This window comes from Collinsella ihumii (assembly GCF_030385545.1).
Classification (GTDB): Bacteria; Actinomycetota; Coriobacteriia; order Coriobacteriales; family Coriobacteriaceae; genus Collinsella; species Collinsella ihumii.
Map to the genome: position 1 here is coordinate 115,344 of NZ_JAUEIQ010000001.1, position 57,671 is coordinate 173,014.

General features: G+C 65.8%; 44 protein-coding genes (1 of these 44 only partly in view). 27 read left to right on the plus strand and 17 right to left on the minus strand.

The features are described from left to right. Positions 1 to 119 precede the first annotated feature (119 nt). Positions 120 to 4,241: a M60 family metallopeptidase gene (locus QVN30_RS00525; protein ID WP_289835021.1), complete on the minus strand. Its 4,122-nt coding sequence runs from the start codon at positions 4,239 to 4,241 to the stop codon at positions 120 to 122. A gap of 421 nt (positions 4,242 to 4,662) precedes the next feature. Between QVN30_RS00525 and QVN30_RS00530 the strand changes: the two genes are divergently transcribed. Continuing rightward, a complete protein-coding gene (locus QVN30_RS00530) occupies positions 4,663 to 5,520 on the plus strand; it encodes an aldo/keto reductase (RefSeq protein ID WP_289835022.1) in 858 nt (285 codons plus the stop codon). Positions 5,521 to 5,541: 21 nt separating this feature from the next. On the opposite strand, the gene QVN30_RS00535 is transcribed toward QVN30_RS00530, so the two are convergent. Then, complete coding sequence (locus tag QVN30_RS00535; protein ID WP_289835023.1) at positions 5,542 to 6,381, minus strand: LysR family transcriptional regulator; 840 nt, start codon at positions 6,379 to 6,381, stop codon at positions 5,542 to 5,544. Positions 6,382 to 6,543: 162 nt separating this feature from the next. Here QVN30_RS00535 and QVN30_RS00540 point away from each other — a divergent pair, with 162 nt between their 5' ends. Then, positions 6,544 to 7,545: an aldo/keto reductase gene (locus tag QVN30_RS00540; protein WP_289835024.1), complete on the plus strand. Its 1,002-nt coding sequence runs from the start codon at positions 6,544 to 6,546 to the stop codon at positions 7,543 to 7,545. Between the two features lie 70 nt (positions 7,546 to 7,615). Continuing rightward, positions 7,616 to 8,464: an aldo/keto reductase gene (locus QVN30_RS00545; protein WP_204563953.1), complete on the plus strand. Its 849-nt coding sequence runs from the start codon at positions 7,616 to 7,618 to the stop codon at positions 8,462 to 8,464. Between the two features lie 797 nt (positions 8,465 to 9,261). Here the strand turns inward: QVN30_RS00545 and QVN30_RS00550 are convergent. Then, entirely contained in the window at positions 9,262 to 9,555 is a 294-nt protein-coding gene (locus QVN30_RS00550) for a hypothetical protein (protein WP_087202533.1), read from the minus strand. Between the two features lie 93 nt (positions 9,556 to 9,648). Between QVN30_RS00550 and QVN30_RS00555 the strand changes: the two genes are divergently transcribed. Continuing rightward, a complete protein-coding gene (locus QVN30_RS00555) occupies positions 9,649 to 10,458 on the plus strand; it encodes a class I SAM-dependent methyltransferase (RefSeq protein ID WP_289835025.1) in 810 nt (269 codons plus the stop codon). 345 nt (positions 10,459 to 10,803) lie between these two features. Here QVN30_RS00555 and QVN30_RS00560 read toward each other — a convergent pair whose 3' ends face one another. Next, positions 10,804 to 11,064, minus strand: coding sequence for a hypothetical protein (locus QVN30_RS00560; protein ID WP_066829488.1), 261 nt, complete (start codon positions 11,062 to 11,064; stop codon positions 10,804 to 10,806). 244 nt (positions 11,065 to 11,308) lie between these two features. Between QVN30_RS00560 and QVN30_RS00565 the strand changes: the two genes are divergently transcribed. The 6 genes from QVN30_RS00565 to thpR all read left to right on the plus strand — a co-directional run bounded on the left by QVN30_RS00565 (position 11,309) and on the right by thpR (position 15,500). Continuing rightward, positions 11,309 to 11,668, plus strand: coding sequence for a YccF domain-containing protein (locus QVN30_RS00565; protein ID WP_066829487.1), 360 nt, complete (start codon positions 11,309 to 11,311; stop codon positions 11,666 to 11,668). A 54-nt stretch (positions 11,669 to 11,722) separates the two neighbouring features. Beyond that, on the plus strand, positions 11,723 to 12,271 hold the full coding sequence (locus QVN30_RS00570) for an NADPH-dependent FMN reductase (protein WP_289835026.1): 549 nt from the start codon (positions 11,723 to 11,725) through the stop codon (positions 12,269 to 12,271). 127 nt (positions 12,272 to 12,398) lie between these two features. Continuing rightward, on the plus strand, positions 12,399 to 13,271 hold the full coding sequence (locus QVN30_RS00575) for a patatin-like phospholipase family protein (RefSeq protein ID WP_289835027.1): 873 nt from the start codon (positions 12,399 to 12,401) through the stop codon (positions 13,269 to 13,271). A gap of 102 nt (positions 13,272 to 13,373) precedes the next feature. Next, positions 13,374 to 14,303, plus strand: coding sequence for an aldo/keto reductase (locus tag QVN30_RS00580; protein WP_289835028.1), 930 nt, complete (start codon positions 13,374 to 13,376; stop codon positions 14,301 to 14,303). Between the two features lie 240 nt (positions 14,304 to 14,543). Continuing rightward, positions 14,544 to 14,858 carry a helix-turn-helix domain-containing protein gene (locus tag QVN30_RS00585; protein ID WP_158095776.1) on the plus strand — a complete coding sequence of 105 codons (315 nt, stop codon included), beginning with the start codon at positions 14,544 to 14,546 and terminating at the stop codon, positions 14,856 to 14,858. A 114-nt stretch (positions 14,859 to 14,972) separates the two neighbouring features. Next, positions 14,973 to 15,500 carry an RNA 2',3'-cyclic phosphodiesterase gene (gene thpR / locus QVN30_RS00590; protein ID WP_204570609.1) on the plus strand — a complete coding sequence of 176 codons (528 nt, stop codon included), beginning with the start codon at positions 14,973 to 14,975 and terminating at the stop codon, positions 15,498 to 15,500. Positions 15,501 to 15,565: 65 nt separating this feature from the next. Here the strand turns inward: thpR and QVN30_RS00595 are convergent, their stop codons facing one another. The 4 genes from QVN30_RS00595 to QVN30_RS00610 form a co-directional block, all read right to left on the minus strand. Next, a complete protein-coding gene (locus tag QVN30_RS00595; RefSeq protein ID WP_289835029.1) occupies positions 15,566 to 18,199 on the minus strand; it encodes a DEAD/DEAH box helicase in 2,634 nt (877 codons plus the stop codon). A gap of 276 nt (positions 18,200 to 18,475) precedes the next feature. After that, on the minus strand, positions 18,476 to 19,339 hold the full coding sequence (gene trmB, locus QVN30_RS00600; protein ID WP_289835030.1) for a tRNA (guanine(46)-N(7))-methyltransferase TrmB: 864 nt from the start codon (positions 19,337 to 19,339) through the stop codon (positions 18,476 to 18,478). Between the two features lie 70 nt (positions 19,340 to 19,409). Further along, positions 19,410 to 20,177: a GNAT family N-acetyltransferase gene (locus QVN30_RS00605; RefSeq protein WP_289835031.1), complete on the minus strand. Its 768-nt coding sequence runs from the start codon at positions 20,175 to 20,177 to the stop codon at positions 19,410 to 19,412. After that, positions 20,174 to 20,944 carry a class I SAM-dependent methyltransferase gene (locus QVN30_RS00610; protein WP_289835032.1) on the minus strand — a complete coding sequence of 257 codons (771 nt, stop codon included), beginning with the start codon at positions 20,942 to 20,944 and terminating at the stop codon, positions 20,174 to 20,176. Before QVN30_RS00610 ends, QVN30_RS00605 begins: the two co-directional genes overlap by 4 nt. Positions 20,945 to 21,012: 68 nt before the next feature. Here QVN30_RS00610 and QVN30_RS00615 point away from each other — a divergent pair, with 68 nt between their 5' ends. Together QVN30_RS00615 and QVN30_RS00620 are read left to right on the plus strand one after the other, a co-directional pair. Continuing rightward, entirely contained in the window at positions 21,013 to 22,914 is a 1,902-nt protein-coding gene (locus tag QVN30_RS00615; RefSeq protein WP_289835034.1) for an elongator complex protein 3, read from the plus strand. After that, complete coding sequence (locus tag QVN30_RS00620; RefSeq protein WP_289835035.1) at positions 22,915 to 23,928, plus strand: spermidine synthase; 1,014 nt, start codon at positions 22,915 to 22,917, stop codon at positions 23,926 to 23,928. Positions 23,929 to 23,954: 26 nt separating this feature from the next. Here the strand turns inward: QVN30_RS00620 and QVN30_RS00625 are convergent, their stop codons facing one another. Further along, positions 23,955 to 26,417 (minus strand): DEAD/DEAH box helicase, encoded by a 2,463-nt coding sequence (locus QVN30_RS00625; RefSeq protein WP_289835036.1) that lies wholly within the window; start codon positions 26,415 to 26,417, stop codon positions 23,955 to 23,957. A 273-nt stretch (positions 26,418 to 26,690) separates the two neighbouring features. Here QVN30_RS00625 and QVN30_RS00630 point away from each other — a divergent pair, with 273 nt between their 5' ends. Next, complete coding sequence (locus QVN30_RS00630) at positions 26,691 to 29,045, plus strand: S-layer homology domain-containing protein (protein ID WP_289835038.1); 2,355 nt, start codon at positions 26,691 to 26,693, stop codon at positions 29,043 to 29,045. A 329-nt stretch (positions 29,046 to 29,374) separates the two neighbouring features. Here QVN30_RS00630 and QVN30_RS00635 read toward each other — a convergent pair whose 3' ends face one another. Both QVN30_RS00635 and QVN30_RS00640 read right to left on the minus strand, forming a co-directional pair. Further along, positions 29,375 to 30,757, minus strand: a complete 1,383-nt coding sequence (locus QVN30_RS00635; protein WP_289835039.1) for an ATP-binding cassette domain-containing protein — start codon at positions 30,755 to 30,757, stop codon at positions 29,375 to 29,377. A 114-nt stretch (positions 30,758 to 30,871) separates the two neighbouring features. Further along, positions 30,872 to 31,960, minus strand: a complete 1,089-nt coding sequence (locus QVN30_RS00640) for an ABC transporter substrate-binding protein (protein WP_289835040.1) — start codon at positions 31,958 to 31,960, stop codon at positions 30,872 to 30,874. Positions 31,961 to 32,128: 168 nt separating this feature from the next. On the opposite strand from QVN30_RS00640, the gene QVN30_RS00645 reads away from it, so the two are divergent. Next, a complete protein-coding gene (locus QVN30_RS00645; protein WP_066829462.1) occupies positions 32,129 to 33,754 on the plus strand; it encodes a 4Fe-4S dicluster domain-containing protein in 1,626 nt (541 codons plus the stop codon). A 159-nt stretch (positions 33,755 to 33,913) separates the two neighbouring features. Here the strand turns inward: QVN30_RS00645 and QVN30_RS00650 are convergent, their stop codons facing one another. The 4 genes from QVN30_RS00650 to QVN30_RS00665 all read right to left on the minus strand — a co-directional run bounded on the left by QVN30_RS00650 (position 33,914) and on the right by QVN30_RS00665 (position 38,674). Then, entirely contained in the window at positions 33,914 to 35,215 is a 1,302-nt protein-coding gene (locus QVN30_RS00650) for an ATP-binding protein (RefSeq protein ID WP_289835041.1), read from the minus strand. Then, on the minus strand, positions 35,212 to 36,879 hold the full coding sequence (locus QVN30_RS00655; RefSeq protein WP_289835042.1) for a TerB N-terminal domain-containing protein: 1,668 nt from the start codon (positions 36,877 to 36,879) through the stop codon (positions 35,212 to 35,214). The genes QVN30_RS00650 and QVN30_RS00655 overlap by 4 nt, the downstream gene beginning before the upstream one ends. Before the next feature lie 227 nt (positions 36,880 to 37,106). Then, positions 37,107 to 37,520, minus strand: coding sequence for an IS200/IS605 family transposase (tnpA, locus tag QVN30_RS00660; protein ID WP_289835043.1), 414 nt, complete (start codon positions 37,518 to 37,520; stop codon positions 37,107 to 37,109). Positions 37,521 to 38,011: 491 nt separating this feature from the next. Beyond that, positions 38,012 to 38,674 carry a hypothetical protein gene (locus QVN30_RS00665; RefSeq protein WP_289835044.1) on the minus strand — a complete coding sequence of 221 codons (663 nt, stop codon included), beginning with the start codon at positions 38,672 to 38,674 and terminating at the stop codon, positions 38,012 to 38,014. Positions 38,675 to 39,242: 568 nt separating this feature from the next. On the opposite strand from QVN30_RS00665, the gene QVN30_RS00670 reads away from it, so the two are divergent. From QVN30_RS00670 to rplL, 4 genes are all read left to right on the plus strand, one after another. Then, positions 39,243 to 40,994, plus strand: a complete 1,752-nt coding sequence (locus QVN30_RS00670; protein WP_289835045.1) for an IS3 family transposase — start codon at positions 39,243 to 39,245, stop codon at positions 40,992 to 40,994. 630 nt (positions 40,995 to 41,624) lie between these two features. After that, on the plus strand, positions 41,625 to 42,770 hold the full coding sequence (locus QVN30_RS00675) for a pyridoxal phosphate-dependent aminotransferase (RefSeq protein WP_289835046.1): 1,146 nt from the start codon (positions 41,625 to 41,627) through the stop codon (positions 42,768 to 42,770). Positions 42,771 to 43,106: 336 nt separating this feature from the next. After that, the gene (rplJ, locus tag QVN30_RS00680; protein WP_204570641.1) at positions 43,107 to 43,628 is read left to right on the plus strand and encodes a 50S ribosomal protein L10; all 522 of its coding nucleotides are present in this window, start codon (positions 43,107 to 43,109) and stop codon (positions 43,626 to 43,628) included. Positions 43,629 to 43,736: 108 nt separating this feature from the next. Next, entirely contained in the window at positions 43,737 to 44,117 is a 381-nt protein-coding gene (gene rplL, locus QVN30_RS00685) for a 50S ribosomal protein L7/L12 (RefSeq protein ID WP_066829429.1), read from the plus strand. 158 nt (positions 44,118 to 44,275) lie between these two features. On the opposite strand, the gene QVN30_RS00690 is transcribed toward rplL, so the two are convergent. Continuing rightward, positions 44,276 to 45,028: an IclR family transcriptional regulator gene (locus QVN30_RS00690; protein WP_289835047.1), complete on the minus strand. Its 753-nt coding sequence runs from the start codon at positions 45,026 to 45,028 to the stop codon at positions 44,276 to 44,278. A gap of 181 nt (positions 45,029 to 45,209) precedes the next feature. Here QVN30_RS00690 and QVN30_RS00695 point away from each other — a divergent pair, with 181 nt between their 5' ends. The 8 genes from QVN30_RS00695 to QVN30_RS00730 all read left to right on the plus strand — a co-directional run bounded on the left by QVN30_RS00695 (position 45,210) and on the right by QVN30_RS00730 (position 54,408). Beyond that, the gene (locus tag QVN30_RS00695; RefSeq protein WP_289835048.1) at positions 45,210 to 46,718 is read left to right on the plus strand and encodes a UxaA family hydrolase; all 1,509 of its coding nucleotides are present in this window, start codon (positions 45,210 to 45,212) and stop codon (positions 46,716 to 46,718) included. 40 nt (positions 46,719 to 46,758) lie between these two features. Continuing rightward, positions 46,759 to 47,550: an L-fucose dehydrogenase gene (locus QVN30_RS00700; protein WP_273341331.1), complete on the plus strand. Its 792-nt coding sequence runs from the start codon at positions 46,759 to 46,761 to the stop codon at positions 47,548 to 47,550. Between the two features lie 12 nt (positions 47,551 to 47,562). Next, positions 47,563 to 48,360 carry an amidohydrolase family protein gene (locus QVN30_RS00705; RefSeq protein ID WP_289835049.1) on the plus strand — a complete coding sequence of 266 codons (798 nt, stop codon included), beginning with the start codon at positions 47,563 to 47,565 and terminating at the stop codon, positions 48,358 to 48,360. An 84-nt stretch (positions 48,361 to 48,444) separates the two neighbouring features. Continuing rightward, positions 48,445 to 49,332, plus strand: coding sequence for a dihydrodipicolinate synthase family protein (locus QVN30_RS00710; protein WP_289835050.1), 888 nt, complete (start codon positions 48,445 to 48,447; stop codon positions 49,330 to 49,332). Between the two features lie 409 nt (positions 49,333 to 49,741). Further along, on the plus strand, positions 49,742 to 50,602 hold the full coding sequence (locus tag QVN30_RS00715; protein WP_204587232.1) for an alpha/beta hydrolase: 861 nt from the start codon (positions 49,742 to 49,744) through the stop codon (positions 50,600 to 50,602). A gap of 620 nt (positions 50,603 to 51,222) precedes the next feature. After that, a complete protein-coding gene (locus tag QVN30_RS00720) occupies positions 51,223 to 52,365 on the plus strand; it encodes an S-layer homology domain-containing protein (RefSeq protein ID WP_289835256.1) in 1,143 nt (380 codons plus the stop codon). Between the two features lie 214 nt (positions 52,366 to 52,579). After that, a complete protein-coding gene (locus tag QVN30_RS00725) occupies positions 52,580 to 53,485 on the plus strand; it encodes a UTP--glucose-1-phosphate uridylyltransferase (RefSeq protein ID WP_087202132.1) in 906 nt (301 codons plus the stop codon). A gap of 203 nt (positions 53,486 to 53,688) precedes the next feature. Next, on the plus strand, positions 53,689 to 54,408 hold the full coding sequence (locus QVN30_RS00730) for an MIP family channel protein (RefSeq protein WP_289835051.1): 720 nt from the start codon (positions 53,689 to 53,691) through the stop codon (positions 54,406 to 54,408). 163 nt (positions 54,409 to 54,571) lie between these two features. On the opposite strand, the gene QVN30_RS00735 is transcribed toward QVN30_RS00730, so the two are convergent. Further along, positions 54,572 to 55,813 (minus strand): AlbA family DNA-binding domain-containing protein, encoded by a 1,242-nt coding sequence (locus tag QVN30_RS00735; protein ID WP_289835052.1) that lies wholly within the window; start codon positions 55,811 to 55,813, stop codon positions 54,572 to 54,574. Positions 55,814 to 56,151: 338 nt separating this feature from the next. On the opposite strand from QVN30_RS00735, the gene rpoB reads away from it, so the two are divergent. After that, on the plus strand, positions 56,152 to 57,671 hold the 5' end (the start) of the coding sequence (rpoB, locus tag QVN30_RS00740) for a DNA-directed RNA polymerase subunit beta (protein WP_066829384.1). Its footprint extends 1,975 nt past the window's final position; only the first 1,520 of its 3,495 coding nucleotides appear in the window; the start codon lies at positions 56,152 to 56,154; its stop codon lies beyond the right edge, outside the window.

Consider the following 57,671-nt stretch of genomic DNA (forward strand, 5'->3'; position numbering starts at 1 on the left):
GGCGCTTCTCCAGGGACGCGCCCGGTCACCGAGCGTGCGCGGCGAGCTGCTACGGTAGGCTCGGAATGCGAGCGCCCGCGCACAGGGGAGCCGTTTCCCTCTGCGCGCGGGCGCGTGCTTTACTGCCGTTTGCTGAATCTCGAAGCGATCGCGGCGCCGGCAAGGGAGAGGACGCCGCCTACCGCGGCGACAAGAGGTGCGAGGAGGGAGGGGTCTCCCGTCTTGGCAAGCGTCTTGTCCGAGTCGCCTGCCAATGCGGTCGATCCGCCTTGGGGTGTGCCGGGCTGCTGCCCGATGTCCCCTGAGGGGGCGCCTCCATCGGAAGGATCGTTGCTGCCGTCTCCAGCGGATCCTTCGTCGTCCTGGCTCGGGTTGCCGGCAGCGGGGTCGTTTTCCTCGCCGTCCTGGTCCCCGTTCGAGCCTCCGGCATCTTCTCCGTTTCCGGAATCGTTACCGTCATCGCCATCGGAGCCGCCGTCATCGGGCGCATTCGAGTCTCCGGATCCGTCGCCGTCCTCGGGCTTGCTCTCCCCGGAGTCGTCGCCATCGCCGCCTTCGGGCTGCTCCTCTTCGGAGCCGTTTCCGGGCTCTTGGTCCGTATCGCCGTCCGAGCCGTCTTCCGGCCCCTCTGTGCCACCTTCGCCACCGGGCTGGTCTCCGTCACCGGCGTCTCCGCCCGTGCCGTCATCGCCGGGGCCAGTGTCTCCGCCGTTTCCGGGCTCCCCGCCGCCGGTGTCGCCGCCATCGGTGTCCCCGCCGTCGGCGTCTCCGCCCGTGCCGCTATCGCCGTCGCCGGCGTCCCCGCCGCCGGATCCGTCATCCCCGCCGCCCGGCTTCTCGTCCGCGCTGCCGGATCCGTCGCCGTCTTCCGATCCGTCTCCGGGCTGATCGTCCCCGGTGTCGCCGCCATCGCCGGCAAACTCCGTGCTGGGGTTCAGCCGCACGTCGTAGGCCACGACGCTGAACGAGGCCGGGTCGCCGTCTCCCACGTCGCCGGTGAGCTCGAACACGCCGTCGCGCGAGAATCCCGCGAGCTCGCCGTCCCGGTAGAGTTCCCACGCCGTCGTGGCGCGCGCGAGCTCGTCGCTGGGCATCGATGCCGTCACGCGCAGCGCGTTGCCCACGATGGCGACCTCGAGCTCGGGCTCGACCGCGCCGCCGGCCCCGACGATCTCCTCATAGGTCTTTGCCCCGTTGACGATCGCGGCGTCGGTGTTCAGCGAGAAGTAGCGCACCTTGCGCGGCATCGAGGGGTAGCGCGAACACCACTCCAGCACCTGGGGCGCCAGGTCGCGCTCGCCCAGCTCGTAGAGGTACTCGGCGAAGTCGTAGCCCGTTCCCATGGTGAACGCCACGGCCATGCGGTTGTACTTCACGCCCGTCGAGGCGTTCGAGGCGAGGTCCTCGATGGCCTTCACGGCCGCCGGATCGCCGCGCAGGATGCGCAGCGTCGCCCCATAGGCCCCGTAGCGCTCCACATCGGCTGCGGTCTTCTCGGAGTAGGGGCTTGCCGAGAAGTCGTAGCCCGAATAATCCCAATCGTCGAAGAAGTGCAGGCCGTTCCACCAGGTGGTCACATGCGTCCAGATGTAGGTTCCCCAGTCCCCGCCGTTCATCCAGTCGGGCACGTACTGCGGGTCGGCGGCCATCTGCGCCAGCTCCGCATCCCTGCGCTTCGTGGCGTTCATGGCGTTCACGTGGTAGTGGGCCGACGGGTTGAACCCCGTGCCCGCCGCGCGTGCGGCCTCAATGCCGCCGTGCCGCGCGCCCGCGATGGAGTACAGGTTGTTGGTCTCCTCGGCCACCGCGATCACGTTGTTGTCGAGCATGTGCCCGTATTCGTGCGACATGCCCCAGCCGTACATGCTCTCGCCCGAGAGAAACGTTGCGGCGCTGCTCTCGGGCATGTGGAAATACCGTCCGTACGCGTACATGGTGGAGGGGCTGGACACGGTGCGAGTGAAGGCCGTGTGCACGCGCGCCGTCGTGATGGCGTTGGGGCCGGTCGCCTCGCCCGCGTCAAAGCCGTCGAACGCCCAGTAGAACTCCAGGCGGTCCTGGATCGCCCGATTGGACTTCTCGATATAGGCGACGGCGTCCGCCTCCGACGCGATGTCCGCGTACGCCTTCGCCATGGCGGTGGCGCTCACGGCGAACTGCGCGTGCCCCGCATCACCCATCTGGATGAGCGTCATGTCCGCCGCCTCGCCCGCCTGCGCCCGCGCGGCATGGGCGCGGACCTGCTGCACGTAGTCCCAGAAGCGCTCCGGATGCGCGGCGTCGTGCTCGTAGAACGGGTGGGCGCCCAGGCCGGTGCCCAAGATGGGCTCGCCTCCGGCGTCCGGCGCATCGGCCGACTCGATGCGCACGCGGGCCTTGTTGTCCGTGGAGTCGTTGCGCAGGTAGAGCATGGAGCCGTAGGTCTTGCCCGTCAGGTCGACGGTGATCTGGTTCGCGCCGTTCACCAGCCGGGATCGCTGCTCCAGGTTGAGGGAGGGGTAGTTGTTCGTGTCGGTGACGCCCACCTGGCGCCATGCCACCGAGAGCTTGCTCGGGTCCTCGGCATCCACATAGACGGTGATGCGCCTGGCCTCGCCCGGCTTGAGGTAGAGCCCGGTTGCGTCCAGGTTGTCGAACTGGTAGCCCTGCTGGGTCCGGCGCGCCTCGGCGCTCGGGTCGCCCAGCTGGGAGAGCTCGCGCACCGAATCCTCGAGAACACCCCCGTGTTCGGCGAGGTAGGAGGCGTAGTGCTCGGCCTGCTCGATCTGCTGCAGGCGAAGGCGATGCTCGGGTGTGTCGATGCCGCCGAAGTGCGCCTCCACCGCCTCGCGCAGGCGATCGAAGGCGCCCGGCTTGTCGAGCTCCTCGCGCATGGTGAGGCCGAGGCGGTCGGCGAAGGGGTTGTCGAGCACGTCGAACAGCGCCGTCACGTCCGACGGGGCGAGCGCGAGGTTGCGCGCGTCGGACTCGTCGATGCCCACCGAGACGATTTTCTCGGGGGTGCCGCCCGTGCGGACGGAGAGCCGGGGCAGCGTGTCGCGGGCGACCTCGGGGGAGGGGCTGGACGCCAGCAGCGTCCCCGGGTCCCATGTGCCGGAGAGCACCACCTCGATGGGATCGTCGGCGGTGTGCTTTTCGGGCGCGTCGGCAAAGCTGAGCGAGCCTCCCTGCGCCAGGTTGATGCGGTCCGCGCCGTCGAAGCGCGCGGCTTTGCCCAGCTCGAGCGAGCCGCCCGCGTCTACGCGCACGCCGAAGGTGTTGTTGGGGGCGTTGTCTCCGATGGTGCCGCCCGTGAAGGAGAGCGTCCCGCTGTCCAGCACGTGGACGACGCCGTCTGACGACACGTTGGACGAATTCCCGGCGATGACGCCGCCCGTCATGCGCACCGTGCCCCGTGTCCACACGATGGACTCCGAATAGCTGGTGCGCATGCCGCGGATGGCGCCGGCGCGCATCTCGAACGTCGCGCCGCGCTCCACCGCCACGGCCGCGTTGCGCATGGCGAAGCCGTCGAGCAGCTCGCCGCCGTCGAGGACGAACGTGCCGCCGTGCACGTAGACCGAGGCCCACGGCTTCCAGGAGCACAGCGCGCCCTCGATGGCCGTGCCCGCGCGCATGGTGAAGGTCGACTGCTCGCGAATGGCCACTACGGCCTCGTTGGAATCGACGTCGGAGCCGTCGAGCACGAGCCTGCCGGAGGCGGGGTCTGCCGCCTCGAGCGTGAGCGATGAGCTTCCGAGCAGGCGGAACATGCCTGCCGTCTTGCCGCCCTCGAGGGGAAAGCCGGCGGCACGGGAGATGGTGGCCGCCCCTGTCGCGCGCAGGGTGATGGCGCGGCCCGCGTCGAGCACGACGGGTTCTGCGATGGCGATGTCGCCGGCGACCTCCACGACGTCGCCGGTCTGGGCCGCCTGCACGGCGGCGTTGAGCGTCTCGAACGCGATACGCGCTCCGCCCCGGACGATGGCGATCGGGGCCTGCGAGGAGTCGGCCGAGCCGTCAGATGCGGCGTCGTCCGAACCCGAGGACGTTGTCGGAGTCGCCGGCGCGTCGTCGGCGTTCGCGCTGCCGGCACCGTCCGTCTCGTGCTCGGCGCCGGCTGCAGGGGAGACCGCGTCCTCGGTATGGGCCGTGTCGGGCAGGGCGGGCGAGGCGGGTGCGGCCTGCGCCTCGGCTCCCGGGAGCGCAAGGCTCGCGGCGAGGACCGTTCCCAGAACGGCGGGTGCTATTGGGTTGGGCATTGCTGTGTCCTTTCGATCTCGCGCCCAAGGGGGCGTGGGGTCGTTACAGGCAGGGACATTCGTGAAATAACCTACCGTCAAAGTAGGTTAACCGATGACCGCGTTCGTCCCCCAAGAATCCACAGATGTGGACATGGGTTCGTTGGGGACGGGTTCGTTCCAACCCATGGGCGGCCCGCGTGGCCGCCCATGGGTTGGAACGAACCCGTCCCCAACGAACCCATCGGCCGGCGTTTTCCGGGTCCATCGCCCCATCGCACGCATCGTGCGATGGCCCTGCGGCTCCCGCTATGCACTGGACGCATAGCGGCATATCGACGCGGCGCCTGTACGGTGGCGTCGCGGGGGCGCACCATGGTCGTAGCAACCCGGCGGGATCGGTCCCGCGGCGGGATCCGTTCTATGCGAAAGCGAGGAGACCATGGAGTGCAAGACCCTATCCAACGGCGTGAAGATGCCCATGCTCGGCTACGGCGTGTTCCAGATCGACGACGAGACCACCGAGCGCTGCGTCGCCGACGCCATCGCGAGCGGGTACCGCCTGATCGACACCGCGCAGGCGTACGGCAACGAGCGCGGCGTGGGTGCGGCCGTCAAGGCGAGTGGCGTCGCACGCGAGGACCTCTTCATCGTGAGCAAGGTGTGGGTGTCCAACTACGGCGAGGGCGCGACCTACGACTCCATCAAGCGCTCGCTCGAGCTGCTGGGCGTGGAGCAGATCGACCTCATGCTGCTGCACCAGGCGTACGGCGACTACCACGCGGCCTGGCGCGACATGGAGCGCGCCTACGATGACGGGCTGGTGCGCGCCATCGGCGTGTCCAACTTCGACCCCACCCGACTGCTCGACATCTGCACGTTCGCGTGCATCGCCCCCATGGTCAACCAGGTGGAGACCCATGTGTTCTGGCAGCAGGGCTACGCGCACGAGAACATGGAGAACCTGGGCGTGGCCCATATGTCGTGGGGTCCGTTCGCGGAGGGCGCCAACGGGTTCTTCTCCAACCCGCTTCTGGCCCAGATCGGCGAGGCGCACGGCAAGAGCGTGGGCCAGGTCGCCCTGCGCTACCTGCTGGACCTCGGCGTCATCGTCATCCCCAAGTCCACGCACAAGGAGCGCATGGAGGAGAACTTCGACGTGTTCGACTTCGAGCTCACCGATGACGAGCGCGCCAAGATCGCCGAGCTCGACTGCGGCCGCTCCATGTGCTTCGACCACACGGACGTGCAGCTGATCGGCGGCCTGCTCCAGATGATCAAGGGGCAGATGCAGTCCTAGGGAAACGCGCCGGACGGCATGCTACATGCGGGCTTTGTCCACGATCGATCGGACGGCTTTGGGGGCATCGGCCATGGCGGCGACGTAGAACGTCGCATGGGCGCCGGCGTCTTGGATGGGGACGCTCACGCGGCTCTCGTCGCGCTCGAACTTGGTGACGTCGGTGACGAAGCCGAGGACGTCGGTGGTGCGGATCATGTCGCTGAGGACCCGTCCGTCCCGCTGCTCGATGAAGCGCGCCCGCGGCATGGCGTCGCGCACCACGTTGCCCCAGAAGCCCACGTCGGCGTTCATGAGGAAGGTACTGCCGTCCAGCTCGGCGAAGCTCACGCTCGCGCGCGAGGCGAGCGGGCTGGAGGCGGGGGCGAAGACGAAGAGGTTTTCGACCATGAGCGGGGCGCAGGTGACGTTGGGCAGGCCGAGGGGCCGGTTGGTGATGACGATGTCCGCGGAGCGGTCGAACAGCCGGCGCTCCACCTCCTGCTCCCGCTGATCGACCTCGCTGGTGAGTATGGTGCCGGGCAGCGCGGAGACGACCAGCTCGGTCAGGCGCCAGACGGGCGCGGGCGCCACGCTCGCCACGGTCACGGGGCGCTTGCGGCGGGCGAGCTCCTCGAAGGCGTCGCGCATGTGCCGTTCCTCGGCGAGGATGGCCCGCGCGTGGTTCAGCGCCTTGAGCCCCGCGTCGTTGAGGCTCGCGCGGTTGCGGGTCCGCTCGAACAGCTCGCATCCCAGCTCGCGCTCGAGCGCGCGCATTGAGCGGCTGATGCTCGGCTGAGAGGTGCGTAGCTCGGCGGCCGCCGCCGAGAAGCTCCCCGTGCGGGCGATGGCATCGAGCTGGCGCAGCTGTTCGAATTCCATGGCGTGCCTCCTTGCTACCGATGATACCGCGGCATCCCAGGCGATTCGGTTATAGCCGCGGGGTTCGACGGGGGCCACCAACGGGAACTTCCGTCTTCCCCGGTGCCATCGTACCGTTGCAGAAGAGATATATCGGCGAGGAACATGAAGAGAGGAAATCTGATGGACGAGATGAAGACGGCGCGCGTGCTGGGCAACAGCGGCATCGAGGTCTCCGCGCTGGGCATGGGCTGCATGGGCCTCACCCACGCAAGCGGCGATCCGCTGCCCCGCGAGCAGGCCGCGCGCGTGGTGCGCGAGGCGCACGAGATGGGCTACACCTTCTTCGACACCGCGGAGTGCTACGTGGGCGTCAACCCGGACGGGTCGACTGCCTACAACGAGGAGGCCGTGGGCGACGCCTTGTGCCCGGTGCGCGACGAGGTGGTGATCGCCACCAAGTTCGGCGTGCAGCACAACCTCGACCTCACGCTGTCGCTGGACAGCCGGCCCGAGACCATCCGCGCCTCGGTCGACGGGTCCCTCAAGCGGCTGGGCGTCGACTGCATCGACCTGTACTACCAGCACCGCATCGATCCCAAGGTGGAGCCCGAGGAGGTCGCCGGCGTCATGGCCGAGCTCATCGAGGCGGGCAAGATCCGCGCCTGGGGTATCTCGGAGACCACCGAGGACTATCTGCGCCGCGCCCACGCCGTCTGCCCGGTCGCCGCGGTCCAGATGCGCTACTCCATGCTGGCGCGCTGGAATGAGAGCCTGCTGCCCGTGCTCTACGAGCTCGACGTGGCGTTCGTGGCGTTCAGCCCCATGGCCAACGGATTCCTCACCGGCGCCTACTCGCCCGCGACGAGCTTCGAGGGTTCTCAGGACTACCGCGCGGGCATGCCCCAGTACACCGAGGAGGGCTACGAGAAGAACCGCGCGGTGCTCGGCCTGCTGGGAGACATCGCCCGCGAGCACGGCGCCACGATGGCGCAGGTGTCGCTGGCGTGGATGCTGTGCCGCAACCCGCGCATCGTGCCCATTCCCGGCAGCCGCAAGCCCGAGCGCCTGCGCGAGAACCTCGCCTCCTGTGACGTCGTCCTCAGCCCCGAGGAGGTCGCGCGCATCGACATCGCGCTCGACGGCATGGACCTCGCCGTCTTCGGCGGCCATCGGGCGGAGTAGCGGCAGCGCTCGACCCGCGTTATTTCCGGAAGCTATGACATGCCGCGTATGCGGCGGAAAGCGAGAGATCATGGAGTACATCGAGCTCAACAACGGCGTGAAGATGCCCGTCGAGGGCCTGGGGACCTTCCTCATGAGCCCCGTCGAGGCAGAGGCCGCGTCCATCGCGGCGCTTGAGGCCGGCTACGAGCACATCGACACCGCCAACGCCTACATGAACGAGCGCGCGGTGGGCCGCGCCATCGCCACAAGCGGCGTCGCGCGCGAGAAGCTGTTCGTGTCCACCAAGCTGTGGCCGAGCGTCTACGAGGCGGGCATGGCCGCCGTGGACGGCACGCTTGCGCGCCTGGGCTTGGACTACGTCGACATGCTGATCCTGCATCAGCCGGTGGGCAACTACCTGGCCGCCTGGAAGACCATGGAGGAGGCCTATCGTGCGGGCAAGGTGCGCGCACTCGGTCTGTCCAACTTCGAGCAGGACAAGATCGCCGAGGTCATCGAGGCCGCCGAGATCAAGCCCCAGCTGGTGACGGTGGAGTGCCATCCCTATCACGCACAGGCCGACCTGCGCGCGTTCCTGGCGCCTTACGGCACGGTGATCGAGGCGTGGTATCCGCTGGGTCACGGCGACAAGGGCCTGCAGGAGGAGCCCGTGTTCCAGAAGCTCGCGCGGAAGTACGGCAAGAGCGCAGCGCAGGTCATCTTGAGGTGGCACGTGCAGATGGGCACCTCCATCATTCCGGGTTCCAAGAACCCGGTGCACATCGCCGACAACGCGAACATCTTCGATTTCGAGCTCACCGACGAGGAGATGGCCGAGATCGCCAAGCTCGACGGCACCAAGACCTACTACACCGCCACGCCCGAGGCGCTTGCAGGGTATCTGGCCATGAAGCCCGACTTCGATTCCCAGGAGTAGCCGCCGGGGCGGATCGCCGGTTTTGCGCGGCGGATTCGATGCTTCCCGAGGGGTTCATGGGGGACGGGTCCGTTCAAACCCATTTCCAGTGCTAAACAGTCTTCCTTTCGATGGACATGCGGTGCCTGACCGGTACCGGTTTTGGGGAAGCGACGACCGGTTCATGCCGTGCACGGCGCCCGTCGTGAGACGGGTCTGCGGAGGCGATCGATCGCCGTCTTCCTAGTATCCCCCGTCAGACGCGCGCGGGACCCAGCGGCAGACGGCGCGGTGCGCACTTTTGGGAAGCGGGCTCGTACCGCAGGGTGTGCACGGCACCGCGTCGCGGGCGCCCAGGGCCCTCCTCGCTGTGGCTGCACGGACCGTCCACCGACGAAATCGACCGTTCACGGGCGGTTGGGAACAGACAGATTACCTGCCGAGATGCGGGAAATAATCGAAGTGAGCAAAGAGCTCGAAGGATCCAAAAGGGGATCGGACGTATCGAGTAAGGGGGTGAGTCCAACGGGCACAGAAGAGATATCAGCCTTTGGGCCCGCTCTCCACGCTACTGAGGTTCGATAGCATTTGGGGCGAGCGGACTCGCCCAACGCAGAACGGCGCGTATCCGTGAAAGGCCGTTGAGGGGCGCCAGCGGGCCCAGGTTGAACAAGTGAATTCGCATCTGTTCCTACGGTAAGAGGTTTGAGGCGAGTCCAAAGTACAGAGCATGCGGGCGGGACGAAGGTCCCGCCCATTTTTAATGCGCATGGGTCATGTGGGCATGGGTCATGTGGGGACGGGTTCGTTTTGACCCATCAGGAGCGCGGTGCTTTGGATGTGAGGTGCCAGCCGTTGCAGTAGGGGCATTTGTACACATGGAGACCTCGCGTGCCGTGGTTCGCGCAGCGGGCGGCGGCGTCGAGCGCGTCGGCGCGCGTGGCGTAGCGGTTTTTCGACGCGCAGGCCTTGTCGTACAGCGCCTCTTCGCGCTCTGCCGCCAGCTCGTCGCGGCGTGCCTGCTCGCGTTCGAAGAGGTCGCCCATGTCGCCCAGGGATGCCCTGAACGCACCGATGCGCTTGGCGTTTGCCGATGGCTTCCTGCTCGACATGAGGGTCCTTCCTTCTTGGCGCCGCGACGCGTCGTGCGACGGGCGGCATGTTGCGCGATCTTCTGCTAGTGTACTGTGGCGGAGGTGCCGGATATGCCCAGGGCCAAGGACAACATGATGATGCCAACAACGGCGGTGGACCCGTCCAACCTGCTGGTGGTCGCTGCCGCGCCGGAGCATCTTGCGGCGGCGCGACGTCTTGCCGAGCACCTCGGTGCGCGCCTGGGGGCCTCTGCCGACGAGCTCGCCGATGTCCCCTTGGGGCTGGTTTTCGATGAGGAGGGGCTTGCGCTGGCGGGGGCGGGAATGGCGCTGCGTGCCGACCTGACCGACATGAAGCCTCGCCTGAAGCCCGCGAACCTCAATCGCGAGCTGCTGGTCAAGGCGGCAAAGATCAAAGGGGCCGTGCAAACTCCGCTGGCGATCGATGCCACGGCGGGCTTCGGGCAGGACTCCCTGCTCTTGGCGGCGGCAGGGTTCAGGGTCAGGCTGTACGAACGCGATCCGGTGATCGCCGCGTTGCTGGCGGATGCGGTGCGCCGTGCATCGTTGGACCCCGACCTTGCCGAGATCGTCGCGCGCATGCAGGTGGTCGAGGGGGATAGCGCATGTGCTCTGAGGCAGCTGTCCGAGCCGCCCGATGTCGTCTACCTCGATCCCATGTTTCCCGAGCGCCGCAAGAGCGCCGCGGTCAAAAAGAAGTTCCAGCTGCTCCATCTGCTCGAACGCCCCTGCATGGACCAAGACGAGCTCATGGGGGCGGCCATGGCGGCCGCGCCGCGCAAGATCGTCGTCAAGCGCCCACTGAAGGGCCCCTACCTGGCAGGCGCCAAGCCGAGTTACAGCATTTCGGGCAAGGCGATCCGCTACGACTGCCTCGTGATGAGCCGCCCGGCGGGGTAGAGAGCCGCCTGCCATGGGCATGCGATTTTGACGTGCATACAGTCCCGGCAAAACCGCAGGTAGCGAAAATTGCTATGCATAAAAAACCGGTCGAAGAAAAACCCATCGAGGAGGTAGGCTGAGTTTGTCATTGTTTTTGAGTGCCCGATTCCCACAGGCGCCATACCCCTCAACAAAACCGCAGGATTCAACTGGGCAAATGTCAGAGGGTATGGCTCGTGCGAAGAAATGGCACCCAAAAACAATGACAAACTCGTATGCATGGATTTTCAGGGTCCCGCGGGGAGCCTATCGTAGCCGATCTGCCTCCGCGGCCGGGTCGTGCGTCGAGCGCCGCCCGGGCTCCTATCCCATGGCCGCCTGCGCCACCGCGATGATCAAGGCAAACAGCGGGGTGACGGCGCTCACGACCACGCCGGCGATGGAGCAGATGAAGCCGACCGTCGCGGGCATGTCCTTGCGGTAGTCCGCTTTGCGCGCCCGCCGCGATACCACGATACCCGCGATGCCCGCCGCGACGCCGATGAGCTGCAGGGGGACGATGGGGGCGAAGCCCAGCAGGATGGCGAGGGCTCCCAGCAGAATCGATGCGTACTCCAAGGGCATGGCGATCTCCCAAATTGTCGTTATTGGCCACGTTGACGTGCGGCGATGGCATCTATCATACGACGCGGCAGACGGGGCGCCACCATATGTCGCGTTCCTCTATATCCGCATCGCGTCGCGCAATATCCGCCGTAGGCAAGCCTTAAGAATTAAGGAACTTTCAAGGCTCCGTGCGCCGTGCGGTCATGAGCGCCCTGCATGATGGGAATACACAGCAATATGCGAGAGGCGAAAGGATCGACGCATGCGCGTGGTGGGCAACATCATCTGGATTCTTCTGGGCGGCATCTGGACCGCATTGGGCTGGCTCCTGCTCGGCTTGGTGTTCTGCATCACCATCATCGGCATCCCCCTTGGGCGGCAGTGCCTCAAGATGGCCGGCCTGACGCTTGCGCCGTTCGGCAAGCAGATCGTCTATGGCGGAGGCGCGCCCTCGTTGGTCGCCAACGTCATATGGGTACTGCTCGCCGGCATCCCGATGGCGATCGCATACTGCATTGCCGGTGTGCTCAACTGCATCACCGTCATCGGCATCCCGTTCGGCCTGCAGAGCTTCAAGATGGCAAAACTTTCGCTGCTGCCCTTCGGTGCCGAGGTGAGATAGCGCGCGGCCGCCCCGAGGCGCCGCGCGCTCGCGTAAACAAGGAGCGTGACAGCTATGAAAAAGATCCTGTTGATTTCCGGTTCCCTGCGCAGGCAGTCGTTCAACACGCAGATGGCGCGTGAGGCAGCCAAGCTGCTTGAGGGGCGTGCACGCGTCAAACTGCTCGATTTCTCCGCGCTGCCGTACATGAACCAAGATCGCGAGCAGCCGGTGCCCGAGGTCGTCGCGCGCGTGCGCATGGAGGTCCAGTCCGCCGACGGCCTGTGGTTCTTCACGCCCGAATACAACTACAGCTATCCCGGCGTTCTCAAGAACATGCTCGACTGGATGAGCCGACCGGTCAAGCCGGGGGAGACCGCGACGGCCGTCGCAGGCAAGAAGGCGGCCATCTGCGCCGCGGCGGGCCGCTCCGCCGGTGCCGGCGCCCGCGCTAAGCTCAGCGAGCTGCTACAGGCCATAAAGGTCGACCTGATGGCGGAGCCCCAGCTCGGCGTGGTGCTCGACCGCGAGGCGTTCACGAGCGACGCGCTCTCGCTGACCGACGAGCAGCGCGCCGAGCTGGCAGAGCAGGCCGATGCGTTCCTGTCGTATTTGGGAGAGTAAGGCGTAAAAGCCCCTCTACGCCTCTCGCACCTTCGGCGCCCTCGCCGGCACAACATGCCGCCGAGGGCGCCTCGTCGCGTGCCGCGGGAGTATACTGGCGAGTCTGAATCGAGAGGGAGGTTGCTTCGTGGCGGCGACGGAACAAGGTGCGCGTCCAAGCGTGGGCGTGGTGCTCGAGGGCGGCGGATTTCGCGGGATGTACACGTCGGGCGTGATCGACGTGTGGATGGAGCGCGGGCTGACCGCCGACGCGACGGTGGGCGTGTCCGCGGGCGCGACCTTCGGCTGCAATTTCAAGTCGAGGCAGATCGGGCGCGCGCGGCGCTACAACAAGAAGTACTGCGCCGACCCGCGCTATGCGAGCCTTCGCAACTGGATATTCAAAGGCGACCTGTTCAGTCGGGATTTCGCCTACGGCGAGCTGCCGTGGAAGCTCGATGTGTTCGATAGCGCCACGTTCGCGGCGGACCCCATGCGCTTCACGGTCGTCGCGACCGACATCAACGCCGGCTGCGCCGTCTACCACGATCTTGGTCCGGGCGATGTCGGCGATATCGAGTGGATCCGCGCGTCGGCCTCCATCCCCATGGTGTCGCATCCGGTCCAGCTCGAGGGCCGAGAGCTGCTCGACGGCGGGATCGCCGATTCCATCCCGGTGGCCTGGATGCTCGAGCAGGGGTATGACCGGACCGTCGTGGTGCTGACGCAGCCGGAAGGGTACCGCAAGGAGCCCAACAGCCTCATGCCGCTGCTGCGCATCTGGCTGCGCCGCTACCCCAAGCTGATCGAGCTTTTGGCCGACCGCCATGTCCGCTATAACGAGACGCTGGACGCGATCGCGCGCCTCGAGCGGGAGGGCGCCGTGTTCGTCGTGCGCCCGAGCGAATCGGTCAAGATGCCGATGATGGTGCGCGACCCCGAGATCCTTGAGCATGCGTACCAAGTCGGCGTCGCGGATGCCCGGAAGACGTTCGACAGCCTGCTCGATTATTTGTCATAGAGACCATGGCGCGAAGGGCTCCGGGAGGGTACAAAGGGGCTGGCCGCATTCTGGTTCGCGCAGGTGCGGCGCACTCGATATATCCAGGTGAGGAGGAATCCCATGTCTGATTTCGTGACGACGCAGCGCCATGTGGTGACCCTGGCGAACGGCGACCGCGTGCCCGCGCTGGGTCAGGGCACATGGTATCTCGGCGACAGCCGCTCGACGCACGACCGCGAGGCCCAGGCGCTGCGCGCCGGCGTCGCCTCCGGCATGACGCTGATCGATACGGCGGAGATGTACGGCAACGGCCGCAGCGAGCGCCTTGTCGGCGACGCGCTCGACGGAGTGGCGGTAGCAGGGGGCCAGCTGCGCGAGGCCGACGGCACGCGCGCCAAGACGCTCGACCGCGACGAGCTGTTCATCGTCTCCAAGGTGCTGCCGTCGAACGCCGGAGAGCCTGACATCTTCGATAGCTGCGACGAGACGCTCGAGAACCTGGGCGTGGACTATCTCGACCTGTACCTGCTCCACTGGCGCGGCATGGTTCCGCTGGCCGAGACGGTGGCCTGCATGGAGGAGCTGATCGCTGAGGGCAAGATCCGCGCGTGGGGCGTCTCCAACTTCGATACCGACGACATGGAGGACCTCTGGCGCGTGCCGGGCGGGCAGAACTGCCAGGTGAACCAGGTGCTCTATCACCCCGGTTCGCGCGGCATCGAGTTCGATCTGCTGCCGTGGATGCGCGATCACGGCGTCGCCCTGATGGCGTATTGCCCGCTCGCGCAGGCGGGCACGCTGCGCGGGCGCCTGTTCCGCTCCCCGGAGCTCGCCGAGGTCGCCCGTCGCCACAACGTCACGGTGCCCCAGGTCATCTTGGCATGGGACATCCGCGGCGGCGATACGATTGCCATTCCGCGCAGCTCGCGGCCCGAGCACACGCTCGAGAACGCGGCGGCCGACGCCATCGAGCTGACCGAGGACGATCTGGCGCTCATCAGCCGCGCGTTCCCGGCGCCTTCCTACAAGGTGCCGCTCGACATGGAGTGATTCGCCGCGCTTCGTGCACGCATGCAGGCACGTTCGATCGCGCCGCACCCGGGCCCGTCTGCCGGTTTTCGCCGACAGGCGGGCCCGTTTTGGGATGCACCGATCGACTCGTTCCGCCCCACGGAGAGGCCCCTTCCCGCACGCTCGCATAGTGAGGCGCCCCGTTGACAGATGTTGTGCTCTGGGAAGCACTTTTAGCCCATACAATGATTTCGGATGGTGCTAGTGCAAGGAGGAGCCATGGCCGAGAATCTGGGACCCGCCCTAATTGATCCGGAGGGCTGCCGTCACAACCTGAGCGTGCGCGAGTATCAGCTCCTTGTGTCGTTTGCCACGCATGCGGGGGTGAGGTTTGCACCGTCCGGCGAGGCCGACGCGGTGATCACCACCGGTCAGGCGGCGGATATCCTGGGCGTCTCGCGGCGCACGGTCACGCGCATGCTCGACCGTGGGGAGCTTCCTGGTATTCGGCTGGGCCTCAACCATCATCGAAGCGTTCGTCTGGCCGACGTCCTCGCCTTCAAGGACCGCGGGGTCGCCAGCAGGGAATCATAGGGGCGTCTCGGACGCAGGGCTTGAGCGCGTCGCCATGTCGCCGCCCGTGCCTGCAGGTACGGGCGGCGTGTTGCATGGGTGCACGTTGCGCGCAGGAGATGGAGGCGGGGGATCATGAGGGTTTTCATAGCGCTTGAGCTGCCCGAACCGTTTGTCGACGACCTCGCCGCCGTGGCGCGCCAGCTTGCTGTCCACGTTGCGGGCCGGTACATGAAGCGCGACACCTACCATGTGACCTTGGCGTTTTTGGGCGAGATCGACGAGGGGACGCTGCGCGCCGCCCTCGATGCGGTCGACGAGGCGTGCGCCGGCGCAGGGCCGATCCCGCTTCGCGCGTCGGGTCTGGGACGGTTCGGCGCGCCGAGCGATGCGACGCTGTGGCTCGGTCTGGATCCGGTGGGCGAGCTCACGAGGCTCGCGGAAGGGGTGCGCGAGCGCTTGGGGTCTCACGGGGTCCCGTTCGACAAGAAGGCATTCCGCCCGCACATCACGCTGGCGCGCCGGGCGAGGATCGCCGGCCGCCCGCTGCCGGCACTTGCGTTCCCGTGCCCTGACGAGGCGTCGCGCGTCACGGTGTTCCGCAGCATATTGGATAGCTCGGGGGCGACGTACAAGCCGCTGTACACCGTCGAGCTCGCATAAGGGCGCCCGCATCCACCATGGCGGATGCGGGCGAAATCTTAGAGGGGATCGGTTGGGGGCTTCCCTTAGCCTTCCAGCAGCTCCTCGATGAAGCCGACGCGGTAGTTTTTGAACACCGCCTCGCCCTCTTCGGCCGTGGCGTCCAGATCGAGGTCGGCCATGATGCCGAAATCGTGATCCCCGTCGCTATCGGAGAATATCTGGTGGACGTGCCAGACGTGTTCGGCCTTCTCGTCGCGCTCATCGATGGCGATGAACGCGGAGGAGCGGGCGTCGGCGTCCAGCAGCAGCTCCTCGTGCGCCTCGAAGAACGCATCGAGGGCGCGCTGCCAGCGCGTCTCGGTCATACCCCAATCGGCATCGAGGGCGCCCAGCTCGTCGACGCTGCCGGAACAGGCCAGCGAGACGCGGCGGATGAGCGCGTTGCGGACCAGAAGCGTCATGCCGCGACGGTCGGAGACGACCGCGTCGGCATCCGTCGGGGGAGCGGCGTCCAGGGCGACCGGGTCGCCCGCCGCCTCCCATTCGTCGACCAGGCTCGAGTCGACGGACCGCACGACGAAGCCCAGCCAGGAGATGATGTCGGTGAGCTGCTCGTTGCGCTTGTCGATGGGGACGGTGCGGTCGAGCGAGCGGAACGCCTCGGCGAGGTAGCGCAGCAGGATGCCTTCCGAGCGCGCGATGCCGAGCTTTTGGATGTAGCCCTTGAAGTCGGCGGCGCTTTCCAGCATGTCGCGCAGGACCGATTTGGGGCTCAGCGCGTAATCGTTCGCCCAGGGCACCTTCTCGCAGTAGCTCGCGAACGCGGCGTCGAGCATGTCCTCGAGGGGCTTGGGGTACGTGATGTCGGCGATCTTCTCGAGACGCTCCTCGTAGTCGATGCCGTCCGCCTTCATCTCGGCCATCGCGTGGGCGCGGGCCGCGCGCTCCTGCGCGCGCAGCACCTGCTTGGGGTCCTCGAGCGTGGCCTCGACCATGGAGATGAGGTCGAAGGTGTAGGTCTCGCTCTCGGGATCGAGAAGCTCGAGCGCGGCGAGCAGGAAGGGGGAGAGGGGCTGGTCGAGGGCGAAGTCGTCGGGCAGGTCGACGGTCAGCGAGTAGTCCAGGCTGCCGTCATCGAGCTCCTCGCGCACCACGACGCCCGAGTCGATGAGGGTGGCGAAGATCTCGTCGGCGCGCGCCGAGAGCGCGAGCTTCTCCTCGGGGGTCTGCAGGGAGCGCTCGATGAGCTCCTCCACATGCGCCCGGGCGTCGCCGCCCTGCTCGACCATGGAGAGCACCATGGAGTGCGTGATGCGCAGGCGCGGCTTGAGCGTCTCGGGGGCCGATTCGATAAGGCGGTTGAAGGTCTGCTCGTTCCAGGTGACGAAGCCCTCGGGCGGTTTCTTCTTCTTGATCTTGCGCAGCTTCTTGGGGTCGCCTCCCGCCTTGGCGACCAGCTTGGCGTTCTCGATGTCGTGTTCGGGGGCCTCGGCGATCACGCAGCCCTCGGTATCGAATCCCGCACGGCCCGCACGGCCGGCGATCTGATGGAATTCGCGGGCGCGCAGGCGGCGCATGCGGTGGCCGTCGAATTTCGTGAGCGCCGTCAGCAGCACGGTGTGGATGGGCACGTTGATGCCGACGCCCAGCGTGTCGGTGCCGCAGATGACCGGAAGCAGGCCCTGCTGGGCGAGCTTCTCCACAAGCAGGCGGTAGCGCGGCAGCATGCCGGCGTGGTGCACGCCCACGCCGTTCGACAGCAGGCGCTTCAAGATCTTGCCGAACGCCGTGGTGAAGCGGGTCCCCTTCGACGCCTCCTTGATGGCTTCGCGCTGCTCCTTGCTGGCGACGCCGAAGTTGGCGAGCGAGCTTGCGGTCGATAGCGCCGCATCCTGCGAGAAGTGCACGATGTACAGCGGGGCCTCCCCGCGCCGAAGCGCGAGCTCCACCGTGCCCTCGAGGGCGGTGTCCACGTACTCGTAGGCGAGCGGCACTGGCCTGGGGGCGTCCGCCACGACATCGACGTCGGCGCCGGTCTGCGTGCGCAGCGCGTCGGCGATGGCGGTGACATCGCCCAGCGTGGCGCTCATGAGCATGAACTGCGCGTGCGGCAGCGTGAGCAGGGGGACCTGCCAGGCCCATCCGCGGTCGGGGTCGGCAAAGTAATGGAATTCATCCATGGCGACGCATCCGACGTCGGAATCCTCACCCTCGCGCAGGGCCTGGTTGGCCAGGATCTCCGCCGTGCAGCAGATGACGGGCGCCGCGGTGTTGATGTGCGTGTCGCCGGTGATCATGCCCACGTTGTCGCGGCCGAGAACCTCGACGAGGTCGAAGAACTTCTCGCTGACCAGCGCCTTGATGGGAGCGGTGTAGTACACGCGCTTGCCCTGCGCCATGCCCATGAACAGCATGCCGAGCGCGACGAGCGACTTGCCCGATCCGGTGGGCGTGCCCAGGATGACGTGGTCGCCGGCGGCGAGGTCCATGAGCGCCTCCTCCTGATGAGGCCACAGCTCGATGCCCTGCTCCTCGGCCCAGCCGAAAAAGCGCTCGAACGCCTCGTCGGGCGTAAGCCATGGTTCGGGCTCGCTGCCGTCCTCGGGCTCCCACCAGCTGGGCGAAAGGGTGCCGAGGGATCCCGCCGCGAGCTCGCCGGTGCCCCCGGCAAATGAACTCGCCGAGGCGGTCGGCGCGGATGTCGTTGCGTCTGTCACGTCGTCTTCTTTCGTGAGGTCCTTGTCTGCGTGTCCACCATTATGTCGCAAGGTCGCATCTGAGGGAAACGCCGAGCAGCCCATTCCTGGGCGGGCGACCCCGGCGCCAACATGACGGGCATTGTTGCGACTTTCTACATAACCGCAGGTAAACGGTTTGTCCAACGGCATGTGCGGCACCGGGCTCTGCGTGAAGGCGGGAATGCATAGGGCCATCGAATCCGTACCATATGGCACAAGCCGAATCTGTGCGTCGCGCTATCGAGGCGATCGGCGCTATCTGGTCGTTTGGGGGATGCGCGACTTGCCTTTGAGCTGGCGGTTCTTGAAGTTCTCGACGGCCGCCTCCATGCCGAGGGGCACGTAGTCGAGGGCGAACAGGTCGTCGGGCAGGTACAGCATGAGGCTTTGCTCCGCGTCGCGCCCCGCTTGGATCTGCGCGGCGTCGGGCTGCGCTCCAGGTGTGGCGCAGATTCCGTAGACGGCAGCGCCCCGCTCGGTGAGCCGCTCCTCGTACTCCGTCTGGGGGAAATCGGGATGCTCGGTGCGCGTGTCCGACGAGATCCAGAGCACGTCGTAGCCCGCGGCGGTGAATTGCAGCTTGGCGTATTCCCACAGCGGCAGGCTGTCGGTCCGCAGCGTGAGCGTGGCGCCGTGCGCGAGCAGGGGCCGATATGCCAGCAGGTGGTCGACATTGACTAGGCGTTTTGCGGCGTGGTGGCGCTTGGGGTGCGGAGTCGGGAAATTCAGGGTGATGGCGTCCAACTCGCCGGGCGAGAAGATCGCGGGGAGCGCCGCGGCGCCGCGCGGCACGATGACTACGTTGCGCAGGTGCTGCTCCACGACGCGCTGGGCGGCGTAGGCGATGCAGACCGGCTCGGCGTCCATGCCGACGTACAGCGTATGGGGGTTCCGCTTGGCGCAGCGCGTGATGAAGGCGCCCTTGCCGCATCCGAGATCGAGATGGACCGCGTCGAACGCATCGAGCCCCACCGGCTCCGAGGACGGGCCGCACGGCCAGCACGCGTGCGCCCATCTGCCCGCGAACGTCTCGGCGTGCTGCTCGATGGCGTCCGCGTAGCGCATCAGGCGCTCGTCGAGGTCGAAGTTCTTGGGGAGGCGGATGTGCGTGAGGCCCATGGTGTCCTTACGGTCGGCAACGGTTGACGACCGTGGATTGTAAACGATTGGACGGGCCGGCCCTCGTGCGTCACGCGCCGGTCACGAGGTATGCATCATATGCATGGTCGGGGCGGTAGCCGAGCTGGCCTGCAAGCGCGAGCGAGGCCGGCGTGTGCGCGTCCCAGTTGGGATAAAGGTCCCGGTCGAGGCAGGCGAGCATGAGGGCGGCGGAGCAGGCACGCGCAAGGCCGTGCCTGCGACGGTCGGGACGGGTGTCGACCTCGATCTCGATGGCGTCCGCGCAGCGCACATACGTCGACGCGCCCGAGACGACGACCCCGCTCTCCAGGGCGATGACGCCGACGCCGAGCTCGGCAAAACGGGGATAGGGGTCGAGCTGGGCCACGAGGTCACGGCTCCAGTCTTGGTCGAGGCATGCGTGCCACAGGGGCTCGTCGATGGCGCGCAGGGCGACGCCGGCGGGCAGGGCGGAGGCGAGCCGGTGCAGGTGCATGCGATCGAATTCGTCTGGATCCTTGGACGTCGCGTAGCGCGTGTGCGGTTCCGCGCGCCGTCCGGGCATCCGCTCGATGAGCCGGCTCCATGCGGCATCCTGGGGAACGACGATCGAGAGGCCGGACGTGCTGCGCGAGCACGCGGCTTCGAGAAGTGCGGGGTCGGGCTCTCCTCCTGTGAAGACGAAGTCTCCGACCATGGCGACAGCGGATGTGGGGCGGTCGGCATCGTTGGCCATGATGGCGCCCATGGTGCCCTCGAGGCATGCCCGCACGCTCACGTCATCGCGCCCGGAAAACAGCGACGCGGCGCGCACGGGATCGGAAAGCACGGCGTTCACGAGCCCCCCTTTCTGCAGACGAGGTAGCGGTTGAGCGCATGGGTGCGGCCGTCTGCCGAGAAGCGGGCGCACTCGTGCATGCCGTGCTTCGCCAGGTGACCGGCGAGCGCGTCGATCTCCGTCTCGTCGAAATGATGGCAGTAGCGTCGCGCCTGCGCATCGTCTTGCCAGCCGAGGAAATGGTCGCCCGCCTCGAGCTCGTCGGTGGGCCACCCGGCGCGGCGCGCCCCTTCGTCGGCGACGCGCACCTTGGCCGATAGCCTCGCATCGTCCATGAACTGCCAAAACGAAAGCACGAGCAGGCCCGAGGGGGATACGCGCGCGGCGAGGGAATCGAGAAGGGCGCGGCGCAGCGAGCCGCCGGGGACGTGGTGCATGAAGCCGAACGAGACGACCAGGTCGCATGTGGGGATGTCGCCGAGGGGGTCCGTGCCATCGAGCAGGCCGCCGAGGATGTCGCGCTCGACGAAGCGCACGCTTCCGTCGCTGGGAAGGTCCGCGGCGAGCTGGGGCGCGTTGTCGACTGCGACGCAGCGCCAGGCCTGCTGCGGTGCTCGAGAGAACAGGAAGCGCGGGAACCGGAGGTTGCCGCACGCGACGTCGAGCACCGTGCGCTGCTCGGCGCATGCGAAGGTGTCCTGGACGATTTCGGCAACGCGCTGCCAGCCGTCCCACGGCGCGGATCTCGTTGCCGAGAACGACGCGGCGTGGTCGCGGTAAAACGCGCTGTTGCAGGCGATGAGCCGTCGCGCGAGCTGTACATCCATGGAGGCGCCCCCAGACCATATGCAGATGGATCCGCTGCTTCCCGAAGCGTCATTGTACAATGCGGGGCATGGAAGACATCATTGTGAACATACTCGCTATGCTGCGTCGCGGCGAGGTGGTGGATGACGACGCGCTCGTCAAGCTCGTGCACGCGCAGGCCAAGCGGACGGGCGGTGACAAGCGCGCGTTCGCCAAGCGCCGCCTGCTGCCGTTCTATCAGAGGGTCAAGCGCGAGGAGCCTGAACGCTGGGAGGCGTGGGGAGTCACGCCCGAGCTCGAGGAGGGGCTGCTTCGGGTCTTGCGTATGAAGCCGCGCCGCTCCGCATCGGGGGTGGCCACCATCACGGTCATCACGAAGCCCTGGCCCTGTTCGAGCGACTGCCGGTATTGCCCCAACGACGTGCGCATGCCCAAAAGCTATCTGCACGACGAGCCCGCCTGCGCGCGGGCGGAGCAGAACTGCTTCGACCCCTATCTGCAGGTCTCGACGCGTCTGACGGCGCTCACGCAGATGGGACATGCGACCGACAAGATCGAGCTCATCATTCTGGGCGGCACATGGAGCGACTACCCGCGTCCGTATCAGATCTGGTTCGTGAAAGAGCTGTTCCGTGCGCTGAACGACGGAGCCGTGTCGGGTGTGGCGGCAAACCCCATGCTCGCGGAGCCGGGGCAGGATAAGGGGGCCGTGCTGGCGAGCACGACGCACGTGCCGGCGGAGGTCGCTCGGCGGCGCGCGTGGTACCGCGCGTGCGGCATCGCGTCGGATCCACAGGAGCTCGCCGCGTTCGCGGGTGAGGCCCAGCACGCGGTGGATGCGGGCGAGACCGGCTACAACCAGGCCGTGCGCGCCCTGTTCGGCTCGAGCAAAGCGTGGTCGCGTGCGGCCGCGGGGCAGACGGCGACGATGGAGGAGCTTGCCCGCGAGCAGCGCGCCAACGAGACCGCGCGCCACCGCGTGGTCGGCCTGGTCGTGGAGACGCGCCCGGACGCCATCACCCCCGAGGCGCTGACGCTCATCCGGAGGCTGGGCGCCACCAAGATCCAGATGGGCGTGCAGAGCACCGACCAGCGCATCCTCGACCTCAACGAGCGGCACATCACGGTCGGGCGCATCGGCGAGGCGTTCGACCTGCTGAGGGCGTTCGGCTTCAAGATCCACGCGCATGCGATGGTGAACCTGCTCGGCTCCACGCCCGAGTCGGACCGGCGCGACTACGAGCGCCTCATGACCGATTCGGCGTTCCAGCCCGATGAGATCAAGCTCTACCCGTGCGCCCTCATCGAGGGGGCGCGCCTGTGCCGCGATTTCGATTCCGGGGCATGGGCGCCGTACGCAGAGGACGAGCTGCTCGGCATCCTGGTCGACGACGTGCTCGCCACGCCGGCGTTCTGCCGCATATCGCGCATGATCCGAGATTTCTCGACCAACGACATCAAGGCGGGCAACAAGAAGCCGAACCTGCGCCAGCTGGTCGAGGCCCGCCTTGCCGCGTCGGGCGCGGCGGAAGACGGCCGCGCTGCCGTGCGCGAGATCCGCTATCGCGAGGTCGGCACCGCGGACATCGATCCGGACGACCTGCGTATGGAGACGGTTGCCTATAAGACGACGAACACGCGCGAGCGCTTCTTGCAATGGGTGACCGTCGACGGGCGCATCGCCGGCTTCCTGCGCCTTTCGCTGCCCGACTCCGCGTACGTGCGGGAACATGCCGGCGAGCTGCCCATCGCTGCGGAGGAGGCCATGATTCGCGAGGTGCACGTGTACGGCATGGCGACGCGCGTGGGCGAGGAGGGCCATGCCGCCCAGCACCTGGGGCTCGGCCGCCGGCTTGTCGAGCGCGCATGTGCTCTGGCACAGGATGCGGGCTATCGCCGCATCAACGTGATCAGCGCGGTGGGGACGCGGGAATACTATAGGCATCTTGGTTTCACCGATTGCGGACTCTATCAGCAAAAGGAGCTGTAAATGGACGAGCGATGGACGCCGCGGCCCACGGCCGAGCACAATATGTCGGGCGCCTCGTGCCCGCGACCTGCGCGCGGAGGCATGCCGGAAGAGGCCGTCGACGTCGTCGTGATCCTGGCGATCGCCATCGCGTGCACCATCGGCGGTGCCTCCGGCGGCGCGGCCGGTCTCGCCATGGCGATCCTGTTCGCTCTGGCATCGGTGATCGCCATCGTCTACCTGCGGTTCGATCCGCACATCACCCATACCGCGAACGGTTTCGCCCTGATTCGCACCCGCCGCATGCGCGACGGGTCGCTCGCCCGCGTCTTTCGCCAGGGCGGGGTGTACCAGTCGGCGACCTATCTCGATGGGCGCAGGTTCGAGCCCGTATTCGCCTACCAGCGCGCGTTCGATATCGTCTTCGACCTCGAGGGGCAGAAGTTCGAGCGCACCGGCCGCGGCGTCGTCGACGTGCTCGCGCTCGGAGGGGGCGGCTACGCATGGCCCAAGCACGCGCTCATGAGCCATGACAATCTGCATATGGACGTGGTCGAGATCGACGAGGCGGTGACGCGGGCGGCGCGCCGCTGGTTTTTCGTCGACGAGCTCGAGGTGCGGGCGGGCGACCGCCTGCATATCATCACGGCCGACGGGCGCGCCTATCTTGAGGGCGAGCGGGATGCCGGGCGTTACGACGCGATCGTGAACGACACCTTCTCCGGTCATGAGCCGGTGCTCGCCTTGGCGACGGTCGAGGCCGCGCGCGCCGTGCGGAGCCTGCTTGCGCCCGGCGGACTGTACGTCGCCAACGTCGTCTCCCATGAAGGCGGGACCGAGCTGACGTTTTTGCGCGACACGGCGGCGACGCTCAGACAGGTGTTTGCGCGCGTCTGGATCGTTCCCGCGACCGACGAGCAGTTCGACGGGGAGGACAACTACCTGGTCATCGCATCAGATGAGCCGTATGCGGTCGTCGGGTCGATTCCGTTCGACGAGGAGTTCCTCGGCACGCCGATGACCGACGCCGCCTAGCCCATTCCAAAAAGCACCGGCTCCCCCTAAAGCACGGCGCGGCCCCAGCGATCGCGCCATTCGAGGACGCGTGCGCGCATGCCGGAGATATCCAGCACGCCCTCGGCGAACCCCTTGCGCACGAGCTCTGCGGGCAGCAGCTCGTCATACTTGTCGAAGTAGGGCACCTCTCCGGGGTACACGAGCTCGATGGGGTCGAAATCTGCCTCGGCCTCGGCGGCGACCACCTGGTAGAATGTGTCTTCATCCGCCATCATGCGGAATTGCATGAAGTAGGGGCGGGACGGATCGAGGCCCTTTAGGCCGAGCTCGCCGGCGCATTTGATCTTGAGCAGGCGCTCGAGCGCCAAAAACGCGTAGCTGCCCAGCCAGGGAAGTAGCGCCCACGTGTCGCCGCCCAGATTGATGAGCGGTCGCTCGGTCAGGTGCGCGTTGGCGGCGACATGGCGAGCCTGGAGCAGGCGAGCGCGCGCATTCACCATAAGGTAAGGGTAGTCGCAGCGCTCGGTTAGCACTTGGCGCATGCGCTCGAGCACGCGGGTGTCGATGTCGCCCGGGCAATCGCCGAAATACGCGGGCACGCGTCCTTTGACCTGCGTGCAGTACACAAGGTGGCGCTTCCAGTCGACTTCCTCGACGATCCAGCAGTGTCCGGCGATGGCGATGCGCTCGCCTGCAGGTGGCGGATTCACGATGGTTCCGAGCTCGGCAGATTCGGAGCGCACCGTGAACTCCTCGTTTTCCTGGAACACGGCGTAGAACTTGAACGAGTTGGTGACGCGTTCCCCGGCGATGCCCACGATGAGCCCGCCCGCCTCGGTCTGTTCGACGTGATCGATCTCGATGAGATGGCGCAGCAGCACGCGCAGGTCGTCGGCGCTCACGCGATGGAAGTACGACAGGGTGAGCACGCGTCCGGCGAGCTCTGCCGGCGTGAGCTCGCCGCAGCTTGCGAGTGTGGCCATGACCTGGTGATAGAGCAGGCTGTAGGGGAGGCGGTCGAGCCGCGGGGGCTCCACCCACTTGTCCTCTCGATAGAGCTGGACGAGTGAGATGCCCTGCAGGAGCTTCCAGGGGATGGTCTCGGGCAGCATGGCGCGCGGCTCGGGCTGCTCCTCGCGCATGACGAAGTGCATCTCGGGTGGGAGGTCGCGCCGGCCGGTGCGGCCCATGCGCTGCAAGAACGACGACACGGTGAACGGGGCGTCGATCTGGAAGGCGCGCTCGAGCCGTCCGATATCGATGCCGAGCTCGAGCGTGGCGGTGGTCACCGTGGTGAGCGCCTGCTCCTCGTCGCGCATGAGCTCTTCGGCGGTCTCGCGGTAGGATGCGGACAGGTTGCCATGGTGGATGAGGAACCGGTCGGGTTCGCGGTTCGCCTCGCAGTACTGTCGCAGCACCGTGCAGACGGCCTCGGCCTCTTCGCGGGAGTTGACGAACACGAGGCATTTTCGGCCCCGCGTGTGCTCGAAGATGTAGCCGAGTCCCGGGTCCGCATCGCGCGGAGCGGTGTCGGTCGCGGTCATGAGCTCGGTTTCCACCACGGGAGGGATGCTGACCTCGGGCTCGTCGGCAGGCGTTGGGTCCTCCGAGGAGCCCGACGCCCGGTGTCCGGCCTTTGCGAGCGCCAGCGCGCGGTCGCCAGGGGTGCTGTCGGCGCGCTCCAAAAGCTCGTCGAGCGTGGGCGCCGCGGGCCCGATGCGCTCGCAGCTCACCACTTCGGCCTCGACGGTGCCCGCGGTGACCGTGGTGCCGGTCGCCTGCGCGGCGCGCTCTGTCGCCTGGGGGCCGGTGATGTAGAAATGCTCCATGGAAAGGCGCCACGTGCGCCGGGGCTCCTCGAAACGCGGGATGATGCATCCACGCCCGGTTCCCGCAGACAAAAACTCGCCGGTTCGCTCCGGGTCGCCGATGGTCGCCGACAGCCCGATACGGCGGGGGTTCACGCCGGCCATGCGGGATAGGCGCTCGATCAGGCAGAGCGTCTGTCCGCCGCGATCGCCGCGCAGAAGCGAGTGGACCTCGTCGATCACCACGAAGCGCAGGTCGCCGAAGAGCCTCCCGATCGCCGAATGCTTGTGGAGCAGAAGCGCCTCGAGGGATTCCGGTGTGATCTGCAGGATTCCGGATGGCTGCTTGAGCAGCTTGCGCTTATGGGACGAGGCGACATCGCCGTGCCAATGCCAGACGGGGATGTCCGCTTCCTCGCAGAGGCCGTTGAGCCGGTAAAACTGGTCGTTGATGAGGGCTTTGAGCGGTCCGATGTAGAGCGCGCCCACCGAGGCGGGCGGATTCTCCCAAAACAGCGTGAGGATGGGGAAGAACGCCGCCTCCGTCTTTCCCGAGGCGGTCTGAGCGGTGAGCAGCACGTTCTCGTCGGTGTTGAAGATGGCGTCCGCTGCCGCCACCTGGATGGATCGCAGGTTCTCCCAGCCGTGCCCGTAGATGAAGTCCTGCACGAACGGCGCGTAGCGGTCAAAGACGTTCACGAATCCATCCTCCTCACATCCTCGGGGCGCTTGTCATCGCCCAGCATGCCCGCGCCCTGCCTCGCCGTCCATATCCCTTTGCCCGCGATCTGTCACGAGGATACGGGGCGGTGGAGGGCGTTGCCCTTTCGGCGGCATCATTGTATCATAGAATCAGAACATATGTTCGCATGTTCTCGCCTAAGTTGCGCAACAGGTTCGGCTGCTTCTCTGTCAGCATACAATACAAGGGGAACCACCTGCGTCAGCGAGGCGAATGGAGGAGTGATGGGTATGCTCAAACCTTTGCATCGAGGTGCGCTGCATCGTCTGGCGGCAACATGCCTGGTGCTCGTAGTGCTGTTCGGCTTGAGCCCGATGACGGTTCGCTCGGCATGGGCGGACCAGCCGTATCAGTCGAGCAACGCCGGGGACCAGGACTACAGCCGGTGGGCATCGCCGGTATCAAGCCATCTGGTCGAGACGTCGGCGGGCGATCTCATGCGCGTCGAATACGACGAGGGCGCCGATGTGCTGCGTATCGAGGAGTATGCAGACGACGGCACGCTGTTGTCCGCGCGCACCATGGGCGCGCTCGAGCTCGCTCCCGAGGGCGTGACGGCGGCGCAGGACGTGCTGTGGGGCGGCTTCTTCGCCGGATCGCAGAACTATTTCGTGGTGACGGGTCAGGCGAATCCCACCGAGAGCGATGATGTGCACGTGATGCGCGTCTCCAAGTTCGACCATGCGTGGAACTACATCAGCGCTGTCGACCTGTCCGGCATCAACACGCGCGTTCCGTTAGACGCCGGCTCGCTGCGCATGCTGGAGACCGACGGCGAGCTCTACATCCGCACGGCCCACACCATGTATGCCTCGGATGACGGGCTGAACCATCAGTCGAACATGACGTTTATCATCGACGAAGCCACCATGCAGCCCGTCGACGGCTTCTGGGATGTTATGAATATCGGCAACGCGTTCGGATACGTGAGCCATTCGTTCAACCAGTTCGTGACCGAGCTGAACGGCACCGTGTACGCACTCGATCACGGCGACGCCTATCCGCGCGCCGTCGTGATCAAGCGGCTGGGGGCCACCGGCTCGAGCTCGTATACCGAGGTGCTCGACATCTACGGCGAGATCGGAGACAACAGCACCGGGGCTACCGTCGGCGGATTTGCCGCTTCCGAAACGAGGGGGACGTTGCTCGCGGTGGGCACGAGCGCGCCTCAGGACGGCAGTGTCCGCCCGGGTGCGGGCTCGCGCAACGTTTGGCTGAGCGTGACGCCCTCCGATCTCGGAACCTCGACCTTCACATGGCTGACCTCGTTCGCGGCGGATAGCACCGAGGAGGCGCTCAACCCGGTTCTCGCCAAGGTGAACGACGATCTGTTCATGGTCGCGTGGAACACCTCTGCGGGCCAGCTCAACTACCTGTTCGTAGACGGTACGGGCGCGCGTCTGGGCGATATCGCGACCGCCGAGGGCAGCGTATCGGACTGCCAGCCGATCGTTCACGATGGCACACTCGTGTGGTATGCCACCGGTTCGGGCTACAGTTCGACGGCGCCCGTGTTCTATCGCATCGACACGGCAACGCGCGAGCTCACGACGGTGGACACCACGCCGGGCCTGAGCGTGGGCGGCATCGAGCCCTCCTACACGTATACGGGCTCCGCGATCGAGCCCAAGCCCGTGGTGACGCGCGGGGATGCGACGCTTGCCGAGGGTGCGGACTACACGCTTTCCTACGAGAACAACGTGCACGTCGGACGCGCGACCCTGAAGGTCACGCCCTCCGACGGAAGCGAGGCGGCCGTCGTGCACTTCACCGTCATGCCGGCAAGTCTTGAGGATGCGCGGATCTCCGTTCCCGAGGCGTATTACACGGGGCGTCCCTTGGAGCCCGCGCCGTCGGTGTCGTTCAACGGCATGGCGCTGGTGGAGGACCGCGACTTCGTCATCGTGTCCTATGACGACAACGTCGAGATCGGGGAGGGCAGCGTGCGCCTGCGCGGGACCGGTGACTTTACGGACACCGTCGACGTGGCGTTCACCATCGCCGAGGAGCCGAGCGACTACGGCTTCCCCGATGTTACGCCGGGTGACTGGTACGCGACCCGAGACGTGCTGGGATACGCGCTGAGCCATCGTCTCATGAACGGCTACGACAACGGCCTGTTCGGGCCCTACGACTTCATCACGCGCGGACAGGTGGCCTGCATCCTGTACAACATGGCCGGTCAGCCCGCGGCGACATCGCCCGATTTCGCGGACGTCGACTACAGCGAGTACTACGGAGGTGCGATTCGCTGGGCGCGTGCGCACGGCGTGGTCAACGGGTACGGAGACAATACCTTCGCGCCCGAGCGGATCGTGTCCCGTCAGGAGCTGTGCGCGATGCTCGCGAACTACGCCGAGAAGATCGGCGGCATGACCATCGAGTCGGATTGCACGGCGCTCGACGCCATTAGCGGAGCCGACCAGGTTGCCGGATGGGCGCGCACCGTGGTCGGCTGGGCGGTCGACCACGCCATCATCAGCGGCGAGGTCGTCGACGGGGTGGCCCAGGTGAACCCCGAGGGCGGCGCGTGGCGCGCATCGGCGGCCAAGATGGTGAGCGTGCTGCACCGCGACGTCCTGTAGGCCACGCAGAGCGGACGCGCGCAATGAAAAGGGCGCCCAAGGGGGCGCCCTTCGTTTTGATGCCCAGTTGCGGCATCTGCCGGGTTCTTCGCATGCACGGCAGCGGAAGCGTCCGTTCGCATTCCTCAGCGGAGGTTCCGGTGTCAGAAATTGCTGAAAAATCGACGTTGTGAACGGATGGCTTCAGGACACCCGGAAAAGCGCACGTGCCGCACGGGCGTTACCTGCGGAAACGTCGGCGCTCCACGTGCCGTTTTGGGCGGGTTCGGAATCAAGCCATCCACAACGTCGATTTTTCAGCAAAACTGCGGCTCGGAACCGCCACGCTCCTATGAGATGGCAAGAATCTTGCCGCCGAGAGCCAGGGCGTCCTGCTTGTCATGGGTGCTGATGATGAGGGGTCGCCCGTCGAGATGGCGCGTGACGAATGCGAGCGCCTCCTGATGCGTCTTGCCGTCCAGACCCGTAAACGGTTCGTCGAGGAGCACGACGTCGGCGTCGGCGGCCAGCGCGCGCACGAGCTCGACGCGGCGGCGTTGGCCTCCCGAAAGCTCCCGGACGGGTGATCCAAGAGCGTCTTGGGGCAAAAGCTCGGCGAGCATGGCGCGTGCGTTGCGCTCGCGCGGCGCGAACAGGCGAACGTTCTCCTCGGGCGTCAAATCGTCCACCAGGCGCGTTTCCTGGAACACGGCGGCAAAGCGGGTCTCATCCGGTATGGACAGGTTCCCCGAGACGGGAGAAAGCAGCCCCGTGATGGTGGAGAGCATGGTGGTCTTGCCGGCGCCCGAAGATCCCATCAGGCAGAGGATCTCCCCCGGAGCGACCTCAAAATCAACGGCTCTGCATGCGGCCGTGCCGGCGTGGCCGGCGCGCAGCTGCCGCGCGACGATGGTAGCGCCTGTCGGCGTCGCTGCCGTGCGCCCGTTCTGATGCAGGGCCGCCCAGCGCCCGGCGGCGGGCCAGCATGCGTTGAGCGCCGAGAGCACCGCGCGCTCGAACACCCAGGCGACCAGCACGACCACGATGGTCCAGGCAAACAGGTCTGCCGTCTCGAGCAGCAGTTTCGCCTGGTAGATGCGCTCGCCGATCGATCCGTCCGGCACGCCGATCAGCTCGGCCGCCACGCCGGCCTTCCAGCTCATGGGCAGCACGGTGGCGCTCGCCGCAACCAGATAGGGCATGACCCCGGGCACGACGTGCGCCAGCAGGCGCGTGCGCGCGTCGGCGCGATAGAGGCAGAACAGCTCCTCCATCTGCGGATCGAGCTCGTCGAGCCCTTTCAGCACGGGGAAGTAGATGCCGGGCAGCGCCATGAGGAACACGGCGATGGCGCTCACGTTGCGCGAGCCGAACCAGATGAGCAGCACGACGACCACGCAGGCGACGGGCGTGCTCTTGATGGCGGAGAGCGCGGGCGCGGCAAGCGTGCGCACGAGGGCCCACCGGTGCGCCGCGGCGGCAAGCGCGATGGCGAGGGCGTAGGCGACTGCGGTGCCTGCGGCGATCCGCAAGAACGAAAACGCGATCTGCCCCCAGAACGCCGCGGTGGGCACGAGGCGCGCGAGCGCGCGCAGGGCATCGAGCGGGCCTGCCAAGATGAACTCGCTTGCGACCGCCATGCTCGCAAGCTGCCACACGACGATCCAGAAGAGCACGGCGAGCATGCCGGAGAGCCTTCGGGGCAAGGTGTTCTGCGTGGTCGTGCGGCTCAAGGGTCGATGCCTCCAAATGGCTTTGGGATAGAGAGAGGGGGCCGGCGGTTCCAGCCCCCAAGCAAGGCGACCGCCCCTGCACGGTTCGGACGGGCGGCCTGCGGGTTTGTGCGGTTACACGTCGATGGAGAAGTAGAAATTGTCCTCCGGCATGGTGCCGCCGACCGCCTCGGGGTTCGCGGCGTGAAGCACCTCGAGGTATCCGGACAGCGCATCTTTCATCTCCTCGCCGGTGAGGCAGACGAGATGGCAGTTGGGGATGGCCGCCTCCGCGACGGCCTCGGACTCGATGATGCCCGCTTCGACCACGAGCGGAGCCGCGGCGGCAGGGTCGTCGTTGACCGTGGCGACAGAGGCCGCCTGCGCGGTCAGGAACTCGACAACCGCCTGCTCGTGCGCCTCGGCGAACTCGCGGCGCACCACGGTCACGCCGGTGACCATCTGGCTGCCCTCGTCGGCGTACTGTGCCCACACGTCGGTCAGGTCGACCGGCGCGCTCAGCGCATCGTTCTTGGCGAGCGCGGCGGTCACGAACGGCTGGGGCAGCACGCCCACGGCGGATGCATCGGCGGCTAGCGTGCTGACGACCTCGGTCGCTTCGCTCTTGAACTCGAGCGTGACGGAGTCGGCGATGCCGGCGGCGTTCAACAGGTAGTTCATGGTGTACTCGGGGGTCGTCCCCTTGCCGGTGAGATAGACGGTGCGGCCGGCAAGATCCTCGAAGGAGGCGATAGAGGCGTCTCCGGTCACCACGGACAGCACGCCGAGCGTGTTGATGTCGATGCACGCGATGCCCTGCTCGGTCTTGTTATACAGGACAGAGGCGGCGTTCGCCGGGATGAGGGCGATGTCGATATCGCCCTTGATGACTTGCGGCAGGATCTCGTCCGCGGCCTTGTAGATATTGAACGTGTAGGTGTTGTCGTAGCGCTCGGCGTCCTTGGCGAGCTCCATGAAGGAGACGAGGCCGATGGACGTGGGGCCGGAGAGGGACGCGACACGGACTTCGACGCTCTCGACGGGTTCCTCCTCGGCGCTTCCTGCGGCGCTCGCGGAGCTTCCGGCCGATGTCGAGCCGGCGCCGGCCGTGGAGTCGGAGCACCCGGCGAGAGCAGCGACGGCGCCGGTGACTCCCATGCCCGCTGCGGCGAGGAAGGTGCGACGGCCCATCGGAATCCTGAGCTGCTCGGATATGCGTTTCATGGTGAGACCTCGATTCTTTGCATATGGTACTTCGGCACACACGATACCCGTGCGCGTGCATGTTGCGTGCACTATTTTGCGAATCCTTGCGTCAAAGTACGGACAAAACGCAGGGTTCAATTATAAAATATGGGCACGCCTGACAAACATCCGAGAGGGGACAACTATATGAGCAACTCCATGCGAGGTGTGTACACGAACATCACCAAGATTCGTCGTACCGTCTTCAAAGAGGTCGCGCGCATCGCCTACCAGGGCGGCGTCGACGTCGATGGCGACGGTGTGGTCGATACCGATGATTACGGCTGGGTCGACAACCTGCCCTACGAGATCATTCCGGGCGATGTCGCGACATACCGCGAGAGCGTGTTCATCGAGCGCGCCGTCGTGGGCGAGCGCATTCGCTTGGCGATGGGCCTGCCCCTGCAGGGTGTCGATAAGCCCGCGATGCTTTCCGAGGGCGTGGCCGAGGCCGCGAAGCCCGAGACCTATTACGAGCCGCCGCTGATCAACGTCATCAGCTTCGCGTGCAACGCCTGCGAGGACAACGTCTACCGCGTGAGCGATGCGTGCCAGGGCTGCATGGCGCATCCCTGCCGCGAGATCTGCCCCAAGGGCGCGATCTCCTTTGTGGACGGCAAGGCCCACATCGACCAGTCCAAGTGCATCAAGTGCGGCCGCTGCGCCTCCGTGTGCCCGTACTCGGCCATCCACCACTACGAGCGCCCCTGCGCCGCCGCCTGCGGCATGAACGCCATCGGCTCCGATGAGCAGGGCCGCGCCAAGATTGACTACGACAAGTGCGTCTCCTGCGGCCAGTGCCTCGTGAACTGCCCGTTCGGCGCCATCGCCGACAAGAGCCAGATCTTCCAGGTCATCCACGCCATCCGCGAGGGCGAGGAGGTCATCGCCGAGGTCGCCCCGGCCTTCGTCGGCCAGTTCGGCGGCAAGGGCAACGTCGACAAGCTGCGCCAGGCGTTCAAGGAGCTCGGCTTCTCCGGCATGGAGGAGGTCGCGCTCGGCGCCGACCTGTGCGCCGTGCAGGAGGCCGGTGACTTCATCGAGGAGGTCCCCGACAAGATGCCGTTCATGGGCACTTCCTGCTGCCCCGCCTGGTCGGTCATGGCCAAGATGGAGTTCCCCGAGCATGCCGAGTGCATCTCGATGGCGCTCACGCCCATGACGCTGACCGCGCGCCTGATCCGCAAGCAGCACCCCAACGCCAAGATCGTGTTCGTCGGCCCCTGCTCCGCAAAGAAGCTCGAGGCGCAGCGCAAGTCCGTCAAGTCCGAAGTCGATTTCGTCCTCACCTTCGAGGAGATGGCGGGCATGATGGAAGCCAAGGACATCGACTACACCAAGCTCGCCGGTGAGGGCTCGAGCGACTTCGAGGTCGCGTCCACCGACGGCCGCAACTTCGCCGTCGCCGGCGGCGTCGCCAACGCCGTGGTGAACGCCATCCATCGCGACGACCCGTCGCGCGTCGTCAAGGTCGCCAACGCCGAGGGCCTCGACAACTGCCGCAAGATGATGAAGGACGCCGTCAAGGGCAAGTACGACGGCTACCTGCTCGAGGGCATGGCATGCCCGGGTGGCTGTGTGGCCGGTGCCGGCACGCTGCAGTCCATCACCAAGACCGCGGCCATGGTGAAGGCCTACGCCAAGAAGTCCCCGCACAAGAACGCGCCGGACGACCAGTACATCGATTGGATACCGGAGCTCGAGCGCCCCGAGGACGGCCAGCATGTCGATGCGGTCGCCGAGGCCCACGACGCGCTGAAGCCCGTCGAGTAGCCTGTAATCCGTCGCTGGATATGAACGCGGCCGGTCCCTCGGGGCCGGCCGTTTTTTGCGGCCTCACTCCGTGCAAGTCGGGGACGTACCTTCCGCGTGCATGCATGCACGCGGAAGGTACGTCCCCGACTTGCACGGAGTGAGGCGATCGGTGTTTCCCTAGATGGTGAACTCTGCGAAGGGGGCGTCCCCGCCTGCATCTGCGGGCTTTCCCGCATCCGCCACGGCGCCCTCGTCTCGCAGGAGGTTCGAGATGTCCATCTCCGGGTTCTGGAACGCGATGTCGAGCAGCTCGATGAAGTCGCGAATGACCTCGCGCGGCGTCAGGTGCGAATCGGCGCCCACGCGGCCGAACTCGATCTGCAGAAACGCGGCGAGGTCCTCGTCGGTGATCGTGCTCGTGTAGCCAAAGTACCCGGCGTGGATCTGCCCCAACTTCTCAATCAGCACGAGCAGCTCCTCGTAGGTGAGCGGATGCAGGCGGATGATGGGCGCCAGCATGTCGCGCATGTCCTCGCGGGCGAACCGCCCCTGGGTGAGGCGGCTGCGCAGTGCCTCGTAGGAGAACACGCCGCGGCGCCGGTCCTCGATCGACGTCGGCGTTCCGCCCATGATGATGCCCAGGTAGTGCGCCTTGCCCTGCAGCGTGTCGTTGTACATCGTGAGGATCTTCTCGTAGTTGTACTGCCGGGTGATGGCGTTCGGGATCTTGTACAGGTTCACGAGCTCGTCGATGAGCACGAGCATGCCGCGATACCCCGCGCCGCGCAGGAATGCGGCGATGAGCTTGACGTAGTCGTACCAGTCGTCGTCGGTGATGATGACGGAGGTCCCCAGCTCGGATTTTGCCTCGGTCTTGGTGCGGAATTCCCCGCGCAGCCACCGCGAGACGCTCGATTTCGTCTCCTCGTCGCCCTCGGTGCTCGCCCGGTAGTAGCGCACGAGCATACGGGCGAAATCGAACCCGTGGACGAGCTCCTCGAGGCCGGCCACGGACGCGCGGGCGCGCGCCTCGCCATCCGTCTCACCCTCGGCGTTCACGTTCGCGACCCAGCGGTCGAGGATGAGGCCGAGCGCGCCCCCTTCGGGCCGCGTTTTGGTCGAAAGGTTGCGGATGAGCTCGCGGTAGGTGGCCAGACCCTGGCCCTGGCCGCCCTGCAGCCGGCGCTCGGGCGACAGGTCCGCGTCGGCGACCACGAAGTTCTCGCCCATGGCGTGCGTGCGGATGGTCTGGAGCAGGAAGCTCTTGCCGGCGCCGTAGCGGCCGACCAGAAAGCGGAACGAGGCGCCGCCGTCGGCGATGAGGTCGAGGTCGGTCAGAAGCGCGCGGATCTCCACCTCGCGGCCCACGGTGATATAGGGCAGGCCGATGCGCGGCACGACGCCGCCTTTCAGGGAGTTCAGGATGACGGCGGCCACGCGCTTGGGCACGCGCGGGGCAGATGATGCGGTATCGCTCATGCGAGCAACTCCTCCAGGTCTTCTCGGTAGTCTTCCACGACGGTCGGGCCGGATTCTCCGAATTCGACGACCGTGTCGCCGATCAGGTCGAACGCCGTCTCGTTGATGGCGTCGACGAGCAGGTCCTCAGGGGTCTCGCGCACCGCCTCGGCGCGCGCTTGGGGGTCGTTGGCGATCAGTGCGCGCAGGTAGGCCGCCTGCGCAGGCGGGAAGGGGGAGGAGTCGTCCGCCGCATCGTGCGCCGCCTGCGCGGGCGCGGGGCCCGCGACGGGCGCGCGGGGCGTCGAGGGCTCCTCTCGCGTTGCGGCCGGCTCCGTTGCCGGCTCGGCCTGGGCCGGCTCTGCTGGCGGGACGTCTTCGCGCTCCTCATCGATCAGGAGCGCCTCCCTCGTTTCGGCCGCCGCGCTGCGGATGCCGGAGAGCTTCGTGAGGTCGATGTCGATGCGACGGGGCGCATGCGAGCGCTCCCACAGCTCCCAGGCGTCGATCTCCCGCTCGATGATCTGCTCGAGATACCTTGGGATCTTCTCGTCTTTCAGCTGGTGCGCGCATACCTTGCGCACCCGCATGAGCCGGTCGACGGCGCGCATCGCATCGCCCAGCTTGCTGCTGCGGGAGCGGCTGCCGTGCACGCGCTCGCAGGTCCACAGCCCGCCCTCGCAGGTGAAGCGGGACAGCGGGGTGAGATCGACGACGGCGTCGGGATGAGGGGTTTTGGCAAAGAACACCGCCGAGGCGAACATGGTGTAGGGCAGCCGGGCGCGCGACCCGAAGAGGCTCTCGATGAGGCCGCACTTGCGGTGCTTGTCGTAGTAGCGGACCAGCTGGACATAGGTGGCGCAGGCGACGTGGCGCAGGCCTTCGGGCTGCTCGCGGTACATGCGCGATGTGCCGATGCGGTAGGTCGACAGCGCGTCGACGGCGCGAAGCATCCGGTCCTCGAACCCGGCATCGACGGGCAGCAGCGCGCCGGACGCCTTGGCCGACTTCTTGCCGCGCACGGCGGCCTGGGGCCGCGCCAGGGCGATCTCGGTCACGGCCTGAAGCTCGATGAGCAGGCGGTCGAACGCCACGTTCTTCTGATCGGCGACGAGCTGGGGGTCGAGGCCGTGGTAGACGACGTAGTCTTGCAGCCAGACGCGCGCATAGCGGTCGATTTCGGGGGCGAACGCGCGGTAGGCGTCCCAAAACGCCTTGAACTTCCCGAACCCGTCGAGAGGGTCCGCCACGCCGATGCCGCACAGCAGCTCGTACAGGTAGACATAGGCAAACGAGAGGGAGGTCTCCTCGATGCTCCCGCGGCGCACGGCGGCGCGCCAGGTGAAATAGCCGCGCAGCTGCCGATCGCTCATGGCGTTGTAGGTGGGGTAGAACGATTTGAACGTGCCGTGGTAGGGGCAATCGTCCTCGAAGTCCTCCATGAAGATGCCCTGGCGATAGAACAGCTCGGCTTCGGAGAGCCATCGTCCGCGCGAGCCGTCGCCGTCCTGCTGCCACCGGGAGATGGCGCGCATCTCGCGATACCGGTCGGGTAGATAGGTGGCCATCTGGCGTGCGGTGGTGAGGATCGGCTCGGAGGTGTAGATGCGGTCGGAGAAGTGCGAGCTGCGACGCAGCTTCTCGTCGTTCATGATCTGGTCGATAATGCGCTGGACGTCTGCCATCTCGCCCTCCTCTCGTCTGCCTGCTGTCGATTGCGGTAGTACTCCATTCTACCATATAAGCAAACAAACGTTCGGGGGGCGTGCATATCGGTGGCAACCGCGGTGCAAGGGACCTTATGATACAGCCCCCTTTAGTATCGCCCCATAGGGGCTTTTTACCACGGCGGCGGGGCCGCGGCGGGCCGGTGGCCGTTACGTCACGCCGCCGATCGGCGGCTCCCCGTCACCTACTCGATCCGGCTGCCGTCCTCCTGGTTCCGGATGCACCTCCTGATCACCGACCCGTTCAGGCCGACGGTGCTCACGCAGCAGCCCCTGGCCCGCAGAGTCCGGTCCCTGCCCGCGGCCCGTCGCCATTCCGGGTGCCTCTCGTGCAGGATTATCGAGCTCTTGCCCTTCAGCTTCCCGACGACGTCGCCGGCGCTCAGCTTGGGGGCGATCCTCAGGCATATGTGGATGTGGCCGGGGCAGGCGGACCCCTCCGCCATCTCGACGCCGTCCATGCGCTCCGCAAGCGCCCTCGGTATCTCCCCGACCTCCCTTCGCGTCTCCCCGTACAGGACCTTCCTCCTGTACTTCGGTATCCACACGATGCGGCAGGCGCGCCCCCGGCCCGTGCGCGATAAGCTATGCTTGTCCATATGGTCCCGTCCTTCCGGACGGCGCAGCCGGCCCGCCAAAATCGTCGGAATATCGATGGTGCGGGTGGGCATGGTTACGAAATCGGTGTGCGCACCATCAATCCACCGACACTGACCAAAGAGAGATTCAAAGGGTCTTGGACTCTATGCCCATGCGAAAAAAGACAAGTCGGCTGTTGAGGCTTATAGGGCAAAAAGTGTGTCCGCTTTAGAGGTGCCGATCTGCGTCGACATCTCTAAAGCGGACACACTTTTTGCCCTATAAGCCGCCGTTGAAGACGGTGCAAAGTAATCCGTCTTCAACGGCAGACTTGTTTGCGATACTGCTTTCTCCAAAAGAACGCTATCGAGAAATCGGTCTCATCTACTTGGATCTGATGTATTTATACATGCAGACAATGCCAAAAATCATGAACACAATTTTCAGAACGTCAATGCATAGTGACATCAAAAAGGTTCCATATACGGCTAGGAGCTCCATGATCTTACCTTCATTCGGTCGCCCAGAGCGTAATGTGATCAACCGGAACTGTTGCACTTACCGTAAGGCCGGTGCTTGGGTGCGTATACCTAAAATTCGCAAACCCAACTATATGGGCTTTGACGAATTCGTTTCCATATAGATACGTCCTGCTGGCATCAAGCTTTGTCTGCTGCCACGATTCGAGGTTCACGGCATACGAAACATAGCTATAAGCATTATTGATTGAAATGAGGGTTCCGGTTTGCGCGTTGACAGTTGCCTGAACAACGTAGGTGATGTCAGCATAAGCAAGAGCGGGGACTGACGTGGCACGTATGGTTTTTGTATACTCTTTACTATATGGCATAGCGTGAAATACTTGTTGATTCTGATTTTGATCCAAATCAACAATATCGACTGTTGCTAGCGCTGCCTGACGAGAAGCCTCTCTAATCTGCTCAATCTCTCGATTGAGGTCGCCAACTGTCAGCTTTGCCTCAGATTCCTGATCGCCGACAACCTCGAATTCGATACCAAAACGCTTATATTCGTTGGTTACGGCATCGATATAATCGCTTGTAGAGATATATGTTTGTTCGTCTCTATTCTCGGCGAATGCGGCGTGTGGATTAAATAACAAACATGAGACTATTAGTGTGAATAATGCTGTAATCCGTATGCGCTTCATCATGTCCCTCCTTTGCCAGAGGTATGGCTGCTATGCATATTCTCCTTTCGTTAGAAGTTGACCATTATTTAAAAATATGATAGCAATCCTTTTCTCAGTCGGTATTTTATGAATTCCTATTCATCGGTTAATGGGCATTCGAATCGGTAAAAGGTTCGTCACTTATTTCTAGATTCCTGCTAGGACATCGACAATACGTGCGCCATGAAAAAACACTGTCTCCCTATAACGGAAATCGTCGAACATACAGGGGCACGTGTGGTATGTGGTGCCTGGACCTTGCTCTACAAAAACCGGCGTTCATCGGTCTCGGCTTCGGAATCCTGATTGGCCTGTCCTATTTGCGTACGGCCTTATAGTTTTGATAGTGCCTCTGTTAGATCACCGTGGATATGCGGTTACGCCGCCTTGGCCTCCCAGTATCCCCAGAAGGGCTGGGGCTCCGTCTCGAGCGCGCGCCGGCGCGTCTCGTACCTGCCGTTTGAGCTGTACTCTTTTATCGGACAGGGAGTCCCGGGGGCCCGACCCCGGCCATCCCGATCTATAAACTTCCGAAAGAAGGTGCAGGACCATGGGACAGAACCCGGCAAACAAGTACACGCCCGAGTTCCGCAGGGAGACCGCGGACTACGTCATAGCGTCGGGCAGGCCGATCACCGAGTGCTGCCGCGAGCTCGGGCTCAACTCCAAGACCGTGAACGACTGGGTGCTCAAGAGGCGCCGCGAGCTGGGCGAGACGGCTCCCGGGCCGTCCGGCGACCAGGCCGCCGAGCTGCGGTCCGCCAGGAAGCGCATCCGCGAGCTGGAGATGGAGAACGAGTTCCTGAAAAAAAGCCGCGGCCTTCTTCGCCAGGACCTAGGGGTAGCCGAGCGCTACCTTCTGATGGAGGCGGAGAGGGCGAACTTCCCGATAGGCATGATGGCGAGGCTGCTGGGCGTGAGCCGCTCGGGCTTCTACGGCTGGCTCGCGCGCGGCCGGGGCGACCCGTGGGCCGGGGCGCGCGAGGCCGTGCGCGCCTGCTGGGAGGCCTCGCGCGGCCGCTTCGGCGCCCGGACGGTGCGCATGCGGCTGGCCGCCCAGGGCACGCCGCTCACCCTCTACCGCGTGCGCAAGATCATGCGCGGGCTGGGGATACGGGGCGTCGTGCGTAACGCCCGCAAGACGACGACCGTGCCCGACCCGGGCGCGCCCGCCAGGCCCGACCTGGTGCGCCGCCGCTTCCGCCCGCCCGTGTCGACGACTGTGCTCGCCGGCGACATCACCTACCTCCGGACCGGCCAGGGGTGGCTCCACCTGGCCGTCGCCATCGACCTCTCCGCCCGCATGGTGGTGGGCTGGTCGATGTCCGAGCGGATGACGGCCGGGCTCGCCGTCTCGGCGCTCGAGATGGCGTGGTCGCGCGGCTACGTGGCCGGGGGCGCCATATTCCACTCCGACCGCGGCTCGCAGTACACGAGCCGGGCGCTCGCGGAATGGGCGGCCGCGCACGACGTGAGGCTCTCGGTGGGCCGCACGGGCAGCTGCCACGACAACGCCGTGGCGGAGTCCTTCTTCGCCACCCTCAAGAACGAGATGTACTCGCTCCGGGGCTGGGCGACCAGGGCGGAGGCCCGGCACGCGGTCGTGGAGTTCATCGAGGCCTACTACAACCGCCAGCGCCCCCCACTCCACGATCGGGTACCAGATACCGGCCGAGCGCATGGAGGCCTTCATGTCCCGCATGGAGACGGCCCTCGCGGGGGACGAGGGTCCCCGAGGGGAGGTGCCGTTGGCAGCCTAGAACCGACCGGCTGCCTGTCCGATATATTGAAACAGATCAGGCGCGGCCGCCGCGGGATTCCGGGCATGGAAGAGGGGCTGCACCAAAATCGCTTTCGATACAGCCCCTTGCGGTCATGCCTTCGCTATGTGGCGGTAGAGGAAGCGGGGGAGGGGGCAGGACACGGTGAGGATGTCGGGGGTGGATGGGTCGCCCGAGCCGCCGGCGAGCTCAAGCGCCTGGTCGACGTTGGTGCCAAGGCGGACTGCGGCGATAAGCCTGTCGATCGCCTGCGAGCGCGTGCGGCGCAGCGTTCCCATGCGAGGACTCGTACGCGTGCGGACGATCAGGTTCCCCGCGCCGAGCGCGATGCCTCCGCACCAGATCGCGTACCCCCTGTCGCAATATGCCTCAAGGTCGAGCAGCGCGTCGCGCGCCGCGTCGGGCGCGTAGGCGTCGGTCATGGCGATAGCGTACACGCGCGCATACTGTTCCAAGGTGCACGCACGCCACGCGCGCTCAAGCATGTCGACGTGATGGGCGGACGACGCATCGGCTGGTAGGGATACGGCGATGACTGCCGCATCGAAACCTTTCGGTTCATCGGAATCGTCGCGAGCAGCCTCGACCTGTTTGTTGCAGGCGAAACGGACCATGTCGGGCACCGAGCTGCTCGAGGACCGTGCGTAGGCGGTCAGCGCGTCGGAAAAATCGTCGAACACAGCTTGAGCTGCCGGATCGGCGGTATTCGGATTCGTGTCGATGAGCGCGATACGGCCAGGGGCATGCAGCTCGACGGGCCGTGCCCGCCGCAGAACTTGCTGCGCATGCGGGTTCGCAAAGCTCGCTGCATCGTGCTCGCCGCGACAAGAATCGCGTTTTGCCCCTCGCATCGCACCCCTCCTTTCACGGCATGCTGCACCTATGGTAGCGCATCGGCCGCAGCAGGCCTCTATGGGTTGGTTGGGGACGGGTTCGTTTTATGGGTTGGTTGGGGACGGGTTCGTTTCAACCCATCGGAACCGGAAGCGTCCCGCCGCTCCACGCCATCTCATGAACGCGGAGAGGCCCGTATCCACGAGGTCTAGCGGGGGCTAAGGATAAAGATTGCAGCCATGTTTAGAACACGCGTGCGGGAGGCTGTGGGCCATCGGGTGCTATGCTGAACAGCACGTATAACGGAAGGTCTCACCATGATGAAGTCAACGAGTTCAGCGTTCGCCCGGATCAAACCGTCCGGCATCCGCCGCATCAACACCCTTGCCGCCCAGCAGCCCGATTGCATCCCCCTGGCGCTCGGCGAGCCGGATTTCGACACGCCGCCCGCGATCTCGGCGGAGGTCGCGGCGGCCCTCGCGCGCGGGGAGACGCACTATCCGCCGAACTGCGGCACGCCGGAGCTGCGCCGCGCCATCGCCGCGTACATGGCGCGCCAGGGAATCCCCGCGGACCCCGAGGCCGTCACCGTGACGGCCGGCGCCACCGAGGCCATCTCGGCCACGCTTGCCGCCCTGCTCGACCCCGGCGACGAGGTCATCATCCCGGTGCCGGCCTTCACGCTCTACGAGGCGGCGGTGCACATCAACCGCGGCACGCCGGTGCTCATGAGCACGGTCGAGGCCGGGTTCCAGATCGACGAGGGCGAGCTGCGCGCGCTCGTCACGCCGGCGACCAAGGCGATCATCATCTGCACGCCCAACAACCCGACCGGCTGCCTGCTCGATGCCGCCTCGCTCGACGCGGTCGCCGCCGTGGCGGAGGAGGCCGGCATCTTCGTGATCTGCGACGACGTGTACAACCGCCTGGTGTACGAGGGGCCCTACGAGCGCTTCGCCGTGCGCCACCCCGAGCTCGCGGACCGCACCGTCGTGGTGGACAGCTTCTCCAAGCCGTGGGCGATGACCGGCTGGCGCCTGGGCTGGGTGAGCGCGGCCGCTCCGATTGCCGCCGAGATCGCCAAGGCGCACCAATATATGGTGTCCTCCGTGCCCGCCTTCGTCATGCCGGCGGCGGCGCGTGCGCTCGAGGTCGACCCGACCCCCATGCTCGATATCTACCGCGCGCGCCGCACCCGCGTGCTGGAGGCGCTCGACAAGATGGGCATGCCGCCGGCCGTCAAGCCCGCCGGCGCCTTCTACGCGTTCATCCCCGTGACGCAGACCGGGCTCGGCTCCGAGGAGTTCTGCGAGCGCGCCATCGTCGAGGCGGGCGTGGGGCTCGTGCCGGGCGAGTGCTTCGGGTGCGCGGGCTTCGCGCGCCTGTCCTACTGCGTGGCGGACGACGCGCTCGACGAGGGCCTGCGCAGGCTCGAGCGCTTCGTCGCCTCGCTGAGAGGATAGGGAGTCTGCCGGCAGGTCCGAGCGCTGGCCGTACACGGGCCGCGCGGCTCATGTGTCGTGGACGTGAATTTAGACCGCACGCTTGACGCGGTCTGCGCGCCACGGCATACTACAACAGGTTCACGCACGAATCCGCTGCCAGAGACAGCCGGCGCCAAGGAGTCCCAGCGGCTCCAAAGCTCAATGGGGTAACCCGCCAGCCGAGGTGGTCGAGCAGATATGTCTTCTCGCCCCCGTCGCTCTCTACAGCGCGGGGGTTTTCTTTTCTTAAAGACATGCCCCCGTCACGTCCTGCACGGGTCCGTGCCTTAAGAAAAGCGAGAAGGAGGTGTAACAATGCCACAGCAGTACAAAGTCGACATGGTTGCAGAGATCGAGTCTCGTCTGCAGGAGAACAACGGCATGTTCGTTGTCAACTACAAGGGTCTGACCGTTAAGCAGGCTCAGGAGCTGCGTCACCAGCTCCGCGAGACCGGTGCCGAGATGAAGGTGTACAAGAACAACCTCGTGCGCATCGCTCTCCAGAACCAGGAGCAGCCCGCAATCGACGATATCCTCGTCGGTCCGGTCGCTTACGTGTTCTATGAGAACGAGCCCGTCGAGGCCGCCAAGTGCCTCAAGACGTTCGCCGCGAAGTCCAAGGGCGTCCTTGAGATCAAGGGCGGTATCTCCGAGGGCAAGGCGGTCAACGCCGAGGAGGTCAACGCTATCGCCGAGCTGCCCACCAAGGATCAGCTCCTGGGTCAGATCGCCGGCCTCATCTCTGGTTTCGCGCGCGACATCGCTGTTTGCGTCAACGGCGTTTCCAGCGGTCTTGCTCGCTCGATCCAGCAGGTCTCCGAGCAGAAGGCAGCCTAGTTTCCAGGTTCGCCTTCAGGCGGCCGCATAGCCGCACCCGTTCCCGGCGCTTAGCGCCACCGCACACATCTCCCTGCAAAACGCAGGGAAACCGAAAGGATTTTTAACATGGCTAAGCTTACCACCGATGAGATCATCGAGGCCCTTAAGGAAATGACCCTGCTCGAGGCTTCCGAGCTCGTGAAGGCTATCGAGGACACCTTCGGCGTTTCCGCCGCTGCTCCTGCCGCCGTCGTCGCCGCTCCCGCTGCTGGCGGTGCCGCCGAGGAGGAGGAGAAGACCGAGTTTGACGTCGTGCTCGAGGGCTTCGGCGACAACAAGATCCAGGTCATCAAGGTCGTCCGCGAGCTCACTTCCCTCGGCCTCAAGGAGGCCAAGGAGGTCGTCGAGGGCGCTCCCAAGGCCGTTCTCGAGGGTGTCAAGAAGGAGGACGCCGACGCTGCCAAGGAGAAGCTCGAGGCTGCCGGCGCTGCCGTCTCCATCAAGTAACTTCTTGCAGACGACTCGTCTGCTTTCGCGCGCCGCATAAGCGGAACGCACGCGGGGTCCGGGCAACCGGGCCCCGTTTTTTTATGGCTCAAGACGCCCGCATCGGTGCGGCGGCGCGGCGCGCGAGCGAACGATCAGCGTTTCTGCAGGTCCTGTCCCTACGATAGCGCCCGCTCGAGCTGTACACGCGCAGAGGACAGCGCCTGCTTGATGAGCAGCTCCTTCTCGGGCGTGAACCGGTACGCGGGGACGGAGACCCCCAGGCCGTAGCCCACGGCGCCGCGCGCGTGCACGGGGGTGGCCACGCAGGTGATCGCATCGTCGGTCTCGCGACGATCGTAGGCGAACCCGGTGCAACGAATCGCCTCGAGCTCCGGTTCAAGCTCGTCGATAGAGCGAAGCGTTGCATCCGTGAAGCGCTCGAATCGCTGCGGGAGCAGCGCCTCCAGATCCGGTCGGGCCTTCTCGCTCAGCAGGGCCTTCCCGATCGCGGTGCAGTACGCCGGCAGGGTCCCCACCTCGGATTTGAGGCGGACGGGCTGTGAGGAATCGATGCGCAGGATGTAGAGCACCGACGCGCCGTCGAGGATGCCGACCTGCGCCGTTTCGTCGCAGGCGTCGACAACGCCTCTGACCACCTCTCTGAGCAGGCGCATGTCCGAATCGGTGCGGTCGTAGGCCCTGCCCGCCACATAGGTCTTGATGCCTACGCGGTAGCGCGCCCCGTGCTCGTCGAGCGCGATGAACCCGCTACCCGCCATGGTGTGCAAGATGGGGGAGAGGCTGCTTTTGGGCGCATCGAGCGCGTGGCAGAGCTCGGTGAACGTGAGGCCCTCGGGGTGCGCCGTCAGCTGCTCCAGCACGGCGAGGACGCGTTGGGTCGCGCGATGCTGCTTGACGTCCTGCTCCATGGTCTGCTCCTCGGAATCGTGGTCGAACTCACTTGAAAACGCGTTTCGTGAGGCTATACTGAAGTTGTAATACAGAACAGAGTTCCTATATAGGAACAATTAGAAACACCACAACCCGCATGTCTTCATGGAACACGAGTGAGCGAGCGGTCTTGCTCGGCGATCAACCGGGAGGAACGGTATGAGGAACTCCGTAGCTATCGATGCCAGGGACAATGTCGTGGTCGCCATCTACCCGCTGAGCTCGGGCGAGACCGCGGTCTTCTCGCTGCCCGACGGTAGCGAGGGGGCGGTGACGGCGGTGCAGGACATCCCGCTGTTCCACAAGGTCGCGCGCTGCGATATCGCCAAGGGGCAGACCGTGGTGAAGTACGGCGAGTATATCGGTGTCGCGACATCGGACATCAAGGCGGGCGAGCACGTGCACGTGCACAATTGCGCGAGCTCCGACGAGCTCAAAGACGCCGATGCCGCCAGGCAGGACACCTCGCGCGTCGCCGTGCGGCATGTCGAGGCAGGGCCGACGCGCACCTTTTGGGGCTATCGCCGCAGCGACGGCCGCGTGGGTATCCGCAACCACGTGCTCATCCTCCCCACGAGCATCTGCGCCTCCGACACCACCGAACGCATCGCACGCGCGGTCGACGGGTGCGTCACGTTCCACAACCAAAACGGCTGCTCGCAGGTCGCGCGAGATCAGCAAATGACGATCGACACCATGGCCGGGCTCGCCGCCAACCCCAATATCGCCTCGGTGCTCGCGGTGTCGCTGGGGTGCGAGGGCTGCCAGAACGACCTGGTCGTGGACGCCATCCGCGAGCGCACGGACAAACCGGTCAGGACGCTTGTCATCCAACAGGTCGGCGGCTCCATCAAGGCCGTCGAGGAGGGCACGCGCATCGCGCGCGAGCTCGCCGACGAGGCGTCGCTGGAGCGGCGCGTCGAATGCCCCGTCTCCGAGCTGATCTTCGGCACCAACTGCGGAGGCTCCGACACGTCGAGCGGCCTGGGTGCCAACCCGCTGATCGGAGAGGTCTCGGACTGGATGGTCGCCCAGGGGGCGACCTCCGTGCTGTGCGAGACGCCCGAGCTCTTCGGCGGCGAGCACATCCTGGCGCGCCGCGGCAAGACGCCCGAGGTCGCCGAGCAGACGCTCAAGATCGTGTCCGACTACGAGAAGTACGTGCAGATGTTCGGCGCCGAGATGCGCGAGGGCAACCCCAGCCCCGGCAATATCGCCGGCGGCCTCACGACGCTCGAGGAGAAGTCGCTCGGCTGCATCCACAAGGGCGGTCACAGCGACATCTCCGCGGTCTACCCGTACGCGGCCCCGCTCAAGGCGGGGGAGGGCCTGGTCATCATGGACACGCCGGGCAACGACGCGTCCTCGGTGGGAGGCATTATCGCCGGCGGGTGCCAGCTCGTGGTCTTCTCCACGGGCCTCGGCACGCCGACGGGCAACGCGGTGGCGCCCGTGCTGCGCCTGACCGCAAACCGCAACACCGCGCAGACCATGGCGGACAACATCGATTTCGACGCCTCGGCGACCATCTACGGCCCCGAGTCCATGATCGAGCTGCGCGACCGGCTGATCGACCAGATCATCGACGTCTGCAACGGCAGGCCGACCCGTGCGGAGGCGCTCGGCTACACCGAGACGGCGCTGCCGCACCTGTGCAACTACATGTAAGCGGGCGCGCCGGGCGCGCACGGAGATAAGGAGCAAACCCATGGATCTGCATCTCAAGGGAAAGGTCGTCATCGTCACCGGCGGCTTCAAGGGCATCGGCAAGGGAATCGTCTTCCAGCTCGCGCGCGAGGGCGCCATCCCGGTCGTGCTGAACCGCAAAGACGGCGTCGAGGACGAGTTCATCAAGGAGATCTCCGAGATCACCGACGAGTACGACATCCGCTACATCGACCTGAACGACACCGATGAGCTCAAGCCCATCGTCGAGGACGTCTACAGGAAGTACGGCCACATCGACGGCATCGTGAACAACGCCGGACGCAACGACAACCTCGACCTGGAGTCCACGACCTGGCAGGAATTCGAGGCGTCGCTGCACAACAACCTGACGCACTACTTCGAGCTCGTCCACCAGGCGGTGCCCTATCTGAAGGAGTCCAAGGGCTCCGTCGTGAACATCTCGTCCAAGGTCGCGCTGACCGGCCAGGGCAAGACGTCCGCCTATGCCGCCGCCAAGGGTGCGATTCTCGGCCTCACGCGCGAATGGGCCGCCGCCCTCGTCGCCGACGAGGTCCGCGTGAACGCCATCGTGGTCGCCGAGGCATGGACCCCGCTGTATGCCAAGTGGATCAAGTCCTTTGGCGACGAGGAGGCCCAGCAGGCCCGCCTGAGCCTCATCACCGACAAGATCCCGCTGGGCCATCGCATGACGACGGTCGAGGAGATCGCCGACACGACGTGCTTCCTGCTGTCCGACCGCTCCTCGCACACCACGGGCCAATGGCTGAACGTCGACGGCGGCTACGTCAACCTTGACCGCTCGCTGGCGTAAGGGGGAGGGCCCATGGCCGATCTGAAGGTCATCGATTCCCACTTCCATGTGTGGGACCTCGAGACGCAAAGCCTTCCTTGGCTCGAGGGCACCGATGGCAGCATCACGCGCACCTACACGTTCGATGACCTGGAGGCGCTCTACGGCAAGCTTCCGGGCGTCGAGTTCGCGGGCGGCGTGTACGTCGAGGTGGATTGCGCCGACCCCGTCGCGGAGGACCGGATCGTCTACGATCTCATGGCTCGGCATGGGAAGATCCGCGCGGCCATGCTGCGCAGCACGGTGAGCCCCAGCATGCGCGTGCCGCTGCATGCGACGGGCATCCGCGAGCCGCTGCACATCGATAGCGAGCCCCGTGGCCGCTGCCTGGAGCAGTCGTTTGTCGACGGCCTGCGCGCGCTCGCCGCGGCCGGCATGCCCTTCGAGTCGTGCAACCGCGTGTCCGAGCTCGAGGACGCCTACGAGGCGTTCGCCCAGGTGCCCGAGGAGACGGTGATCCTCAACCATCTGGGCAACGTCGAGGCGCTCGACGAGCCGTGGTGCGCGGTCATGAGGAAGTTCGCCAGCCTGCCCAACCTGTACGTCAAGGTTTCGGGCTATCCCACTTCCGATCGCGGCTTCGTGTCCGAGCTGCTCGCGTTAGTGCGCGAGACGTTTGGCGCCGACAGGCTGCTCTATGCGTCCAACTGGCCGGTCGTGGAGATGTATTCCTCCTTCGAGGAGCACTTCGGTCTCCTGCGCGATGCGTTCGGCGACGACGAGGACTTCTTTATGAACAACGCCGTGCGTGCCTACGGCCTCACGCTGTAGGGCGCGCGGAACGCGCGGGGCCGTCTGAGCCTCGCACTGGTATCCCTTGATAGGCGGGGCTGTGCCCCGAGAGGAGCGTCAACCATGTTTGAAGGTATCTACTGCCCGTCGATCACCATCACCGACGATGAGGGCAAGATCGATTACGAGCTGTGGGGCAAGCATCTCGACCATCTGGCCGATGCCGGGATCGACGGCGTGCTGCTGTTCGGCAGCATCGGCGAGTTCTTCAGCTTCTCGCTGGAGGACAAGAAGGCGGCGCTGGCGTTTGCGGTCGAGCGCGTCGCGGGCCGCATGAAGGTGCTGGCAGGTGTGGGCGACACCGTGCTCGCCAACGTGATCGAGTTCACGAAGTTCGCCGAGCAGGTTGCGGCCGATGGCGTCGTGGCGGTCTCCCCGTACTACTTCGGGCCGTCCGCGCCGACCGCGAAGGCCTATTTCGGCGCCATCGCCGAGGCGACCGAGCTGCCCGTCATCCTGTACAACTTCCCCGCCCGCACGGGTTCGGATCTCACCCCTGATCTTGTGGCCGACCTGGCGCGCGAGCACAAGAACATCTGCGGCATCAAGGACACGGTCGACACCATCAGCCATACCCGCAAGGTGATCGCCGAGGTGCGCAAGGTGAACCCGGAGTTCTCCGTGCTGTCCGGTTTCGATGAGTACTACCTCGTCAACCGCGTGTCCGGCGGCAACGGCGTCCTGTGCGGTCTCACCAACGTCGAGCCCGAGCTGTTCGCCAAGATGCATGCCGCCTATCAGGGCGGCGACTTCGCGACCGCGGTTTCGTGCGCCGAGCGCATCTCGCAGCTCATGGCGGTGTACGACACGTGCGACCTGTTCATCTCGGCGATCAAGGCCGCGGTGAACATCAAGGGCCTTCCGATCTCCACCAAGATCAACGAGCCGGCCGTCCAGGTGACGCCCGAGCAGATGGAGTCGATCCGCTCGCTGCTGGCGTCGGTGCAGTAGGGCAGCGATTTCTCACCGGTCTTGGCCGTGCGGGGCGTCCGGAGCGCGAGGGGAGGACGCTGTATCTGCCCGCGTGCAGAACCGCAGAGGTAAAAGGCTTTATCAAGGTGCGGGGACGCCCTGTTTTGAATTTGGTATCAACTCGTGTGCAAGAAGGGCTGCTTTGAGGCGGATCGAAGGCCCCTCCCGAGGCCTGCGGTGCCTGCCGGACAAAGAAACCGCAGGCCACAGGCTTGTCAGATATGGCCGTTTTCCATCTGAACTTCCCGATTTGATACCAAATTCATCTTCAAGATATAGTAACCCCCCTCGTTCCTGCAGTTTTGCGGTGAGGTCTCCCCACCGTGCGGGGCCGAGGGGTTCCGCGCGATCATCTGAGATGGGTCGCGCCGCATCCAAAGGGGTATCCATGGCGCTGATCACCGTAAACTGCTTCTCGTCCATGCTCATGAGAACGGTGCCGATAAACGTGATTCTTCCTGTGGACAAGCAGGTTGAGGCTGTCCGTGCCGAGGAGGACGGCGCCCGCTACGTGCCCAATGAGCCCGCGGGTGGGTTCAAGACGCTCTACCTGTTGCACGGAATCTTCGGCAACTATACGGACTGGGTGAGCGGCACCTGCATTCAGCGCTGGGCCGAGGAGCGCGACCTGGCCGTTGTCATGCCCTCGGGCGACAACATGTTCTACCTCGACCAGCCCGAAGCCCACGACTACTACGGCCGCTTTATCGGCGAGGAGCTCGTCGCCCTCACGCGCGCGATGTTCCCCCTGTCCCGCCGCCGCGAGGACACCTTCATCGGCGGGCTCTCCATGGGAGGCTACGGTGCGCTCCGCAACGGGCTCAAATACGCGGATACGTTCGGATCCATCGCCTCGATGTCGGGCGCGCTGCTCGTCGACGGGGTTTCCGAGCGGACCGACGACACCTCGACGTTCTTCCAGTCCCGCAGGTTCGCGAAGGCGGTCTACGGCGATCCGGATGCCGTCGCGGGCAGCGATCGCGACCCGCTGTGGCTTGCGGGTCGGCTGGTCGCATCGGGCGGGCCGCTTCCGCGGATCTACGTGTCGTGCGGGACGGAGGACTCGCTGCTCGCCGCGAACCGGGATGTGGCCCGCGAGCTGGACGCACAAGGGTTCTCGGTGACCTACGAGGAGACCGCTGGCGGCCATACCTGGGAATACTGGAACCGCGCCATCGAGCGGGTGGTGGACTGGCTGCCGCTCGACGAGCCGGTCATGGGCATCGGCAGCGGAAACGTGCACGTGTAGGCGCGTGCGCCGCGGGCGGGCGCCCTTTTGCGTCATCTGCCTTCATCTGATAGCGCGGCGATGTGCATATCGTCGAAAAGGCCCGGATCGTCCGGGCCTTTTGTTGTGCGGATGAGCGGGGCCTGAGCCGAACGATTCGCCGGCCTGAGCACCCTTATAGTGCAAATTGTATATTCTCATCAAGAAACTGCATAAAAAACTGCTCAAAATAAAACCCATAAGGGTCATAGGTTGAGTTCGTCATTGTTTTTGAGTGCCCTTTCCCAACATGCGCTGCACCCCTCAGCATTTTCCCAGTTGAATCCTGCGGAAATGCAAACGGGTGCGGCGCATGTGGCGAGATGGCACCAAAAAACAATGACAAACTCGTATACATCCCTTTTCGGGGGTGGTGAGGGGCGGCTGCGCGCCTGCGGGGGAGTGCCTGCGGGCGCGCAAGCTGTCCATCGTCGCCTTTCCGGGTCTGTCCTCGCGCCCCGGCAGCGCCCCGGCGGCTTCTTGACGGTTGCCGGACCATGGCCCTCGCTCGCCTAAGGGCCGCATCGGGCGTCCCGCGGCTGTGCGATAGTCGAGACGATCCGAGTCTGAAGTTCTATTGCCAAGGGGACAGGGTGATCGGGATGCAACGACTGTCGGAAATCTCCGGACGCGCGCGGCGCTTCGCGTTGGCGCTCATGGCGGCGCTGGCGCTGGTGATGGGCATGCCCGCAGCGCTCGCGATCGGGGCCCAGCCGGCATATGCGGCGCAGGGCGCCTCCGTCAGCGAGCAGGAGGCCTACGAGCGCATCGTCGCGCTGCGTGCCCAGTACCCGGAGGGCATGCGATGGACGAATGACGACTACTATCTCAGCCCGGCACTCTACCAGGCGGGCTATGGCTGCCACGCGTTCGCGCTCATCCTGAGCGACGCGGCCTTCGGGTCCAATCCCGGCACGACGTACGAGGACCTCTCCCAGGTGCGGGTCGGAGACATCCTGCGCGTCAACTACGACACGCACACGGTCGTGGTTCTCGAGGTGCGCGACGGGGGCGTCGTTGTCGCCGAGGGCAACTACAACGCATCCATCCACTGGGGGCGCGTCATCTCGTTCGGCGAGCTTTCCCGCGGGTTCATGTACGGCATCACGCGCTACGTCGAGCCCGAGCCTGAGCCGGACCCCGAGCCAGATCAGGGCTACTACGGGTTCTCAGACATCCACGAGGGCGAGTGGTACACCCAGGGCGGCCTGTTCGAGTACGCCGTCGACCATGGGCTGATGTCCGGATACACCGATTCGGACCTGTTCGGCACCTACGACTCCATCACGCGCGGGCAGGTCGCGGTGATCTTGCACCGCATGGCGGGTGAGCCGAGGGTTGCGGCCGACCCGTTCGACGACGTGGACGAAGACGCGTACTACGCCCCCGCCATCGCGTGGGCGCGCGCCACGGGCGTCATCAACGGCTATAGGGACGAGAGCGGCGCGTACACGACGTTTGGTCCGGATGAGCCGGTGACGCGCGAGCAGCTCGCCGTCATGCTGTGCAACTACGCGTCCCGGGTCGCCGGGCTGGACGTCTCGAGCGGCCTCGATGAGGCGGCATCCATCCCCGGCTGGGAGAACGTGTCGGAATGGGCGCGTCCCGCCATGGGCTGGATCGTCGATCGCGGCATCATGAGCGGCAAGACCATGGAGGACGGCTCGAGGAATCTCGACCCGCAGGGGAGCGCCTGGCGCGTCTCCATGGCGACGATGGCCGCCTCGTTCCATCAGATGCTGTAAGGGGGGGCTTTACATTCGTTTACACTGGTATGGAAATGGACGTAACGGACGCTTTATATCTGCGCATTTCCGGCGCAATTTTCGCCCTTCTGCCCCATAAGCGGCCGCTTTGGGGTACGCTAGCTCAATAGGTATCCCGAGCGCAGAGATATGCGCTTGTTATTTAGATGCGCTTGCTTTGCATGCGCGTTTGCGAAAGGAATAGATTTCTGAGATGAAGGCCATCATACCTGCCGCTGGTCTAGGCACCCGCTTCCTGCCCTCGACCAAGTGCACCCCCAAAGAGATGCTGCCGGTGCTCGACAAGCCGGTCATCCAGTACGTGGTCGAGGAGGCGCTTGCTCCCGAGGAGGTCGATGACGTCATCATCGTCACGTCGCCGGGCAAGCCCGAGCTGCTGAGCTACTTCCAGCCCGATCGTTCGCTCGAGGGCCTGCTGCGCGAGCGCGGCAAGGCGGCCTACGCCGACGCCGTCGCCGCTGCCGGCAACATGCCGGTCGACTTCCGCTATCAGTACGAGCCCCGCGGCCTCGGCCACGCCATCCGCTCCGCCGCCGACGCCGTCGCCGGTGAGAGCTTCCTGGTGCTGCTGGGCGACTACGTCGTGCCCTCGCGCGATATCTGCACCAAGATGATGGCCGTCTCGCAGGCCCACGCCGGCGCCTCCGTGATCGCCGTCGCCCCCTGCTCGCCCGAGGAGGTCAGCCGCTACGGCGTGATCGCCGGCGAGCGCGTGGGCACGGTCCCGGGCAGCGGCGAGCCGGCCGACGACGAGCCCGGTGCCGTGTGGCGCGTCTCCGGCCTGGTGGAGAAGCCCGCTCCCGAGGACGCCCCCTCCAACCTCTACATCGTGGGCCGCTACCTGCTGAGCCCCCTGGTCATGGACCTTCTGGGCGACCAGGAGCCGGGCAAGGGCGGCGAGATCCAGCTCACCGACGCCATGGCGCGCAGCCTCGAGCGCGAGGCCATGTACGCCGTGGTCATCGACCCGCTGTCCGGCTACGACACCGGCACGCCGAGCGGCTGGATGGCCACGAACGCCCTGATGGCCGCCGAGGACCCGCGGTTCCGCGACGCCTTCTGGGAGGCCATCGACGAGCGCGGCGGCCTCAAGCGCTAACGCGGCGGCAAGCATTCGATCGGTATGGACCCGGCGGCGATGACCGTCGGGTCTTTTTTGTGCGAAGCGCGGGCCCGTCTGCAGGTCCCTGCCTTCAACATCTCCTTGAAGAGGGCCGAAAGGCCTTGTCTGAAACCTTCGCCGCTGGTTAACTACCGCACGTTTGCGCCGCAGGGGGCGGCGCATCTGAAGGAGGGTTTTCAGTGGATAGCAATTCGATCAAGAAGTATGGCGTCGAGGCGCTCGGCACGTTCGTGCTCACGTTCTTCGGCTGCGGCAGCGCGGCGGTCGCCGGCTCGGTGCTCGGCAACCTCGGCATCGCGTTCGCGTTCGGCCTGTCGATCGTCGCCATGGCGTTCGCCATCGGCAACGTGTCCGGCTGCCATATCAACCCGGCAGTGACCTTCGGCCTGTTCGTTGACAAGCGCATCTCCCTGAAGGACCTGTTCGGCTATTGGATCGCCCAGTTCATCGGCGCGATCGTCGCCGCGCTCGTGCTCATGCTCGTGATCAACAACTGCGCCGACCTCGGCGGCGTCGCCGCGACCGGCCTTGGCTGCAACGGCTACGGCGAGGCCTCCTCGACCGGCATCTCGATGTTCGGCGCCGTCCTCGTCGAGGTCATCCTCACGATGGTGTTCGTGCTCACCATTCTTGGCGTGACCGCCGACGGCAAGACCGGGCATTTTGCCGGCCTGGTGATCGGCCTTACGCTCGCGTTCGTGCACATCATGGGCATTCCTCTGACCGGCACGTCCGTTAACCCGGCGCGCAGCTTCGGTCCTGCGCTCGTCATGGCCTTCGAGGGCAACACCGTGGCGCTCGACCAGGTCTGGGTGTTCATCTTCGCGCCGCTCGTGGGCGCCGCCCTCGCCGCGGTCATCTTCGGCGCCTTCAAGAGCTTCTACAAGCAGGAGGCATAAACGGCCTTCCGCCAACCGATATTTCGGGCTGGTGCTTGAGGGGACGGGGTCCGGTGCTTCTCGGGAAGCGCCGGACCCCGTCTTTTTGGGAAACACCGATCAATTCACTCCGCGTCGGTCGGCACTGTGGCGTGCTCCGCGAAAGCAATTGATCGGCGTTTCCCTAACTGCGCAAGAGGGCGTCGACGAGTTGGTTGTCCCGCGCGTCGGGCGAGCCGAGGGGCAGGCCGCATGCCTCGAAGAAATGGCTGCCGGCGAACTGCCGCGCCCTAAACGAGTTGTGCGCCCCGTCGTCGAGGTAGCGCACGCGCGACAGGCAGTCGGTGGTGGCGCAGTACAGCGGCCCGCGCTCGTCGACGTACTCGAGGTAGAGCGGCTCTTCGCTCCACAGCACCACGCCGGCGAGGTTCTCGAGCTCGTAGGCCACGGCGAACTGCCGCCAGGCGAGTCCGCGCGCGCGGACGTAGCGGTCGAGGATCGACGCCATGCGGGTCACGCGGGCGAGGGTGTCGCTCGCGCTCATGATGCGCAGGGGCGCCTGTCCTCCCGCCCGCTCGTGGCACGTGAGGTTGAGCCGCGCGAGCGCGTGCTCGTACTCGTCGCCTCCGACCAGCACCGCCGGCACCGAGAGCTTGATGGACTCGTCGCCGAACAGCTCGATGGCCGAGTGCGGGGTGCGCGGATCGTCGCGCGTAGGCACGCTGAAGATGAGGGAGTCGTGCGCGTGGTGGACGCGGCAGGCGAGCCCCTGCCGCTTGAAGGCGGTCCGCATGCAGGCGGCGTGCTCGTTGAGCTCGTCGCGCGACGGGGCGTCTGCGGCCCGGCTTCCCATGCGGAACACGTACAGGTTGAACAGCGGCATGTCCTCTGCCGTGTAGAACACCGTGCGGCGGCAGAACTCCCGGACCTCCAGGCGCCTTCGCGTCGCCTTGCCGTACAGCTCGACGAGCGCCGAGCTCGCCGCGGGCCCCGAGGTCGAGCCCTCGCGTACGTCCACGACGCCGTCGGCCACATACGGCGGGAAGTCGCCTTCGAGCACCTGCACGATGACGACACCCTCGTCGGGCGCGGCGGGGTCGGTCACGAAGCGCACGTCGATGCGCGGCGCGGGCGTGATGTGCCGGCGGCAGGATTCGCCGATGATCTGGCTGTAGTCCGCCGAGAGGCGCGGCAAGGGGCACGTGCTCTTGTCGTCGTCGGCGATGCCGATGACGAGCCAGCCGCCTGCGGAGTTGGCGAACGAGGCGATGATCTTGGGCAGCTTCTTCAGCACGGTGGGGGAGAGGCTCCGCTTGAACTCGAGCGCGTAGCCCTCCTCGAGCTCGCGCAGCTGGTCGAGATCCGCGTAGGTCACCTCGGCAAGCGTCTTCGGCCGTCCGTGGGCATCTTTGAATGGGCTGAACATCGGTGCCGCCTTCCTCGCGCCTCTTTGTGCGGCTTATACCCACCAGCCTGTCCCTTCGGGCCGGAACTTTTTAGGACGGGGCCCTGTGCCCTCGGCATCCGAGAGATCGGGCGGCGGTTCACGGAAAACTCATGAACATATGTTCGTGATAACGAGGTTTACCAGCGGCTTTGAGAACGAAAAAAATAGCTAGTCCAAAAACTTCCGTAAGTCAAGACTTTTCTTGCCGAACGGAAGGCACCTGCTAAACTAATAGGTTGCGATAACTGGCAGAAGTCTTTGCGCATGCACGGACGGATGCCGACCACCCGTTTTTCCCGCGAAGGAGGAAACACCTGGTGCAGAAGTCTACACAGGCCGTAACGGCAACAGAGCGCACCCGCGTCAATTTTGGGAAAATTCCCGAGGCGATGGAGCTGCCCAACCTCATCTCCGTTCAGAAGCAGTCCTTCGAGCGCTTCATGGGCGAGGGCCTTCGAGAGGCGTTCAAGGAATCCAGCCCCATCCAGAGCCAGAATCACGTTCTGGAGGTGACGTTCGGCGAGCACCAGTTCGGCGACCCCGCGCACACCGTCGAGGAGTGCCGCGAAAAGGACATGACCTACCAGGCCCCGCTTCTGACCGACGTCCGTCTCACCAACAAGGAGACCGGCGAGATCAAGGAGCAGCTCGTGTTCATGGGCGACTTCCCCATGATGACCGACCAGGGCACCTTCATCATCAACGGCACGGAGCGCATCGTCGTCTCCCAGCTCGTGCGTTCTCCCGGCGTGTACTACTCCTCCGAGATGGACGGCGGCAAGCAGGTCTACAAGGCGCAGATCATCCCCGCGCGCGGCGCGTGGCTTGAGTTCGAGGTCGACAAGCGCGACCAGCTCGTGGTCTCCATCGACCGCAAGCGCAAGCAGTCCGCGACCATGTTCCTGCGCGCCCTCGGCATCGCCCCCACCAACGACGAGATCATCGAGCTGCTCGGCGACTCCGACGTGGTGAAGCGCACCATCGAGCGCGACACCGCGCTGACCCGCGAGGACGCTCTCATCGAGATCTACCGCCGTCTGCGTCCGGGCGAGCCGCCCACGGTCGACGCCTCCCGCAGCCTGCTCGAGGGCCTGCTGTTCAACCCGCAGCGCTACGACCTGGCGCGCGTGGGCCGCTACAAGGTCAACAAGAAGCTCGGCCTCACCACCTCCGAAGAGGTCGCCATCCTCACCGACGAGGACATCGTCGCCACCCTTCGCTACCTGCTGGCGCTCGCCGCGGGCGAGAACGGCTTCAAGACCGACGACATCGACCACTTCGGCAACCGCCGCATCCGCACGGTGGGCGAGCTGGTGGCCAACCAGTTCCGCATCGGCATGAGCCGCATGGAGCGCGTCGTCCGCGAGCGCATGAGCTCCCAGGACATCGACGAGATTACCCCGCAGTCGCTCATCAACATCCGCCCGATCGTGGCGGCCATCAAGGAGTTCTTCGGCTCCTCGCAGCTGTCCCAGTTCATGGACCAGGCGAACCCGCTGACCGGTCTTACCCACAAGCGCCGCCTGTCCGCACTCGGCCCCGGCGGCCTCGCCGGCCACAAGTCGGGCTCCAGCCGCCGCACGAACGTGCCCACCGCCGTGCGCGACGTCCATAACTCCCACTACTCCCGCATGTGCCCCATCGAGACGCCCGAAGGCCCCAACATCGGCCTGATCGGCTCGCTGGCGCTGTACGCCCGCGTGAACGAGTACGGCTTCATCGAGGCCCCGTACCGTCGCGTCGAGAACGGCCGCGTCACCGACCAGATCGACTGGATGACCGCCGACGAGGAAGAGAACCACATCATCGCGCCGGCCAACACCCCGATCGACCCGGT

Excerpts from the sequence above, each read along its gene's own strand:
- QVN30_RS00525 (WP_289835021.1), bottom strand. The coding sequence starts at position 4,241 with ATGCCCAACCCAATAGCACCCGCCGTTCTGGGAACGGTCCTCGCCGCG.
- QVN30_RS00530 (WP_289835022.1), top strand. The coding sequence starts at position 4,663 with ATGGAGTGCAAGACCCTATCCAACGGCGTGAAGATGCCCATGCTCGGC.
- QVN30_RS00535 (WP_289835023.1), bottom strand. The coding sequence starts at position 6,381 with ATGGAATTCGAACAGCTGCGCCAGCTCGATGCCATCGCCCGCACGGGG.
- QVN30_RS00540 (WP_289835024.1), top strand. The coding sequence starts at position 6,544 with ATGGACGAGATGAAGACGGCGCGCGTGCTGGGCAACAGCGGCATCGAG.
- QVN30_RS00545 (WP_204563953.1), top strand. The coding sequence starts at position 7,616 with ATGGAGTACATCGAGCTCAACAACGGCGTGAAGATGCCCGTCGAGGGC.
- QVN30_RS00550 (WP_087202533.1), bottom strand. The coding sequence starts at position 9,555 with ATGTCGAGCAGGAAGCCATCGGCAAACGCCAAGCGCATCGGTGCGTTC.
- QVN30_RS00555 (WP_289835025.1), top strand. The coding sequence starts at position 9,649 with ATGCCCAGGGCCAAGGACAACATGATGATGCCAACAACGGCGGTGGAC.
- QVN30_RS00560 (WP_066829488.1), bottom strand. The coding sequence starts at position 11,064 with ATGCCCTTGGAGTACGCATCGATTCTGCTGGGAGCCCTCGCCATCCTG.
- QVN30_RS00565 (WP_066829487.1), top strand. The coding sequence starts at position 11,309 with ATGCGCGTGGTGGGCAACATCATCTGGATTCTTCTGGGCGGCATCTGG.
- QVN30_RS00570 (WP_289835026.1), top strand. The coding sequence starts at position 11,723 with ATGAAAAAGATCCTGTTGATTTCCGGTTCCCTGCGCAGGCAGTCGTTC.
- QVN30_RS00580 (WP_289835028.1), top strand. The coding sequence starts at position 13,374 with ATGTCTGATTTCGTGACGACGCAGCGCCATGTGGTGACCCTGGCGAAC.
- QVN30_RS00585 (WP_158095776.1), top strand. The coding sequence starts at position 14,544 with ATGGCCGAGAATCTGGGACCCGCCCTAATTGATCCGGAGGGCTGCCGT.
- thpR (WP_204570609.1), top strand. The coding sequence starts at position 14,973 with ATGAGGGTTTTCATAGCGCTTGAGCTGCCCGAACCGTTTGTCGACGAC.
- trmB (WP_289835030.1), bottom strand. The coding sequence starts at position 19,339 with ATGGGCCTCACGCACATCCGCCTCCCCAAGAACTTCGACCTCGACGAG.
- QVN30_RS00610 (WP_289835032.1), bottom strand. The coding sequence starts at position 20,944 with ATGGATGTACAGCTCGCGCGACGGCTCATCGCCTGCAACAGCGCGTTT.
- QVN30_RS00615 (WP_289835034.1), top strand. The coding sequence starts at position 21,013 with ATGGAAGACATCATTGTGAACATACTCGCTATGCTGCGTCGCGGCGAG.
- QVN30_RS00620 (WP_289835035.1), top strand. The coding sequence starts at position 22,915 with ATGGACGAGCGATGGACGCCGCGGCCCACGGCCGAGCACAATATGTCG.
- QVN30_RS00630 (WP_289835038.1), top strand. The coding sequence starts at position 26,691 with ATGCTCAAACCTTTGCATCGAGGTGCGCTGCATCGTCTGGCGGCAACA.
- QVN30_RS00640 (WP_289835040.1), bottom strand. The coding sequence starts at position 31,960 with ATGAAACGCATATCCGAGCAGCTCAGGATTCCGATGGGCCGTCGCACC.
- QVN30_RS00645 (WP_066829462.1), top strand. The coding sequence starts at position 32,129 with ATGAGCAACTCCATGCGAGGTGTGTACACGAACATCACCAAGATTCGT.
- QVN30_RS00650 (WP_289835041.1), bottom strand. The coding sequence starts at position 35,215 with ATGAGCGATACCGCATCATCTGCCCCGCGCGTGCCCAAGCGCGTGGCC.
- QVN30_RS00655 (WP_289835042.1), bottom strand. The coding sequence starts at position 36,879 with ATGGCAGACGTCCAGCGCATTATCGACCAGATCATGAACGACGAGAAG.
- tnpA (WP_289835043.1), bottom strand. The coding sequence starts at position 37,520 with ATGGACAAGCATAGCTTATCGCGCACGGGCCGGGGGCGCGCCTGCCGC.
- QVN30_RS00665 (WP_289835044.1), bottom strand. The coding sequence starts at position 38,674 with ATGATGAAGCGCATACGGATTACAGCATTATTCACACTAATAGTCTCA.
- QVN30_RS00670 (WP_289835045.1), top strand. The coding sequence starts at position 39,243 with ATGGGACAGAACCCGGCAAACAAGTACACGCCCGAGTTCCGCAGGGAG.
- QVN30_RS00675 (WP_289835046.1), top strand. The coding sequence starts at position 41,625 with ATGATGAAGTCAACGAGTTCAGCGTTCGCCCGGATCAAACCGTCCGGC.
- rplJ (WP_204570641.1), top strand. The coding sequence starts at position 43,107 with ATGCCACAGCAGTACAAAGTCGACATGGTTGCAGAGATCGAGTCTCGT.
- rplL (WP_066829429.1), top strand. The coding sequence starts at position 43,737 with ATGGCTAAGCTTACCACCGATGAGATCATCGAGGCCCTTAAGGAAATG.
- QVN30_RS00690 (WP_289835047.1), bottom strand. The coding sequence starts at position 45,028 with ATGGAGCAGGACGTCAAGCAGCATCGCGCGACCCAACGCGTCCTCGCC.
- QVN30_RS00695 (WP_289835048.1), top strand. The coding sequence starts at position 45,210 with ATGAGGAACTCCGTAGCTATCGATGCCAGGGACAATGTCGTGGTCGCC.
- QVN30_RS00700 (WP_273341331.1), top strand. The coding sequence starts at position 46,759 with ATGGATCTGCATCTCAAGGGAAAGGTCGTCATCGTCACCGGCGGCTTC.
- QVN30_RS00705 (WP_289835049.1), top strand. The coding sequence starts at position 47,563 with ATGGCCGATCTGAAGGTCATCGATTCCCACTTCCATGTGTGGGACCTC.
- QVN30_RS00710 (WP_289835050.1), top strand. The coding sequence starts at position 48,445 with ATGTTTGAAGGTATCTACTGCCCGTCGATCACCATCACCGACGATGAG.
- QVN30_RS00715 (WP_204587232.1), top strand. The coding sequence starts at position 49,742 with ATGGCGCTGATCACCGTAAACTGCTTCTCGTCCATGCTCATGAGAACG.
- QVN30_RS00720 (WP_289835256.1), top strand. The coding sequence starts at position 51,223 with ATGCAACGACTGTCGGAAATCTCCGGACGCGCGCGGCGCTTCGCGTTG.
- QVN30_RS00725 (WP_087202132.1), top strand. The coding sequence starts at position 52,580 with ATGAAGGCCATCATACCTGCCGCTGGTCTAGGCACCCGCTTCCTGCCC.
- QVN30_RS00735 (WP_289835052.1), bottom strand. The coding sequence starts at position 55,813 with ATGTTCAGCCCATTCAAAGATGCCCACGGACGGCCGAAGACGCTTGCC.